The organism is Streptomyces sp. NPDC058864 (assembly GCF_042742985.1).
Classification (GTDB): Bacteria; Actinomycetota; Actinomycetes; order Streptomycetales; family Streptomycetaceae; genus Actinacidiphila.
On sequence record NZ_JBHYMQ010000021.1, the window covers coordinates 1 to 40,637 of the forward strand.

At 72.8% G+C, this 40,637-nt stretch carries 37 protein-coding genes and 1 riboswitch; of the genes, 24 read left to right on the top strand and 13 right to left on the bottom strand.

Annotated elements, in window-relative coordinates:
* Positions 1–594 precede the first annotated feature (594 nt).
* The 3 genes from ACFW3D_RS18220 (at position 595) to ACFW3D_RS18230 (ending at position 3,021) form a co-directional block, all read left to right on the top strand.
* Positions 595–1,071 carry a hypothetical protein gene (locus tag ACFW3D_RS18220; RefSeq protein WP_500505165.1) on the top strand — a complete coding sequence of 159 codons (477 nt, stop codon included), beginning with the start codon at positions 595–597 and terminating at the stop codon, positions 1,069–1,071.
* 222 nt (positions 1,072–1,293) lie between these two features.
* Positions 1,294–1,659: a YciI family protein gene (locus ACFW3D_RS18225; RefSeq protein ID WP_500505166.1), complete on the top strand. Its 366-nt coding sequence runs from the start codon at positions 1,294–1,296 to the stop codon at positions 1,657–1,659.
* Positions 1,660–1,710: 51 nt separating this feature from the next.
* Complete coding sequence (locus ACFW3D_RS18230) at positions 1,711–3,021, top strand: RNA polymerase sigma factor (protein ID WP_500505167.1); 1,311 nt, start codon at positions 1,711–1,713, stop codon at positions 3,019–3,021.
* On the opposite strand, the gene ACFW3D_RS18235 is transcribed toward ACFW3D_RS18230, so the two are convergent.
* Positions 3,011–3,277: a hypothetical protein gene (locus ACFW3D_RS18235; RefSeq protein WP_500505168.1), complete on the bottom strand. Its 267-nt coding sequence runs from the start codon at positions 3,275–3,277 to the stop codon at positions 3,011–3,013. The two genes, ACFW3D_RS18230 and ACFW3D_RS18235, sit on opposite strands and share 11 nt — an antisense overlap.
* Before the next feature lie 389 nt (positions 3,278–3,666).
* Between ACFW3D_RS18235 and ACFW3D_RS18240 the strand changes: the two genes are divergently transcribed.
* Together ACFW3D_RS18240 and ACFW3D_RS18245 are read left to right on the top strand one after the other, a co-directional pair.
* Complete coding sequence (locus ACFW3D_RS18240) at positions 3,667–4,293, top strand: histidine phosphatase family protein (protein ID WP_500505169.1); 627 nt, start codon at positions 3,667–3,669, stop codon at positions 4,291–4,293.
* 173 nt (positions 4,294–4,466) lie between these two features.
* Positions 4,467–7,184, top strand: coding sequence for a SpoIIE family protein phosphatase (locus ACFW3D_RS18245; RefSeq protein WP_500505170.1), 2,718 nt, complete (start codon positions 4,467–4,469; stop codon positions 7,182–7,184).
* Positions 7,185–7,214: 30 nt separating this feature from the next.
* Here the strand turns inward: ACFW3D_RS18245 and ACFW3D_RS18250 are convergent, their stop codons facing one another.
* Together ACFW3D_RS18250 and ACFW3D_RS18255 are read right to left on the bottom strand one after the other, a co-directional pair.
* Entirely contained in the window at positions 7,215–8,195 is a 981-nt protein-coding gene (locus tag ACFW3D_RS18250) for an acyl-CoA dehydrogenase family protein (RefSeq protein WP_500505172.1), read from the bottom strand.
* A complete protein-coding gene (locus ACFW3D_RS18255; protein ID WP_500505173.1) occupies positions 8,192–9,343 on the bottom strand; it encodes an acyl-CoA dehydrogenase family protein in 1,152 nt (383 codons plus the stop codon). Before ACFW3D_RS18255 ends, ACFW3D_RS18250 begins: the two co-directional genes overlap by 4 nt.
* Positions 9,344–9,390: 47 nt before the next feature.
* On the opposite strand from ACFW3D_RS18255, the gene ACFW3D_RS18260 reads away from it, so the two are divergent.
* Genes ACFW3D_RS18260 through ACFW3D_RS18270 form a run of 3 tightly spaced genes read left to right on the top strand, consistent with a single transcriptional unit; the run spans position 9,391 to position 12,056 of the window.
* Entirely contained in the window at positions 9,391–10,176 is a 786-nt protein-coding gene (locus tag ACFW3D_RS18260) for an SDR family oxidoreductase (RefSeq protein ID WP_500505174.1), read from the top strand.
* Positions 10,177–10,183: 7 nt separating this feature from the next.
* Entirely contained in the window at positions 10,184–10,852 is a 669-nt protein-coding gene (locus tag ACFW3D_RS18265; RefSeq protein WP_500505175.1) for a TetR/AcrR family transcriptional regulator, read from the top strand.
* Positions 10,853–10,898: 46 nt separating this feature from the next.
* Positions 10,899–12,056: an acetyl-CoA C-acetyltransferase gene (locus ACFW3D_RS18270; RefSeq protein WP_500505176.1), complete on the top strand. Its 1,158-nt coding sequence runs from the start codon at positions 10,899–10,901 to the stop codon at positions 12,054–12,056.
* A 339-nt stretch (positions 12,057–12,395) separates the two neighbouring features.
* Here ACFW3D_RS18270 and ACFW3D_RS18275 read toward each other — a convergent pair whose 3' ends face one another.
* Both ACFW3D_RS18275 and ACFW3D_RS18280 read right to left on the bottom strand, forming a co-directional pair.
* Positions 12,396–13,340: an SDR family oxidoreductase gene (locus ACFW3D_RS18275; protein ID WP_500505177.1), complete on the bottom strand. Its 945-nt coding sequence runs from the start codon at positions 13,338–13,340 to the stop codon at positions 12,396–12,398.
* Positions 13,337–14,122: an SDR family oxidoreductase gene (locus ACFW3D_RS18280; RefSeq protein WP_500505178.1), complete on the bottom strand. Its 786-nt coding sequence runs from the start codon at positions 14,120–14,122 to the stop codon at positions 13,337–13,339. Before ACFW3D_RS18280 ends, ACFW3D_RS18275 begins: the two co-directional genes overlap by 4 nt.
* 54 nt (positions 14,123–14,176) lie before the next feature.
* Here ACFW3D_RS18280 and ACFW3D_RS18285 point away from each other — a divergent pair, with 54 nt between their 5' ends.
* The 9 genes from ACFW3D_RS18285 (at position 14,177) to ACFW3D_RS18325 (ending at position 22,579) form a co-directional block, all read left to right on the top strand.
* Positions 14,177–14,962 carry an enoyl-CoA hydratase family protein gene (locus ACFW3D_RS18285; RefSeq protein ID WP_500505179.1) on the top strand — a complete coding sequence of 262 codons (786 nt, stop codon included), beginning with the start codon at positions 14,177–14,179 and terminating at the stop codon, positions 14,960–14,962.
* Positions 14,959–15,789 (top strand): CoA transferase subunit A, encoded by an 831-nt coding sequence (locus tag ACFW3D_RS18290; protein WP_500505180.1) that lies wholly within the window; start codon positions 14,959–14,961, stop codon positions 15,787–15,789. Before ACFW3D_RS18285 ends, ACFW3D_RS18290 begins: the two co-directional genes overlap by 4 nt.
* Positions 15,786–16,517, top strand: a complete 732-nt coding sequence (locus tag ACFW3D_RS18295; RefSeq protein WP_500505181.1) for a CoA-transferase subunit beta — start codon at positions 15,786–15,788, stop codon at positions 16,515–16,517. Before ACFW3D_RS18290 ends, ACFW3D_RS18295 begins: the two co-directional genes overlap by 4 nt.
* On the top strand, positions 16,517–17,578 hold the full coding sequence (locus ACFW3D_RS18300) for an NAD(P)H-dependent flavin oxidoreductase (protein WP_500505182.1): 1,062 nt from the start codon (positions 16,517–16,519) through the stop codon (positions 17,576–17,578). The genes ACFW3D_RS18295 and ACFW3D_RS18300 overlap by 1 nt, the downstream gene beginning before the upstream one ends.
* A 404-nt stretch (positions 17,579–17,982) precedes the next feature.
* Positions 17,983–19,500 (top strand): hypothetical protein, encoded by a 1,518-nt coding sequence (locus ACFW3D_RS18305; RefSeq protein WP_500505183.1) that lies wholly within the window; start codon positions 17,983–17,985, stop codon positions 19,498–19,500.
* 16 nt (positions 19,501–19,516) lie between these two features.
* A complete protein-coding gene (locus ACFW3D_RS18310) occupies positions 19,517–20,407 on the top strand; it encodes a 1-aminocyclopropane-1-carboxylate deaminase/D-cysteine desulfhydrase (RefSeq protein ID WP_500505185.1) in 891 nt (296 codons plus the stop codon).
* A 10-nt stretch (positions 20,408–20,417) separates the two neighbouring features.
* The gene (locus tag ACFW3D_RS18315) at positions 20,418–20,927 is read left to right on the top strand and encodes a GNAT family N-acetyltransferase (protein WP_500505186.1); all 510 of its coding nucleotides are present in this window, start codon (positions 20,418–20,420) and stop codon (positions 20,925–20,927) included.
* A 205-nt stretch (positions 20,928–21,132) separates the two neighbouring features.
* Positions 21,133–21,546: an ATP-binding protein gene (locus ACFW3D_RS18320; RefSeq protein WP_319138557.1), complete on the top strand. Its 414-nt coding sequence runs from the start codon at positions 21,133–21,135 to the stop codon at positions 21,544–21,546.
* Positions 21,547–21,589: 43 nt separating this feature from the next.
* On the top strand, positions 21,590–22,579 hold the full coding sequence (locus ACFW3D_RS18325) for an RNA polymerase sigma factor SigF (RefSeq protein WP_500505268.1): 990 nt from the start codon (positions 21,590–21,592) through the stop codon (positions 22,577–22,579).
* Positions 22,580–22,622: 43 nt separating this feature from the next.
* On the opposite strand, the gene ACFW3D_RS18330 is transcribed toward ACFW3D_RS18325, so the two are convergent.
* On the bottom strand, positions 22,623–23,048 hold the full coding sequence (locus tag ACFW3D_RS18330) for a hypothetical protein (RefSeq protein ID WP_500505187.1): 426 nt from the start codon (positions 23,046–23,048) through the stop codon (positions 22,623–22,625).
* Between the two features lie 74 nt (positions 23,049–23,122).
* On the opposite strand from ACFW3D_RS18330, the gene ACFW3D_RS18335 reads away from it, so the two are divergent.
* The gene (locus ACFW3D_RS18335) at positions 23,123–24,091 is read left to right on the top strand and encodes a diacylglycerol/lipid kinase family protein (RefSeq protein ID WP_500505188.1); all 969 of its coding nucleotides are present in this window, start codon (positions 23,123–23,125) and stop codon (positions 24,089–24,091) included.
* A 317-nt stretch (positions 24,092–24,408) separates the two neighbouring features.
* The gene (locus ACFW3D_RS18340) at positions 24,409–24,666 is read left to right on the top strand and encodes a WhiB family transcriptional regulator (protein ID WP_018563321.1); all 258 of its coding nucleotides are present in this window, start codon (positions 24,409–24,411) and stop codon (positions 24,664–24,666) included.
* A gap of 180 nt (positions 24,667–24,846) precedes the next feature.
* On the opposite strand, the gene ACFW3D_RS18345 is transcribed toward ACFW3D_RS18340, so the two are convergent.
* The 6 genes from ACFW3D_RS18345 to ACFW3D_RS18370 form a co-directional block, all read right to left on the bottom strand.
* A complete protein-coding gene (locus ACFW3D_RS18345) occupies positions 24,847–26,295 on the bottom strand; it encodes a sensor histidine kinase (RefSeq protein ID WP_500505189.1) in 1,449 nt (482 codons plus the stop codon).
* A 380-nt stretch (positions 26,296–26,675) separates the two neighbouring features.
* Positions 26,676–27,746: an SIS domain-containing protein gene (locus ACFW3D_RS18350; RefSeq protein ID WP_500505190.1), complete on the bottom strand. Its 1,071-nt coding sequence runs from the start codon at positions 27,744–27,746 to the stop codon at positions 26,676–26,678.
* Between the two features lie 47 nt (positions 27,747–27,793).
* Positions 27,794–29,317: a glycoside hydrolase family 3 protein gene (locus ACFW3D_RS18355; RefSeq protein ID WP_500505192.1), complete on the bottom strand. Its 1,524-nt coding sequence runs from the start codon at positions 29,315–29,317 to the stop codon at positions 27,794–27,796.
* Positions 29,314–30,201, bottom strand: a complete 888-nt coding sequence (locus ACFW3D_RS18360) for a carbohydrate ABC transporter permease (RefSeq protein WP_500505193.1) — start codon at positions 30,199–30,201, stop codon at positions 29,314–29,316. The genes ACFW3D_RS18355 and ACFW3D_RS18360 overlap by 4 nt, the downstream gene beginning before the upstream one ends.
* 5 nt (positions 30,202–30,206) lie before the next feature.
* A complete protein-coding gene (locus tag ACFW3D_RS18365; RefSeq protein WP_500505269.1) occupies positions 30,207–31,172 on the bottom strand; it encodes a carbohydrate ABC transporter permease in 966 nt (321 codons plus the stop codon).
* Positions 31,173–31,270: 98 nt separating this feature from the next.
* Entirely contained in the window at positions 31,271–32,548 is a 1,278-nt protein-coding gene (locus ACFW3D_RS18370; protein ID WP_500505194.1) for an extracellular solute-binding protein, read from the bottom strand.
* A 226-nt stretch (positions 32,549–32,774) separates the two neighbouring features.
* Between ACFW3D_RS18370 and ACFW3D_RS18375 the strand changes: the two genes are divergently transcribed.
* The 3 genes from ACFW3D_RS18375 to mctP all read left to right on the top strand — a co-directional run bounded on the left by ACFW3D_RS18375 (position 32,775) and on the right by mctP (position 35,573).
* Positions 32,775–33,554 carry a GntR family transcriptional regulator gene (locus ACFW3D_RS18375; protein ID WP_018563314.1) on the top strand — a complete coding sequence of 260 codons (780 nt, stop codon included), beginning with the start codon at positions 32,775–32,777 and terminating at the stop codon, positions 33,552–33,554.
* Positions 33,555–33,687: 133 nt separating this feature from the next.
* Complete coding sequence (locus tag ACFW3D_RS18380) at positions 33,688–33,945, top strand: DUF3311 domain-containing protein (RefSeq protein ID WP_500505195.1); 258 nt, start codon at positions 33,688–33,690, stop codon at positions 33,943–33,945.
* Positions 33,942–35,573, top strand: a complete 1,632-nt coding sequence (mctP, locus tag ACFW3D_RS18385; RefSeq protein WP_500505196.1) for a monocarboxylate uptake permease MctP — start codon at positions 33,942–33,944, stop codon at positions 35,571–35,573. Before ACFW3D_RS18380 ends, mctP begins: the two co-directional genes overlap by 4 nt.
* Before the next feature lie 57 nt (positions 35,574–35,630).
* Here mctP and ACFW3D_RS18390 read toward each other — a convergent pair whose 3' ends face one another.
* Positions 35,631–36,602 (bottom strand): GlxA family transcriptional regulator, encoded by a 972-nt coding sequence (locus ACFW3D_RS18390; protein WP_500505197.1) that lies wholly within the window; start codon positions 36,600–36,602, stop codon positions 35,631–35,633.
* A gap of 248 nt (positions 36,603–36,850) precedes the next feature.
* Positions 36,851–37,009, top strand: a riboswitch (cobalamin riboswitch).
* A gap of 130 nt (positions 37,010–37,139) precedes the next feature.
* Between ACFW3D_RS18390 and ACFW3D_RS18395 the strand changes: the two genes are divergently transcribed.
* Positions 37,140–39,506 (top strand): ribonucleoside-diphosphate reductase subunit alpha, encoded by a 2,367-nt coding sequence (locus tag ACFW3D_RS18395; protein WP_500505199.1) that lies wholly within the window; start codon positions 37,140–37,142, stop codon positions 39,504–39,506.
* Positions 39,506–40,516, top strand: a complete 1,011-nt coding sequence (locus tag ACFW3D_RS18400; protein WP_500505201.1) for a ribonucleotide-diphosphate reductase subunit beta — start codon at positions 39,506–39,508, stop codon at positions 40,514–40,516. Before ACFW3D_RS18395 ends, ACFW3D_RS18400 begins: the two co-directional genes overlap by 1 nt.
* The last annotated feature ends 121 nt before the right edge of the window (positions 40,517–40,637 follow it).

The following is a 40,637-nucleotide window of genomic DNA, read 5'->3' on the forward strand; positions in this document are numbered from 1 at the left end:
CGTCGGTTGACCCGTCCGAGTGAGATCGAGTCTACAGCGGCCCCACCCGCCCGACCCGGCCCCACACCCCCTCACCTGCACCTTCACCCCGGCACGCCACGTCGGCCGGACCGAACTGCCGCGAAGTGCTTGCCGCCGGACGGGCCAGGGGCTAGCGTCCAATGTCATCAGACAACTCGTCCGATGGCTATGGACGACGCGGCGCGGACCCGCTTCCGCCCACCCGCCCCACCGGGCTCTCCCGCGAAGGCGGTCCGCACCCCGGAATCCCGACAGTGATTCTGCGCTTCCCCGGGCGGTTTTATCCAGCGTCGCCAAAACTGCCCTCCCTCCTCCGGAACCCGTACCTTCAACGCTCCGGGACGCGGGGCGTCACGCCCGGCGCCGGTGACGTCGGACGGAATCTAGGGGTGATCAACGCCCCCGAAACCTGGTTGCCCAAAACTGGCCGCTTTTGCCCCATCCGATCAAGTGATTCAACGTCATGGGCATTGCTCTCAGCACATGCCGACAGCAGATATATGCATGCTTCGTCGGCTCCCCGGCCGGACGGCGTCCGCACGCTGATCACTTGCAGCAGAACCCGGGAGTGGTATGTGCGACGAATTCTGCGGGCCCGCCCTCGCGGCATGGCTCGCCCGAGGAGCCGACGGGCCGCGGCGCCGCCTCGACGAGTGGGCACGCGCCAGGAACAGGGTGACACTGCTGCCGGCCGGCCACCGGTGGGACGCCGTCAGGATCCCCGAACGGCCGGGCCACGAGGTCCTCGCGCGGCTGCGGGACGGCACCGCGCCCGTCGGGCCCGCCATGTGGGACCGGCGCTGCGGCTTCCTGTACTTCCTCGTGCCGCCCCGTGGCGAGGACGTCTGGTCACCGCTCGGGCTGCGCCTGCTCACCCTCGGCGGATGGCTGGCCGCCGCAGACCCGCGGCAGCGGGCCCGGCACCCGGCGCTGTGGCTCCACTCCGGCGACGACGTCCGGCTCACCGGCCCGGCATATCTCTACATCGCCTGCCTGGAGGTCCTGACCGCCGGCGCCCGCTTCCTGCCCCGCGTCCCCGCGTCCCTGTGAACCGGCCGCCGTGACGGTCTCCGCCGCGTGAGGTGGCGGCGAAGAGGACCGGGGTCGGCCACTCGTCCTTCGTGTCACCGCTCCGAGTGAGCGGGGGCCCGGATCACGCCGGAACACGTCCGCGGAAAAAACTTCCGCCGACGTGTCGATCCGCGCGCCGCCCGTTCGACGCGTAGGCAGGAGCGGGGAGGATCCCCGCCGGTACGCGAAGAAGGAGAAGCCATGCGTTTCATGTCCCTGATCCGGATCAACGAGGACAACGTCCCGGAGGGCGGCCCCGACGAACGGCTGATGGAGGAGATGGGCAGGCTCATCGAGGAGATGTCCAAGGCCGGCGTGCTGCTGGACACGGCGGGTCTGCGGCCCACCTCCGAAGGGACGCGGCTGCACTGGGACCACGGGAAGCTGTCCGTGGTCGACGGGCCCTTCACCGAGTCCAAGGAGTTCATCGGCGGCTACGCGATCATCCAGGCGAAGTCGAAGGAGGAGGCCGTGGAGTGGACCAAGCGCTTCCTGCAGATCCACGGCGACGCCTGGGAGATCACCTGCGAGCTGCGGCAGGTCGAGGAGGCCCCCGAGCTCTCCTGAGCGCCGCGGCCGGCCGCCGGTTGCCCTCGCGGGGAGGGGCTGCTGTGATGGGTGGCTGTGACGGCTTCGGCTCCAGGTACCGATGACGCCCGCCGTGCGATCGAGGCGGTGTGGCGGATCGAATCGGCCCGGGTGATCGCCGGTGTCGCGCGGATCGTGCGCGACATCGGCGTCGCCGAGGAACTCGCCCAGGACGCCCTGGTCGCCGCCCTCGAGCAGTGGCCCGGGGCCGGTGTCCCCGACAACCCCGGCGCCTGGCTGACGGCCACGGCGAAGCACCGCGCGATCGACCTCGTCCGCCGCAGGGAGGTCTTCGCGCGCAAGCTCAGGGAACTGGGCCACACCCTGGAGGACGACCGGGCGTACGAGCCGGACTTCGCGGCGGCCGAGGCGGCCGCCGACGGCGACATCGAGGACGACCTGCTGCGGCTGGTCTTCACCGCCTGCCACCCGGTGCTGTCCACCGAGGCGCGCGTGGCGCTCACGCTGCGGCTGGTCGGGGGGCTGACGACCGCCGAGATCGCGCGCGCCTACCTGGTCCCGGAGGCGACCGTCGCCCAGCGCATCGTCCGGGCGAAGCGGACGCTGGCGAAGGCGGACGTGCCCTTCGAGCAGCCGCACGGCCCCGAGCGGGTCGAGCGGCTCTCCTCCGTCCTGGAGGTCATCTACCTGGTCTTCAACGAGGGCTACTCGGCGACCGCGGGCGACGACTGGATGCGCCCGGCGCTGTGCGAGGACGCGCTGCGCCTGGCCAGGGTGCTAACGGGGCTGATGCCCAAGGAGCCCGAGGCGCACGGCCTGGCCGCGCTGCTGGAGATCCAGGCCTCGCGTTCGGCGGCCCGTACCGGCCCGGACGGGCAGCCGGTCCTGCTGGCCGACCAGGACCGGCGACGCTGGGACCAGCTGCTGATCCGGCGCGGTTTCGCCGCCCTGGCCCGCGCAGAGGCGGCGGGCGGTCCGCCGGGCCCGTACGCGTTGCAGGCCGCCATCGCTGCCTGCCACGCGCGCGCCCCGCACCCGCGGGACACGGACTGGCCGCGGATCGCCGAGCTGTACGCGGCCCTGGCGCGGCGTACGCCGACCCCGGTGGTGGAGCTCAACCGGGCGGTCGCGGTCGCCATGGCGTACGGGCCGGAAGAAGGGCTCGCGCTCGTGGACCGGCTCACCGGCGAACCGTCGCTGCACGGCTACCACCTGTTGCCGAGCGTCCGCGGTGACCTGCTGGAGCGGCTCGGCCGGCACGCCGAGGCCCGCGACGAGTTCCTGCGCGCCGCCTCCCTGACCCGCAACGAGCGCGAGCGCGCCCTGCTGGTGGAACGCGCCGCCCGGGCGAGCCTCGCGGCCGGGGGCGCTAAGGGGTAGGCGGCCGCGTACCGGACGACGGGCCGCGGCGGCGGCCCGCGGCGCTGTCGATGGCCTCGACGACGGGGTGCCGGTGGGCCTCGGGCCCGCGCAGGGCGTGCAGCATCACGAACATCATCAGCGGGCACATCAGGGCCACGGCGAGGATGAAGATCGCGCCGATCGGCACGCCCAGCCCGACGGCGACCACCACCGCGACGGCCGCGACGAGCCCGTACAGCCCGTAGTGACGGCCGGTCGCCCTGATCCTGCCCATCGCGGCCTCCCGCGGTCTCGCCGACGGCCCGGTTCTCATCGTACGGCGGCGGGCGCGCGCCGCATCCGCAGGCCAACGGCCCCTGCCCGGGGCCCGGGTGACGGACGGCCCGGGAGGGGAAGGCGCGCGCCCCCCGCGGTCACGCGCGAACCACCGTGCGCCCTCCCTCACCGGGGGCCGCCGGACGGGTGTACATACCTCCCGCTCATGGGATCATCCTGCGGTGTGCCGCCCGCGGCGCGGCGGGAACCGCGGCCCGCGCGCCGGGCGTCGCCACATGCGGCCACCGCGTCACCGGAGTCCGGAGCGCCCCTGCGCACGGTCCCCGCCCCACGCGACGACCGCGCGCAGGAACACCCATCGTCGTCGACACCCGAGAGGGACAAGGCATGACCGGAACGGCGAGCCGCTACCTCTACCTCACCCGGCACGCGGAGGCGCTGCCGGACGCGAGCGGCCTCACGGAGAACGGCTTCCACCAGGCCGGGCTCCTCGGCGAGCGGCTGAAGGGTTCCCCGGTCTCCGCCGTCCACCACAGTCCGCTGCCCAGTGCCGCGCAGTCCGCGGCGCTGATCGGCGAGCGGCTGGGGAGCGGGGTGCCCGTGGCGCCCAGCGAGCTCGCGGGGGACTACCCGCCGTACTTCCCCGCGGAGTCCGAGCTGCCGCCGGACAGCGCGTACTACCTCTCCCGCTTCCTCGACCACTTCTCCCCCGAGGAGCGCTCCTGGGGGCCGCAGCTGGCCACGGAGGCGCTCACCCGGTTCGCCGGGCCGATGGCGGCGGGCAAGGCCGCGCACGAGCTGCTCGTGACGCACAACTTCCTGATCGGCTGGCTGGTCTCGGCGGCCCTGGACGCGCCCCGCTGGCGGTGGCTCAGCCTCAACCATGCCCACGCCGCCCTGACGGTGATCCGCTACACGCCCGGCCGCCCGAACTCGGTGCTGCTCCTCAACGACATGCGGCACCTTCCGGACGAGCTGCGCTGGACCGGTTTCCCGGCCGAGCTGCACTTCTGAGGGCGGTCGCCCCGACCCCCTTGCCGGACGGACCGGGCCCTGCGCCGCGCCGAACGCCCGGCGCGCGGGCCCGGCACTCGCCCCGGGGACCTTGTGGCCTATGGCAACGTCAACCCGGGCAGTGTTAGAAATGTCGGCATGGTCGATGTTTTCGACCGATTCGGGGCGTGTCAATGCGGTCACTGACCGAGAAGAGCCCGCGCAGCGTCGCCGGACAGGTCTTCATCCTGCAGGTGGCGATCGTCGTGCTGCTCGTCGCGTGCGGCGTGTTCGCGCTCGTCCTGCAGTCCCGGCACGACAGCGAGCGCGAGGCCGTCGACCGTTCGATCGCGGCGGCGAGCACCTTCGCGCGCTCCCCCGGCCTGGTGGACGTGCTGAAGGAACCGGACCCCTCCAAGACCCTCCAGCCGATCACCGAACTGGCCCGCAAGGAGGCCGGGGTCGACTTCATCGTGGTCATGGACACCGACGGGATCCGTTACACGCACCCGATCCCCGGCCGGATCGGCCAGCGGTTCGTGGGCACCATCGAGCCGTCCCTGCAGGGCCGGGTCCACACGGAGAGCGTGCAGGGCCCCCTCGGCCACGAGGTCCAGGCGGTGGTTCCGGTCTTCGACCCCGTCGACGACCCGCACGGGCAGGTCGTGGCGCTGGTGTCGGCCGGCATGAAGGTGAAGAACGTGACCGGTGTGGTCTCCAGGCAGCTGCCGATCATCCTCGGCGCCGGTGCGGCCGCGCTCGCCCTGGCCATGGGCGGCACGGCCCTGGTCGCCAAACGCCTGCGCCGCCAGACCCACCGACTGGACGCGGCCGAGATGACCCGCATGTACGAGCACCACGACACGGTGCTGCACTCCGTGCGGGAGGGCGTGCTCATCGTCGACGAGGACGGGCGGCTGCTGCTCGCCAACGACGAGGCCAAACGCCTGCTCGACCTCGCCCCCGACGCCGAGGGCCGGCGGATCGTGGATCTGCCGGGGCTCGACCCCGGCACGGTCGAGCTGCTGACCTCACGGCGGGTGGCCACCGACGAGGTACTCCCGGCCGGCGACCGCCTGCTGGCGGTGAACCAGCGCCCCACCAACGGCCACGGCGGCCCCAAGGGCTCGATCGCGACCCTGCGCGACTCCACCGAGCTGCGTGCGCTGTCCGGCCGCGCCGAGGCCGCCAGGGAACGTCTCAAGCTGCTCTACGACGCCGGCCTGGGCATCGGCACCACCCTCGACGTGGTGCGCACCGCCGAGGAGCTGGCCCAGGTCGCCGTGCCGCGCTTCGCGGACTTCGTCACCGTCGACCTGGCCGACCCGGTGCTGCGCGGCGAGGAGCCGAGCGGCATCGCCGGCTCCGACATGCGCCGCACGGCCGTCAACGGCATCCGCTCCGACGCCCCGCTCTACCCGCTCGGCAAGCTGATCGACTTCCTGCCCTCCACCCCGCAGGCGCGGGGCTTCGGCAGCGGCCGCTCGGAGATCGTCGCCGACCTGGCCGCCGACCCCGGCTGGCTCGCCCAGGACCCCGAGCGCACCGACCGGGTCGTCGGGTACGGCATCCACTCGCTGATCGCGGCCCCGCTCAAGGCCCGCGGCGTGGTGCTGGGCATCGCCAACTTCTGGCGTTCGGAGAAGCCGGAACCGTTCGACGAGGACGACCTCTCGCTCGCCGAGGAACTGGTGGCCCGGGCCGCGATCAACATCGACAACGCGCGCCGCTACACCCGCGAGCACGCCCTGGCCGTGACCCTGCAGCGCAGCCTGCTGCCGCGCGCCCTGCCCGAGCAGAGCGCCCTGGACGTGGCCCACCGCTACCTGCCCGCGCAGTCCGGCGTCAGCGGCGACTGGTTCGACGTGATCCCGCTGCCGGGCAACCGGGTGGCGCTGGTCGTCGGCGACGTCGTGGGCCACGGGCTGCACGCCGCCGCCACGATGGGACGGCTGCGCACCGCGGTCCACAACTTCTCCACCCTCGACCTGCCGCCCGACGAGCTCCTCGGCCACCTCGACGACCTGGTCGGGCGCATCGACCAGGACGAGTCCGGCACCAACATCGGGGCCGGCGTCATGGGCGCCACCTGCCTGTACGCGATCTACGACCCCGTCTCGCGGCGCTGCGCGATGGCCCGGGCGGGGCATCATCCGCCCGCCCTGGTCCGCCCCGACGGCAGCGTGGAGTTCCCCGACCTGCCCGCCGGGCCGCCACTGGGCCTGGGCGGCATGCCGTTCCGGACGGCCGAGCTGGAACTGGCGGAGGGCACGCAGCTCGTCCTGTACACCGACGGGCTGATCGAGGACCGCACCCGGGACCTCGACGTCGGCATGGAGATGCTGAAGCAGGCCCTGGCCGCCCACCCGGACCGGCCGCCCGAGGAGAGCTGCCGGGCCGTGCTGGAGGCGCTGCTGCCGGGCCGGCCCAAGGACGACGTCGCGCTGCTGATCGCCCGCACCCGCGCCACCCCCGCCGACCACGTCGCGGAATGGGACGTGCCCTTCGATCCCGCGGCGGTGTCGGGGATGCGGGCCGCCGTCGCGGAGAAGCTGGACGAGTGGGGCCTGTCGGAGCTGGCGTTCGGCATGGAGCTGGTGCTCAGCGAACTGATCACCAACGCGATCCGCTATGCCTCCGCGCCCATCGGGGTGCGGCTGCTGCTCGACCGCACCCTGACCTGCGAGGTGTCCGACGGCAGCAGCACCTCGCCGCACCTGCGCTACGCCGCCACCACCGACGAGGGCGGCCGCGGGCTGTTCCTCGTCGCGCAGGTCGCCGAGCGCTGGGGCACCCGTTACACCCCCGGGGGCAAGGTGATCTGGGCGGAGCAGCCGCTGCCCGCCTGGGCGGACCGTGCCCTGGCCGAGGGCACGCGGCTGACGGGCGCGGTCGACGCCACGACGCGCTGAGGGCCCCCGGCCCGGCCGCCGGCCCCGGGCTCAGACCGGCGTCTCCGCCAGCACGCGCGCCCGGCAGCGGGCCGGCGTGCCCCAGGCGGAGCGCAGCGCGCGGGCCTTGGTCAGCCACAGGGACAACTCGTACTCGGCGGTGTAGCCGAGGGCGCCGTGCAGTTGCAGCGCGGTGCGCGCCGCCCGGTACGCGGCCTCGCCGCACGCCGCCTTCGCTGCGGCGACGTCGGCGCCGCCGCCGGTCACGGCGGCGCCGTGCAGAAGGGGCCGGGCGAACTCCAGGGCGATCAGGGTGTCGGCCAGCCGGTGCTTGACGGCCTGGAAGGAGCCGACCGGGACGCCGAACTGGTGGCGCCGCCGCACGTGGTCGACCGTACGGGCCAGCAGCGCGAGCCCGACGCCGAGCGCCTGGGCCGCCGTGACGAGGGCGGCCAGGTCGGCGGCGCGGGCGGCCGCGGCCGCGACGGCGGGCCCGGTGGCGAGCACCGCCGCGGTGTCCTCGCACGGCAGGGCCAGGCGCCGCACGGGGTCGAGGGAGGGCAGGACCGGACCGTGTTCGCGGGCCAGCAGCAGCCGGTCGCCGCTCACGAGCAGGACGCCGTCGGCCGCGTCGGCGTCGAGCGCGTGACCGCCCTCCGGAGCGGCGAGACCGAGCAGGGCCCGCCCGGCGGCGACCCGGGGCAGCCACTCCTTGGCGGGCCCCGGGTCGGGCAGCGCGTCCAGGAGCGCGGCCGCGGCCACCGTCTCGACGACCGGTCCGGGCACGGCGTACCGCCCCAGCTCGACGAAGGCGAGCGCGAGCTCGACGGGGCGCGGGCCGTAGCCCTCGTACGCCTCCGGCACGGCCAGCGCGAACAGCCCGGCATCGGCCAGCCGGGTCCACAGCCGCCGCCCCGGCCCGTGCTCCTCCGCCGCCCAGGCACGGGCCGTCTCGGGCGTCCCGGCCGCCGCGAGCATGCGGTCCAGGGTGCGGACGAAGTCCGCCTGCTCCGCGGTCGGCAGGAACCTCATCGGCCGCGCCCCCTCGGCAACCCGAGCAACCGCTCGGCGATGATGTCGCGCTGGATCTCGTTCGTACCCGCGTACACCGGACCGGCCAGCGCGAACACCCAGCCTTCGGCCCAGGGGCCGTCGGCGGCCTCACCGAGGGGGCCGAGCAGGTCCAGCGCGGTCTCGTGGAGGGCGATGTCCAGCTCGGACCAGAAGACCTTGGTGAGGCTGGACGCCCCGGCCTCCGGTGCGAAGCCCCCGGCGGCGCGGGCGGCGCCCGCGTAGGCGGCGAGCTGGTAGGCGCGGGCACCGATCAGAGCGTCCGCGACGCGGTCGGCGGCGGCCGGGTCCGCGTCCTCGCCGCGCGCGTGCCACAGGGCCGCGAGGCGGCGGGCGGACGCCGTGAAGCGGCCGGGGCTGCGCAGGGTGAGGCCGCGCTCGTCGGCGGCCGTGCTCATGGCCACCCGCCAGCCGTCGCCGGGGGCGCCGATGACATCGGCGTCGGGCACGAAGACGTCGTCCAGGAAGAGTTCGGCGAAGGCCGGCTTCCCGTCGAGGCGGGCGATCGGCCGCACGGTCACACCGGGCGCGTCGAGCCCGAACATCAGGTAGGTCAGCCCCAGGTGCGGCCTCGGCGCCCCGGGGTGGCTGCGGAACAGCCCGAAAGCGCGGTCGGCGAAGGCGGCGCGGGAGGACCAGGTCTTCTGGCCGCTCAGCAGCCACCCGCCGTCGGTGCGGGTGGCGGTCGAGCGCAGCGACGCCAGGTCGGAACCCGCCTCCGGCTCGGACCAGGCCTGCGCCCAGATCACCTCGCCCCGCGCCATGGGCGGCAGGACGCGGTCGCGCTGCTCCTTCGTGCCGTGTTCCAGGAGCGTGGGGCCGAGCAGGCTGACGCCGTTCTGGCCGACCCGGCCGGGCGCCCCGGCGGCGTGGTACTCCTCCTCGAAGACCAGCCACTGCACGAGCGTCGCTCCCCGCCCCCCGTACGCGGCGGGCCAGGAGACGACCGACCAGCGGTCGGCGGCCAGCCGCCGCTCCCAGGCGCGGTGGGCGGCGAACCCCTCGGCCGTCTCCAGGGAGGGCAGCGGGACGGCGGGGACGTGCACGGCGAGCCAGTCCCGGGCCCGGCGCCGGAAGGACCGGTCCTCCGGGGTGAGGTCGAGATCCACCCGCTCCCCCTTCCCTAACAAGTGTTTGGTAGATTAACGTCGGTGGCGTGACTCCACCACCCCCGTACCAGCCGGGCCACGCGCTGCTGGCGGACCGCACCGCGGTCGTCACCGCCGCGGCCGGCGCCGGCATCGGCGGCGCGACGGCCCGGCGCCTCCTGGAGGAGGGCGCCCGGGTGGTGATCGGCGACGCCCACGCGCGGCGGCTGGAGGAGTGCGCGGCGGCCCTGGCGGACGAGTTCGGGCCGGACCGGATCGCCGGCCTGCCCTGCGACGTCACCGACGAGGCCCAGGTCGCGGCGCTGCTCGACCTCGCGGAACACCGGCACGGACGGCTGGACGTCGTGGTCAACAACGCCGGCCTCGGCGGCACCGCCGAGCTGACCGAGATGACCGACGCCCAGTGGGGGAAGGTCCTGGACGTCACCTTGAACGGCACCTTCCGGTGCACCCGCGCCGCGCTGCGCCGGATGAAGGCCTCGAGGACCGGCGGCGTCATCGTCAACAACGCCTCCGTCGTCGGCTGGCGCGCCCAGGCCGGGCAGGCGCACTACGCCGCGGCCAAGGCAGGGGTCATGGCGCTCACCCGCTGCGCGGCGGTGGAGGCGGCGGCGTACGGGGTGCGGGTCAACGCCGTCTCCCCCAGCCTCGCCCTGCACCCGCACCTGGTGAAGGTGACCACCCCCGGCGTGCTGGAGGAACTGACCGCGCGCGAGGCATTCGGCCGGCCGGCGGAACCCTGGGAGGTCGCCAACGTGATCGTCTTCCTCGCCTCCGGCTACTCCTCGTACATGACCGGGGAGGTCGTCCCGGTGAGCAGCCAGCACGCGTGAAGCGAGAATGATCCCCGTGCCGAAGACCACGCCGAAAACCACACCGAGGACCACACCGAGGACGGCCAAGAGCCCCGCGGGCGGCGCGGCCGCCCCCGACGGGCGCCGTGCCGAACTCCTCGCCATCGCCGCCAGGGTGTTCGCCGCCCAGGGCTACGACGCCACCACCGTCCGGCGGATCGCGGACGAGGCGGGGATGCTCGCGGGCAGCCTCTACTACCACTTCGACTCCAAGGAGTCGATGCTGGACGAGATCCTCTCGGCCTTCCTGGACGAGCTGTGGGCCGGGTACGAGAGCGTGCTCGCGGCCGGCCTCGGCCCGCGGGAGACCGTCGAGGCCCTGGTCACCGAGTCCTTCCGGGAGATCGACCGGCACCTGGACGCGGTCGCGATCTACCAGCGGGAGGCCCGGCAGCTGGCGTCCTCGCAGCCGCGCTTCGGCTACCTCGCCGATTCGCAGCGCAGGTTCGAGCGGCTCTGGCTCGGAACGCTGGAACACGGCGCCGCCGCCGGGGTCTTCCGCGCCGACCTCGACCTGAGGCTCGCGTACCGCTTCATCCGCGACACCGTCTGGGTCGCGGCGTCCTGGTACCGGCCGGGCGGGCAGCACAGCCCCGAGGAGATCGCCCGGCAGTACCTGTCCATGGTGCTGGACGGCGTCACCGTCCGGGAGTGACGGAGCCGCCCCCGGTCCACCACCCGGTCCCCACGGAGGAGCAGTCATGGCCGAGGCCTACATCGTCGAAGCGGTCCGCACCCCGGTCGGCCGGCGCGGCGGCGGGCTGTCCGCGGTCCACCCCGCCGACCTCGGCGCCCATGTGCTGAAGGCGCTGATGGAACGTTCCGGGGCCGACCCGGCGGCGGTCGAGGACGTGGTCTTCGGCTGCCTCGACCAGGTCGGCCCGCAGGCGGGTGACATCGCCCGCACCAGCTGGCTGGCGGCCGGCCTGCCCGAGGCAGTGCCCGGGGTCACCGTCGACCGCCAGTGCGGCTCCTCCCAGCAGGCCGTCCACTTCGCCGCCCAGGGCGTGCTGTCCGGTACCCAGGACCTCGTCGTGGCGGGCGGCGTCCAGAACATGTCGGCCATCCCGATCGGCTACGCCAACCACCGTGCCGTCGAGCCGCTCGGCATGACCGGGGGCCCGTTCTCCGGCTCCGAGGGCTGGCGCGCCCGCTACGGGAGCACCCCGGTGAGCCAGTTCCACGGCGCGGAGCTCATCGCCGCGAAGTGGGGCATCACCCGTGCGGACATGGAGGAGTTCGCGCTCCGCTCCCACCGTCGCGCGATCGCCGCCGCCGACGGGGGCCGCTTCGACCGCGAGCTCGTCCCCTACGCCGGTGTCACCGCCGACGAGGGCCCGCGCCGCGACACCTCGCCGGAGAAGATGGCCGCCCTCAAACCCCTGGTCGAGGGCGGCCGGCTGACCGCGGCCCTCTCCTCCCAGGTGTCCGACGGGGCCGCCGCCCTGCTCATCGCCTCCGAGCGCGCCGTCCGCGAGCACGGGCTCACCCCACGGGCCCGGATCCACCACCTGTCGGTGCGCGGCGAGGACCCCATCCGCATGCTCTCCGCCCCCATTCCGGCGACCGCGCACGCGCTGAAGAAGACCGGGATGACCGTGGACGACATCGACCTGGTCGAGATCAACGAGGCCTTCGCCCCCGTCGTCCTGGCCTGGCTCAAGGAGACCGGCGCCGACCCCGCCCGGGTCAACGTCAACGGCGGCGCCATCGCGCTCGGCCACCCGCTCGGCGCCACGGGCGTGAAGCTGATGACCACCCTCCTGCACGAACTGGAGCGCACCGGCGGGCGCTTCGGCCTCCAGACCATGTGCGAGGGCGGCGGCCAAGCCAACGTCACGATCATCGAGCGCCTCTGAGGCACCCGGCCCCCGGGGCGTGAAGGGGCCGCTCCGCGGGCGGTCGTCGCCGTCGGCGCGGGCCCGCGCCCTGCCCGGCACGCGACCTGTGCCGCGCCGCCGGGTACGGCCGGGCCTTCGTCCCGGGGCGCCGTCGTTCGGCGCTCACGGCACCGCCCTCCCCCGCTCCTCCGCAGGGGGCTCCGCCCGTCTTCGCGACGGTCCCACGCCGGCCCCGCGCTGGTGCGGCACAGCGGGTCGGGTCGGCGCCTGCACGCCCGCGCGTGCGGTTGCGCCGGCCCCGGCCGCCCCGGCCCCGGGCCCGCCCCGCGCCCGGGGCTCCGCGTCACCGCCGGTGCGTCACTGTCCTTGCGGCCGCGCCCCGTACACCCGCCCAGGGGGCTCCGCCGCTGCGAGCAGCTTCGTGGCGGCCTCCCCCGCCTCCGCGGGCGTCCAGCGGGCGCCCCGGTCGGCGGTGGGCCCCGCACGCCAGCCCTCCATGACCGTGAGGCGGCCGCCCTCGGCCTCGAAGACCCGCCCGGTGACCCCGGCGGAGGCGGCCGAGCCGAGCCAGACGACGAGCGGCGAGACGTTGCCCGGCGCCATGGCGTCGAAGGCGCCGCCCCCGGGCACGGCCATGGTCTCGGCGAAGACCGCCTCGGTCATCCGGGTCCGGGCCGCCGGGGCGACGGCGTTGACCCGTACCCCGTAACGCGCCAGTTCGGCGGCGGCCACCAGGGTCAGTCCGACGACGCCCGCCTTGGCCGCCGCGTAGTTGCCCTGCCCGACGCTGCCCAGCAGCCCGGCGCCGGACGTCGTGTTGACGATCCGCGCGTCGGGGGCGCGGCCCGCACGGGTCTCGGCCCGCCAGTGCGCTGCCGCGTGCCTGAGCGGCAGGAAGTGGCCGGTGAGGTGGACCCGCAGGACGGCGTCCCAGTCGTCCTCGCCGAGGTTGACGAGCATCCGGTCGCGCAGGAAGCCCGCGTTGTTGACGAGGGTGTCCAGCCGCCCGAAGGCCTCCAGGGCGGTGGCGACGAGGGACGCCGCGCCCTGCGCGGTGGCGATGTCGGCCTCGTGGACGACGGCCTCGCCGCCCCGGGCACGGATCTCCCCGGCGACCTCGTGGGCGGGAGCGGCCGAACTCCCGGCACCGTCCGGCCCGGCGCCGAGGTCGTTGACCACGACCCGGGCGCCCTCGGCGGCGAACGCGAGAGCGTGCGCCCGTCCCAGCCCGCGCCCCGCACCGGTGACGGCGACCACGCGCCCGGCGCAGAGCCCCGTCGTGGCGCCGCCGTCAGCCGTCATCGCGCCCATCCCGTTCCCCTTCCGTCGCGGGCCGCGGCGAGGAACGCCGGGGCCTCCCCTCCGCCGTGCAGCTGCAGACTGGCCCCGCTGATGTAGCGGGCCCGGTCGGAGGCGAGGAAGACGCACGCGTCCCCCACCTCCGCCGGCTCGGCGAGCCGGCCGAGCGGCACCGTCCGCCCGACCGCGGCGACACCGTCCTCGTCGCCGTAGTGCAGATGCGCCGACTCCGTGCGGACCATGCCGAGAACCAGGGTGTTGACGCGGATCAGCGGGGCCCATTCGACGGCCATGGACCGGGCGAGGCTCTCCAGGCCGGCCTTGGCGGCGCCGTAGGCCGCCGTGCCCGGTGAGGGGCGGCCACCGCTGACGCTGCCGATCATCACGACCACCCCGCCCTCGGGCTGACGTGCCATCACCCGGTGAACGGCGAGCGAGGCGTTGAGCGGCGCGAGCAGATTGAGCTCGACCACCCGGGCGTGCCGTTCCGCGCCCGCCTCGCCCAGCAGCCGGTGCGGCGTCCCTCCCGCGTTGTTGACCAGGACGTCGATGCGCCCGTACGCCTCCGCCACGGCCCCGAGGACCTCGTCGGCGGCTGCCGGGTCGCACAGGTCCACCGCCCGGAAGTCGGCCCCGTGGGGGGCCGGCCGGGGCGGCGGGCGGCGGGCGCAGACCACGACACGGGCGCCGGCCTCCGCGAAAGCACGGGCGATGCCGGCGCCGACCCCTCGCGTGCCGCCGGTCACGACGGCGACCCGGTCCGACAGATCGACAGTCATGCTCACGCCGGAGTACCTTTCCCCTAACAAACGTTTGGTGGAAAGGTAGCTGATCCACGGATGACTGTCTCCACCTCGCACCCCGAACCCGGCGTCGCCGCCGTCACCGTCGACCACCCGCCGGTCAACGCCCTTCCCGTACACGGCTGGTACGAACTGGCCGACGCCCTGCGCGCCGCCGGCCGCGACCCGGGCACCCGTTGCGTCGTCCTGCGCGCGGAGGGCCGCGGATTCAACGCGGGCGTCGACCTCAAGGAGATGCAGCGCACGGCGGGCCACACGGCCCTCATCGGCGCCAACCGCGGCTGCTACGAGGCCTTTGCGGCCGTCTACGAGTGCGAGGTGCCGGTCGTCGCGGCCGTCCACGGCCACTGCCTCGGCGGCGGCATCGGCCTGGTCGGCAACGCGGACGCCGTCGTCGCCGCGGAGGACGCCACCTTCGGGCTGCCCGAGCTGGACCGCGGCGCCCTGGGCGCGGCCACCCACCTCGCGCGGCTGGTCCCCCAGCACCTGATGCGCACGCTCTACTTCACCTCACGCACCGTCACCGCCGCCGAGCTCCACGGACACGGCTCGGTCTGGCGGGTCGTGCCCCGCGGGGAGCTCGACGCCGCGGCTCTCGGCCTCGCCCGGGAGATCGCGGCCAAGGACGGCGAGCTGCTCCGCCTCGCGAAGGCCGCCATCAACGGGATCGACCCCGTCGACGTCCGCCGCAGTTACCGCTTCGAACAGGGCTTCACCTTCGAGGCCAACCTCAGTGGTGTCGCGGACCGGCACCGCGACGCCTTCGTGTCCGGTTCCGCTTCCGGCTCCGGCTTCGGCTCCGGCTCCGGGAGGCGGCGATGAGCGGCAAGGTCATGACCGCGGACGAGGTGGCCGCCGGGCTCCGCTCCGGGATGACCGTCGGCATCGGCGGCTGGGGTTCCCGCCGCAAGCCGATGACCCTGGTGAAGGCCGTCCTGCGGTCCGGCGTCACGGACCTGACCGTCGTGTCCTTCGGAGGCCCGGACGTCGGCCTGCTGGCCGCGGCGGGCCGGATCCGCAGGCTGGTGACCGCCTTCGTCACCCTGGACTCGGTCCCCCTCGAACCGCACTTCCGGGCCGCCCGGCAGGACGGTGCCCTCGAACTCACCGAGCTGGACGAGGCCATGATGATGTGGGGGCTGACGGCCGCCGCGCACCGGCTGCCCTTCCTGCCGGTACGCGCCGGACTCGGTTCCGACGTGATGCGGGTCAACCCCCGGCTGCGGACGGTCACCTCGCCGTACGACGACGGGGAGGAGCTGGTCGCCGTCCCCGCGCTGCGCCTGGACGCCGCCCTGGTGCACCTCAACCGTGCCGACGCCCGCGGAAACGGCCAGTACCTGGGCCCGGACCCGTACTTCGACGACCTGTTCTGCGAGGCTGCGGACGCCGCCTATGTGTCGTGCGAACGCGTCGTCGACACCGCCGACCTGCTGAAGGCGGCCGGCCCGCAGTCCCTCCTGGTCAAGCGGCAGTTCGTCACCGGGGTCGTCGAGGCCCCGCACGGCGCGCACTTCACCTCCTGCGTCCCCGACTACGACCGCGACGAGGCCTTCCAGCGGGAGTACGCCCGGGCCGCCGCCGATCCCGGCGCCTGGGCGGCCTTCGCCGAGCGTCTGGTGTCGGGCGCGGGGAAGGAGCGGCCGTGAGCCCCACCCGGGCCGAATACGCCGTCGTCGCCTGCGCCGAGGCATGGCGGGGCGACGGCGAGGTGCTGGCCGCCCCCATGGGCCTGATCCCCTCCCTGGGCGCGCGGCTGGCCCGGCTGACCTTCGCGCCGGATCTGCTGCTCACCGACGGCGAGGCCCTTCTCCTTGACGCGGCGGGCGAGGTGGAGGGCTGGCTGCCCTACCGGCAGCACCTGGCGCTGGTCACCGGCGGCCGGCGGCACGTCATGATGGGCGCGAGCCAGCTCGACCGGTACGGCAACCAGAACATCTCGTGCATCGGCGACTGGCACCGGCCCGTCCGGCAACTGCTGGGCGTGCGGGGCGCACCCGTCAACACGCTCAACAACCCGACCAGCTACTGGGTGCCGCGGCACTCGCCGCGGGTCTTCGTCGAACGCGTCGACATGGTGTGCGGCGTCGGCCACGACAGGGCGGCCGCCGCCGGCCCGTCGGCGACCCGCTTCCACGACCTCCGCCGGGTCGTCAGCGACCTGGGGGTCTTCGACTTCGAGACCGCGGACCGCACCATGCGCGTCCGTTCCCTGCACCCCGGGGTGGACCCGGCGGCCCTCCGGGAGGCCACCGGCTTCCCGTTGCCGGCCCCCGCGGACGTGCCGCGCACCCGCGAGCCCGGCACGGAGGAGCTGCGGCTGATCCGTACCGTCCTCGACCCCGAAGGGCTGCGGGAGCGGGAGGTGCCGGCCTGATGGAGACCGCGCTGACCCGGCTCACCGGGGTCCGCCACCCCCTGGTGCAGACCGGCATGGGCTGGGTCGCCGGCCCCCGCCTGGTGTCGGCCGCGGCCAACGCCGGCGCGCTCGGCATCCTCGCCTCGGCCACCATGAGCCCGGCGCGGCTGCGCGAGGCCGTACGTGAGGTGCGGGAGCGCACCCAGGGGGCGCCCTTCGGGGTCAACCTGCGGGCGGACGCTGGGGACGCCGCGGAGCGGGTGCGCATCATCATCGAGGAGGACGTCCGCGTCGCCTCCTTCGCGCTGGCTCCCTCCCGCGAGCTCATCGGCCGTCTCAAGGACGCGGGGGTCGTGGTCGTCCCCTCGGTCGGGGCGCGGCGGCACGCCGAGAAGGTCGCCGCCTGGGGTGCGGACGCCGTGATGGTGCAGGGCGGCGAGGGCGGCGGCCACACGGGGAACGTCGCCACGACGGTGCTGCTGCCCCAGGTCGTGGACGTCGTCGGCATCCCCGTGATCGCGGCCGGCGGCTTCTTCGACGGCCGCGGCCTGGCGGCCGCCCTGGCGTACGGCGCGGCGGGCGTCGGCATGGGCACCCGCTTCCTGCTCACCTCCGACAGCCCGGTGCCCGACGCGGTCAAGGCCCGCTACCTGGCCGCCTCGGTGCGGGACGTCGTCGTCACCGACCGCGTCGACGGGCTGCCGCACCGCATGCTCCGCACCGACCTGGTGGCCGCCCTGGAGCGCTCCGGGAGGACGGCCGCCCTGCTGCGCGCCCTGCGGCACGCGGCGGCCTTCCGTCATCTCTCGGGAATGGGCCCGCGTGCCATGGTGCGGGACGGCTTGGCGATGCGGCACGGCAGGAAGCTGACCTGGAGTCAGACCCTGCTCGCCGCCAGTACGCCGATGATGCTGAAGTCCGCCATGGTCGACGGCCGCCCGGACCTGGGGGTGATGGCCGCCGGGCAGGTCGCGGGCGTGATCGACGACCTGCCCTCCTGCACGGAGCTCGTCGCACGCGTCATGGCCGAGGCCGAGCACGCCCTCGCCCGCCTGGCCGGGCTCGCCGCGCCCGCCTGAGAGCCCCTGGCGGGCCCTCTCGCGGCCGCCCGCCCGCGCCGCGGCAGCGGGTGCCCGCGGGCCGCCGGCGTCTCCCCCACGGGCACCCACACGTCCCCGGCGGACGGGCCCGTAGCGCTTCCGCCCGCCGACGGCGCCCGCCCGAACCGGCGCAGGAGCCCGCGCGGCCAGTGCCGCCAGGGCCGAGCGAGGCCTTCCGCAACGGGTACGCCGGCCCGCATGGCGCGGCCGAGCGGAAGCAGCCCGCCACACACGCCGGCGCAGGCACCGCGCCGCCCGCCGCCCCCGGCGGCACCCACCCGGTCGAACGGGCCCGGCGGCGGTCACCCCACCGGTCGAGCCGCCCCCCGGGGAGCGGCGCGCCGCCTTGATCACGTGCGTCACGGCTGTTGCCATGGCGCACTATGGCGACGACGCATGAGCTGACGTCACCGGATGCCCGGCCCCGCGCGCGCCACGCCGCACCGCCGCGCAGCCGCCCGCACTCCGGGGTCCTTCTGCTCGCCTGTCTGGCGGCGCTCTTCACCGTGGTCCAGCTCCTCCTGGTCGTCGCGCCCGGCATGGGCCTCGGCTGGGACGAGTCGGTCTACGTCAGCCAGGTCTCCCCGGACATCCCCTCGGCGTTCTTCAGCGCGCCCCGCTCCCGGGGCGTGCCCGCCCTCGTGGCACCGGTGGCCCTGCTGACCGCGTCGACCCTCGCGCTCCGCGTCTACCTGGCGGTGCTGTCGGGCGCGGCGCTGTTCCTGGCACTGTGGTTGTGGCGGCCGCTGCTCGGCACCCGGGTGGTGGCGCTGGCCGGGGTGCTCTTCTGCGGGCTGTGGGTGACCCTGCTCTACGGCCCCCAGGCGATGCCCAACCTCTGGGTCGCGCTGGTGGCCCTGATCGCGGTGGGCTGCTACCTGCACGCGGCGGCGCCGGGGAGCACCGGCCGGGGCGCGCTCGCCGGCCTGGCCGCGGCCTTCGCGGCGCTGACCCTGCTGCGGCCGCACGACGCCGCCTGGCTGGCCCTGCCGCTGGGCGTCGCCGCGCTCTTCCTGCGCGGCAGGCGCCGCCTGGTGCTGCTCGCGGTCATCGCCGCCGGGGCCCTGCTGGGCGGCGCCCAGTGGGTCGTCGAGGCGTTCACCGCCTACGGCGGCATCCTCGCCCGGATGGACCGCGCGAACGCCATCGAGGGCGGCCTCGGCTGGCACCTGGCCTTCGCGGACCAGCTCAGCACCCTGGACGCCTCCCACACGTTGTGCCGCCCCTGCGACGCGGTCTGGCAGCACAAGGGTGACGCCGTGTGGTGGTTCGCCCTGCCCGCCCTGGTGGCGGCCGGGGTCGCCCTCGCACCGCGCCGCGAGGGGCAGGCGCCCGGTGCGCGCTTCCTGCCGGCGGCGTGCGGCCTGTCCCTGGCTCTGCCGTATCTGCTGCTCATCGACTACGCCGCGCCGCGCTTCCTGCTCCCGGCGTACGCACTGCTCGCCCTGCCCGCCGCGCAGTGCCTGCTCCTGATCCCCGGGCGGGTACGGCCGGCGCTGCGGCCGGCCGTCACCGGCGCCGTGGTCGCCGTCGTGCTCGCGCAGCTCGTCACCCAGCAGATCGTCCTCCACCGCGCGGTGCACATCTCGACCATCGGCAACGACGACTACGCCCGCATGGCCGCGGAACTGAACCGGCTCGGGGTGCGCCCTCCGTGCCTGGTCACCGGGCCGATGGCGACGCCCGTCGGCTACCAGGCGCGCTGCGCCTCCGGCCAGACCGCGGGGAACAACGAGAACCTGACCCCGGCCGGCATCCTGCGGCTCGCCCGCACGCAGCCCGTCGCCGTCCTGACCCCCCGGGGCGGACAGCCGCCCGCGTACGCGCGTGACTGGCCCTCCCGGCCGCTGCCGAACCTGAACTACCACCAGGGCTACCGCGTCCACCTCTCGCCCAGGTGACGGCCACAATGGACGGGTGATCCCGGACGTCCGCCTGCCCTCCCCGCTGGTCGAGCTGTGCGACGACGAGCGGCTGACCGGGCGCGGCGTGCGAATGCTCGTCAAGCGGGACGACCTCATCCATCCCGACCTGCCCGGCAACAAGTGGCGCAAGCTCCACCTGAACCTGCGGGCCGCCCTCGACGGCGGCCACGGCCGGCTGCTCACCTTCGGCGGCGCCTACTCCAACCACCTGCGCGCCACCGCGGCCGCCGGCCGGCTGCTGGGCATCGCGACCACGGGCGTCGTCCGGGGCGACGAGCTGGCCGGGCGCCCGCTCAACCCCTCCCTGGCGCAGGCCGCCGCCGACGGGATGCGGCTGCACTTCCTCGACCGGGCGACCTACCGCCGCAAGCACGAGCCGGAGGTCCTCACGGCCCTCCTGGACCGCCTGGGCCCCGCCTACGTCGTCCCCGAGGGCGGCAGCAACGCGCTCGCCGCGCGGGGCTGCGTGGCGCTCGGCGAGGAGCTGCGCGGCAGGGCGGACGTCGTGGGCGTGGCCTGCGGCACGGGCGGCACCCTGGCCGGTCTGGCGGCCGGGCTGGATCCGGGCCAGCGGGCCATCGGCTTCCCGGTGCTCAAGGGCGGCGGTTTCCTGGCCGGGGAGATACACCGGCTCCAGGAGGCGGCCTTCGGCGGGCCGCGCGGCAGGTGGCTGCTGGACGACCGCTTCCACCACGGCGGCTACGCCCGCGTCTCGCCCGGGCTGCGGGCGTTCGCCGAGGACTTCGGCGCGCGGCACGGCTTCGTCCCGGACTCCGTCTACGTCGCGAAGATGCTCCACGGGCTGTTCTCGCTGACGCACGAGGGTGCCTTCGCGCCCGGGACGACGGTTGCGGCCGTCGTGACCGGGCGGCCGACCGGTTAGCCTTGCTGGCATGATCCGAGCCGCGACCCCTGGCGACGTCCCGGAGATCCACGCGATGGTCCGCGAACTCGCGGAGTACGAGCGGGAGCCGGACAGCGCGCGGGCCACCACGCAACAGCTCCACGACGCCCTCTTCGGCCCGGATCCGGCCGTCTTCGCGCTCATGGCCGAGGACGACACCCTGGGTGTGCCCGTGGGCTTCGCGCTGTGGTTCCGGAACTTCTCCACCTGGACCGGGACCCACGGCGTCTATCTGGAGGACCTGTACGTGCGCCCGCATGCGCGCGGCGGCGGCCACGGCAAGGCCCTGCTCGCCGGACTCGCCGCCATATGCGCCGAGCGGGGCTACGAACGTTTCGAATGGTCCGTGCTGGACTGGAACGAGCCGTCCCTCGCCTTCTACCGCGCGATGGGCGCCCGTCCCCAGGACGAATGGACGGTACAACGACTGACCGGCGAACCCCTTCGTGCCCTCGCTGAGCAGGCACGTGTCAACAAAGCGACATCTCTTTCGAATTGAGACCGCAGACCACTAGCCACGTTGCGTGCTCGTGCCCTTACTATGGGTGACAGTCGTGGGGTGCCGGGTCAGGGCTCATTCACGGCGGCGACCGTGCTCCGTCCGGGCGACACCGGGGTACGGATCGCGATAGCGTCGCTGGCGAACCGAACCAGATCAGTGCAATGCCGATGAGGGCAGTGCGTGTGCCACCTTGGAGGTGAGGGTGTCCCAGATCGCAGGCGAGCCCGGGTCGAAGGACTTCGTCGAGGTCCGGCTGCCCGCGGCAGGGGCCTACCTGTCGGTGCTGCGTACGGCTACGGCAGGACTCGCGGCCCGCTTGGACTTCACCCTCGACGAGATCGAAGACCTGCGCATCGCCGTGGACGAGGCGTGCGCCATCCTGCTCCAGCAGGCCGTCCCGGGGTCCGTGCTGAGCTGCGTCTTCCGCCTGGTCGGGGACGCTCTGTGGGTGACCGTGTCGGCACCCACGACCGACGGCCGCGCCCCGGAGCGCGACACCTTCGCCTGGACGGTGCTGTCCGCACTGGCCGGCGAGGTGGACTCCAGCGTGGCCGACGACAAGACCGTGAGCATCGCCCTGCACAAGAAGCGCGGTGCCGGACCGGGACAGCTGTAACGGGGGAATCGCCGTGAACGATCTGGAAGGCAGCACCCCGGGGGTGCGGGGCCGCCCCGTACCCGCTCCTGCGGCGCGGCGTCACGAGGCGCGGCCGCATCCCGGCACCGGGCCCGTGGCCGGCCTCGGGAACAGTGAGGCGGCCGGGCAGACGGATCAGGCGGATCGGGCGGATCGCATGGCGCAGGAGCAGCAGGAACAGGACCACGAGCAGAAGCAGGAGCAGCACGCACCGGAACAGCACGAGCCCGAGCAGCACGAGCCCGAGCAGCACGGGCACCACGACCGGGCCGGCGCCCGGGCGCTCTTCGTGGAGCTCAGCAAGCTCCCTCCGGGTTCCCCGGAGCGCGCCGAGCTGCGCAACCGGCTGGTCCGCATGCACCTGCCGCTGGTGGAGCACCTCGCCCGCCGGTTCCGCAACCGCGGCGAGCCGCTCGACGACCTGACCCAGGTCGCCACGATCGGCCTGATCAAGTCCGTGGACCGCTTCGACGTGGAGCGCGGGGTGGAGTTCTCCACCTACGCCACCCCGACCGTCGTCGGCGAGATCAAGCGGCACTTCCGCGACAAGGGCTGGGCGGTGCGCGTCCCGCGCCGTCTGCAGGAGCTGCGGCTCGCCCTGACGACGGCGACCGGCGAGCTCTCGCAGCAGCACGGGCGGGCCCCGACGGTGCACGAGCTGGCCGAGCATCTGAAGATCACGGAGGAGGAGGTCCTGGAGGGCCTCGAATCCGCCAACGCGTACAGCACGCTCTCCCTGGACGTGCCCGACACCGACGACGAGTCGCCGGCCGTCGCCGACACCCTCGGCGCGGAGGACGACGCGCTGGAGGGTGTGGAGTACCGGGAGTCGCTCAAGCCGCTGCTGGAGCAGCTGCCGCCGCGCGAGAAGAAGATCCTGCTGCTGCGCTTCTTCGGGAACATGACCCAGTCGCAGATCGCCCAGGAGGTCGGCATCTCCCAGATGCACGTCTCCAGGCTGCTGGCCCGCACGCTGGCCCAGCTGCGCGACAAGCTCCTGGTCGAGGAGTGACGACCGGGCGGAGGTGACGGCGGCGCCCCTCGGGCGCCGCGGTTCACTGCTCGGCCGTGCGCCCGATCCCGAGGGCGTCGGTGGCCGCGGGGTGGACGAGGAGCACCAGCTCGGCGATGGCGGCCGCACCCAGCACGGCACCGGCCGCGATCATGGCGCCGCCCGCCTGCACCATGGTCCAGGCGACGGGGAGCGCGACGAGCTGGATGATCAGCGCGGGGCCGCGGCTCCAGCGGCGCGCGTTCCACAGACCGTACGCCGCGGCCAGCGGCATGGCCGCCAGGGCGAGAACGGTGACGCCCCCGGCCTCCGCCTGGCGCGGACTGTCGGGGTCGCCGAGGATCCCCACGACCAGCATCGCGATCCCCCAGGCCGCCAGGGCGGCGCCTTCCAGTGCCGCGACCGCGGCCGCCGCCGCGAGGCGGCGCGTACGGCCCGGCTGCGTCGCGGGCTTCTCGTTGCCACTCACCCCAGCAGGGTAGCCGCCGTATCCGGACCACCAGGGGTACGGCCCGGTACCGCCCGGTAGGTACGCTGGCGGTCATGCGCGCCCTTCTCGTGGTCAATCCAGCCGCCACCACCACCAGCGCCCGGACGCGTGACGTCCTCGCGCACGCGCTCGCCAGCGACCTGAAGCTGGAGGTCGCCGCGACCGAGTACCGCGGTCACGCGCGCGACCTCGCGCGGCAGGCCGCGGAGGGCGGGGAGATCGAGCTGGTCGTCGCCCTGGGCGGGGACGGCACCGTCAACGAGGTGGTCAACGGCCTGCTGCACAACGGCCCCGACCCGGAGGGGCTGCCGAAGCTCGCGGTGGTGCCCGGCGGGTCCACGAACGTGTTCGCGCGCGCCCTGGGGCTGCCCAACGACGCCGTGGAGGCCACCGGAGCGCTGCTGGACGCCCTGCGCGAGCGCAGCTCCCGCACGGTCGGCCTGGGCCTGGTGAGCGGCACCCCGGGCACGGAGGACGAGGGGGTGCCGGCGCGCTGGTTCACCTTCTGCGCCGGGCTGGGTTTCGACGCGGGTGTCGTCGGACGGGTGGAACAGCAGCGCGAGCACGGAAAGCGTTCGACGCACGCGCTCTACATACGCCAGGTGATGCGCCAGTTCCTCGCCGAGCCGAACCGGCGCAACGGCACGATCACCCTGGAGCGGCCCGGCGAGGACCCGGTGACCGACCTCGTCCTGACCCTCGTCTGCAACACCGCGCCGTGGACCTACCTGGGCAACCGGCCGATCTACGCCTCCCCCCGGGCCTCCTTCGACACCGCCCTCGACGTGCTCGGACTGTCCAGGCTGTCCACCGCGGCGGTGGCCCGCTACGCCACCCAGCTGCTGCGTTCGACCCCGGAGCGCGGGCCCGAGGGCAAGCACGCGACCTCCCTGCACGATCTGACGGACTTCACCTTGCATTCGCAGGCGCCACTGCCGTTCCAGGTGGACGGAGACCACCTGGGACTGCGAATGAGCGCAACCTTCACAGGCGTACGCCGTGCACTGCGTGTGATTGTGTAAGCAGAAGGACATAAAGTCCTTTCACTCGAACGTTTAGGCTGCCCTGCACCCCATGGAAGTACGGCTGTGACGGAGCCGACACCGAGGAATCAAAAAAAACTTTCTGGAAGGGGTTGTATCCGCAGCCCAGGTTTGCGAGGCTCTTCCTGGCGATCGGGACAGCCGCTCATCGGGCGTCCTCGGTAGCCGGAATCCTCACCACTTCCCAGCGGGACCGCACCAGGAGACTGGGCGATGTCCCGTGTCGTGTTCGAGGATTCGTGAAAGCGTTCACATTCACAAGCAACTTGCGTGCAACACAAGGAGATGGAGCAGCCATGGACTGGCGTCACAACGCCGTTTGCCGCGAGGAAGACCCCGAGCTCTTCTTCCCCATCGGCAACACCGGTCCTGCGCTGCTGCAGATCGAGGAAGCCAAGGCCGTCTGCCGCCGCTGCCCCGTGATGGAGCAGTGCCTGCAGTGGGCGCTGGAGACCGGCCAGGACGCCGGCGTGTGGGGTGGCCTCAGCGAGGACGAGCGTCGCGCGATGAAGCGCCGCGCCGCCCGCAACCGCGCCCGCAACGCCAGCGCCTGACGCACTCGCTTACCCCCGAGCCGCAGCGCGCAGCACCTCCGAACCGCGCAGCATAGCGACGCGAAGAGCCCCGGCCGCTCCCCGAGCAGCCGGGGCTCCGGCGTTCCCGGGGCCCGTTACACGGGCCTGTTCCTCGGGCCCGTTCCCCGTACCGTCTCCCGGGCCGGTCCGCGGTGGGCGTCAGCCCTCCAGGGGAAGTTCCAGGACGACCTTCGTGCCGCGCTCCTCGGCCGGGACCATGTCGAAGGTCCCGCCCAACTCCCCCACCACCAGGGTCCGTACGATCTGCAGCCCCAGGTTGCCCGCCCGCTGCGGGTCGAACTCGGCGGGCAGGCCGCGCCCGTCGTCCCGCACCGCGATCCCTAGCTTCTGCCCGCGCCGCTCGGCGGCCACCTCGACGGTGCCCTGCTCGCCCGGCCCGAAGCCGTGCTCCAGGGCGTTCTGCAGCAGTTCGGTGAGCACCATCGACAGCGGGGTGGCCACCTCGGCCGTGAGGATGCCGAACCGCCCGCTGCGGCGCGTGGTGACCCTGCCCGGGGAGATCTCGGCGACCATCGCCAGTACGCGGTCGGCGATCTCGTCGAACTCCACGCACTCGTCGAGGTTCTGCGACAGCGTCTCGTGCACGATCGCGATCGAACCGACCCGGCGGACCGCCTCCTCCAGCGCCTCCCGGCCCTTGTCGGAGTCCATGCGACGGGCCTGCAGCCGCAGCAGCGCCGCGACCGTCTGCAGGTTGTTCTTCACCCGGTGGTGGATCTCCCGGATGGTGGCGTCCTTGGTGATCAGCTCGCGCTCCCGGCGGCGCAGCTCGGTCACGTCCCGCAGCAGCACCAGGGAGCCGTTGTGCGTGCCCTTGGGGCTGAGCGGGATCGCCCGCAGCTGGATGACGCCGCCGTTGCCCTCGATCTCGGTCTCCCGCGGCGCCTTGCCGCCGGCGACGGTGACCAGCGCCTCGTGGCTCTTGGTCCGCGAGGGCGCCAGCTCCGCGGAGACCGAGCCCAGGTGGTGGCCGACGAGGTCGGCGGCCAGGCCGAGCCGGTGGTAGGCGGAGAGCGCGTTGGGGCTGGCGTACTGGACGACGCCATCGGCGTCGAGCCGGATCAGGCCGTCGCCGACGCGCGGTGAGGCGTCCATGTCGACCTGCTCGGAGGGGAACGGGAAGCTGCCCGCCGCGATCATCTGCGCCAGGTCGGAGGCACTCTGCAGGTAGGTGAGCTCCAGGCGGCTGGGGGTCCGGACGGTCAGCAGGTTGGTGTTGCGGGCGATGACCCCGAGGACCCGGCCCGCACGGCGCACCGGGATGGACTCGACCCGGACCGGGACCTCCTCGCGCCATTCCGGGTCACCCTCCCGGACGATCCGGCCCTCGTCGAGCGCGGCGTCCAGCATCGGGCGGCGGCCGCGCGGCACCAGGTGGCCGACCATGTCGTCCTGGTACGAGGTCGGGCCGGTGTTCGGCCGCATCTGGGCGACCGACACGTAGCGCGTCCCGTCACTGGTCGGCACCCACAGGACGAGGTCCGCGAAGGAGAGGTCGGAGAGCAGCTGCCACTCCGATACCAGCAGATGGAGCCACTCGAGATCGGAATCGTCGAGGTCCGTGTGCTGGCGTACGAGATCGTTCATGGAGGGCACGCAAATGAGCGTACCCGCGCTCATGGCGGGCGCCGCCATCCAGTCCCCACAAAGGTCTTCCACGACCTATGATCTGACTGCGTCGCCTTATGGACAGGAGTTAGTGGTCTAGTCCAGAATTGACGCACAACCGTACTTCCGTCCTTCCCGCACAGAAGGACGGAGCGAGGCCGGGGCGCTCTCTGCCCTGACTGCGCCAGGCCTCACGGTCGGTCCTCAGGGGCCGCGGGAACCGCACATCCCGCGCGCCACGGACCGACGGCAGCTCCGGGCTGCGGTGCTGGGCGGGTTGAGGGTCCCGTCCCGGCGCCGCGGCCCGAAGTGATCTCCGGGCCCTTTCCGGCTCGGCGCCCTCTCCCGGCCTTTCCGGCTCAGTGTGTCTCGGTGACCTTCGCCAGGGCGCGCGGTGCGTCCGGGTCCTGGCCGCGGGCGATGGTGACCTCGTAGGCCAGCATCTGCAGCGGGAGGATCTCCAGGATCGGCTGCACCTCCTCGGCGACGCCCTCGGTGGGCAGGACGAAGCCGGCCGAGGCGGCGTCGACCGACGCCCGGTTGCCGATGACCACCAGGTCGGCCCCGCGGCCGCGGAGCCGGTCCAGCACCGGCTGGAGCGCCTCGCCGCCCTTGCCCTCGGTGACGATCGCGATGACCGGGGAGACGTTGTCCACCATGGCCAGCGGACCGTGCAGCAGGTCGGCGCCGGAGAAGGACAGGGCCGGGATGTAGCTGGTCTCCATCAGCTTCAGCGCGGCCTCCTTCGCGGTCGGGTAGCCGTAGCCGCGCGAGGTGAGCACCAGGCGCTCGGCGAAGCGGTAGCGCGCGGCGAGCGCACTGACCTCGTCCTGGCGGGCGAGGATCTGCTCCGCGAGCTCCGGCAGCACCTTGGCGGCGCTGCCGTCGCCGCCCCGCAGTCCCTCGACGAACAGGTAGAGCGCGAGCAGCTCCGCCGTGTACGTCTTGGTCGCCGGCAGGGCCTTCTCCGGGCCGGCCAGGACGTCGATGTGGAACTCGGAGACCTCGGCCAGCGGCGAGTCGGCGTTGTTGGTGACCGCCAGGGTGATCGCACCGGCCTCGCGCGCGGCCCGGGTGGAGGCCACCAGGTCCGGCGAGCCGCCGGACTGGCTGACCGTGACGACGAGGCAGTCCGTCAGGTCCGGGCGTGCGCCGTACGCGGTGGTGGTCGACATCGACGTCAGCCCCGCGGGCTTGCCGAGCACCACCTCCACCAGGTACTTCGCGTACAGGGCCGCGTTGTCGGAGGTGCCGCGCGCGGTGAGCAGGACGAAGCGCGGTCCGCGCGCGGCGATCTCCTCCGCGATCCGCCGGATCCGCGGGGCGCCCTCCTCGAGGATGCGGCGCAGCACCGCGGGCTGCTCGGCCATCTCGCCGGACATGATCCGGCCCGGCATCGGCTGCTGACCGGTCGGCGTCGGGGCGGACATTCTCTGGGCCTCCAGGTGGGTCCGGAACGGTTGGGCCGCGGCGGGCCTCAGTCGCCGGCCTCCTTGCCCGCGATGACCTCCGCGGCGGCCCGCCCGCACACGCGGGCGGCGCCGTGGGTCGCGATGTGCAGCGCGCCGGACGGTGCCGCCTGCGGAACGCCCATCTCCACCACCACCGTGTCCGGACGGGCGGCGAGCAGCGAGCCCAGCGCCTCGGCCATCCAGGGGTGGCGGTGCACGTCACGCACCACTGCGACGATCCTACGAGTCCCCGCCGACGCCAGCACGTGTGCGGCCGGCGCGTCACCTTCACGGAAGTTCCCGGTCACGGTGCCCGGGAGGATCCGGTCGAGTTCGGCGGCGACGCCCCACGGGGTCTCGGCACCGACGGCGATGTTGGCGACCGGGGTGAAGGCGGCGACGTAGGGCGCCTCCGCGATCGGCAGGTAGCCGTCGGTGCGGGTGACGCGCAGGGCGCGGCGGGCCGCGACCAGGCCGATCCCGGGGTCCGGTGCCGCGGTCGCCCGCGCCGCGGAGTGCTCGGCGGCCCAGGCGGCCAGGCTCCGCACCCGTCCGGCGGCGTCGGCGAGCCGGGCCCGGGGCAGGTCGCCGTCGCGTACGGCGGCGACGATGGCGTCGCGGAGGGCGACCACCGTCTCCTCCTCGGCGAGGCCGCCGCCCACGCAGATCGCGTCGGCGCCGGCGGCGAGCGCCAGGACGGTGCCGCGCTCGATGCCGTACGCGTCGGCGATGGCGCGCATCTCGATGCCGTCGGTGACGATCAGGCCGTCGTAGCCCAGCTCGTCCCGGAGCAGTCCGGTGAGCACGGCGGGGCTGAGGGTGGCGGGGCGTTCCGGGTCGAGGGCGGGCACGAGGATGTGCGCGCTCATCACGGCCTTGCTGCCGGCGGCAAGGGCGGCCCGGAACGGGGCGAGTTCGCGGGCGTGCAGGGTGTCCGGCTCGACGTCCACCCGGGGCAGGGCGTGGTGGGAGTCGACGGAGGTGTCGCCGTGGCCGGGGAAGTGCTTGGTGCAGGCGGCGACCCCGGCGGACTGCAGGCCCTCGACGTACGCCGCGGTGTGCCGGGCGACCAGCAGCGGCTCGGAGCCGAAGGAGCGCACGCCGATGACGGGGTTGCGGGGGTCGGAGTTGACGTCCGCGGAGGGCGCCCAGTTGAGGTTGACCCCGCACTCGGCCAGCCGGCGCCCGAGTTCGGCGGCGACGTCGCGGGTCAGGCCGGTGTCGTCGACGGCGCCGAGGGCGAGGTTGCCGGGGAAGGAGGAACCGCTGCGGGCCTCCAGCCGGGTCACGTCACCGCCCTCCTCGTCGGCGGCGATCAGGACCTCGGGCCGTACGGCGCGCAGCTGCGCGGTGAGCGCGGCCAGTTGGCCGGGCGATTCGATGTTGCGGGCGAACAGGGCGACGGAGCCCAGTCCCTCGGCGAGCCTGCGCAGCAGCCACTCGGGTGCGGTGGTGCCGTGGAAGCCCGGCTGCAGGACGGTGAGGGCGTCGCGGACGAGGGCCTCGGTGTCCGCGGCGCCGTCGTGGATCTGGCTCAAGGTCTCGGTCATCCCTTCACCGCTCCGGCGGTCAGTCCGGCGGCGACCTTGCGCTGCACGATCAGGAAGAAGATCACCACGGGCACGCCCATCATGGTCGAACCGGCCATCATCGGCGCGTAGTCCGTGCCCCGCGAGGTGACGAAGTTGCCGAGCCACACCGTGGCCGTCTGGTGCTCCTGGCTCATGATGAGCATCGCGTACAGGTACTCGTTCCAGGCCTGGATCAGCGCGTAGATGGAGGTGGCGACGAGACCCGGGGCGAGCAGCGGCAGGATGATCCGGAAGAACGCGCCCATGCGGGTGCAGCCGTCGACCATCGCCGACTCCTCCAGCTCCTTCGGGATGTTGACGATGAATCCGCGCAGCGTCCACACCGTGAAGGGGAGCACGAAGGTCAGGTACGTGATGACGAGTCCGGAGAGCTTGTCGATCTGGTCGATCTGGTTGAGCAGCAGGAAGACCGGGATGATCATCGCCACCAGCGGCACCATCTGCACGGCGAGGATCGCCACGATCACGGCCTTGCGGCCGCGGAAGACGAAACGGGAGATGGCCAGCGCCGCCAGCAGCCCGATCACCAGGCCGAGGCCGACGGTGGAACCGGAGACGATCAGGCTGCGGCCGACCGAGCCCCAGAAGTCGCCGACGTCCAGGGCGTCGGAGAAGTTCTGGAAGGACAGACTGGTCGGGAAGAACTTGGGGTCGGGGTCGATGGCGTCCTTGGCGGGCTTGAAGGCCGTGTTGAGCATCCAGTAGACCGGGAAGCCGGTGACCACCACGACCAGCAGGCCGAGCAGGTTGTAGACCGTCCGCCCCTTGCGCCGGGGCCGCCGGACGGCGCGCGCGGCCGGAGCGGTCGCCGGGGCCCTCTCGGCGCGAGCCGTGTCGAGCATGGCCGTCACTCCACCTCTCCGATCTTCAGCATCTGGCGCATGTAGACGGCCATCACCCCGAGCAGGAGCAGCACCGTGACGACGGCGATGGCCGCGCCCGCGTCGTAGTCGTTGGCGACGAAGGCCTGGTCGTAGGAGTAGGTGGTGAGCACCTGGTACGCCGGCTCGGGGTGCCCGTCGCGCATGAGGAAGACCTGCGGGAAGACGCCCATGTCCCAGATGACCGACAGCGTCGTCAGCATGACGATGATCGGCTTGAGCACCGGCAGGGTGACGTGCCGGAAGACCTTGGCCGGCCCGGCGCCGTCCATGCGGGCGGCCTCCTCCAGTTCCCTGGGCACCTGGGTGAGGCCCGCGTGCAGGGTGATGGCGACGAACGGGATGGCGCCCCAGACCACCATGAGGGTGATGACGAGGAAGCCCTGCTTGGTGTCGGTGAACCAGTTGTGGCCGCTGAAGTCGGCCCCCGGCAGCCGGCTGAGCAGCCAGTTGAGGACGCCGTAGTCGCTGTCGAACATCCACTTGAAGATGGTGATGGCGACGACCACGGGCATCGCCCAGCTCGCCACCAGCACGATGTTGATCAGCGCCTTGACCCAGGGCGAGACCCGCTGCATCAGCAGCGCCACGCCCATCCCGACGACGAGCGTGAGCAGCACCGCCGCGAGGGTGAAGAGCAGCGTGCGCAGGACGACGCCCCAGAAGACCGAGTCCCCCAGGACGTGGGTGTAGTTGGCGAATCCCTGCCAGTCGCCGGGCAGTCCCTGCCAGAGCTCGGCCTGGCCGAACTGCTTGAAGGAGAGGGTGACCAGCCGGACCAGCGGATAGCCGAGGACCAGCAGCAGGACGCCGATGGTCGGCGCGAGCAGGGTCCACGGGAGCGCGGCTCCGCCGAAGCGGCGTGGCCTGCGGCCCGGTCCCCCCGGCCGCGGGCGCGGCACCTTGTCCAGCGGTGTGTCAACGGCACTCATCATGTGCTCCTCGGGTACTCCAGTCCCTGGCGTCGCACCGGGGCCGGCCGCCCTGGGGCGGCCGGCCGGCGTCGATCACTGTGTTGCCCGTGTGCCGGTCAGCCGGCGTTGATCACCGCGTTGATCTGCTCGTCCGCGGACTTGGTCGCGTCCTCGATGGACGCCTTGCCGACGGCGATGTCGTTCAGCATGTTCTGCAGGATCTGCTTCTTCTCGACCTGCAGCCAGCCCGGGGCGGTCGGGACGAACCAGGTGTTCTCGTTGGCCCGGGCGGAGGCCGCCGTCGCCGGGTCGTCCTTCAGCGGGGCGAGCAGCGACTTGGCGTTGGGCAGGTTGCCCTTGGCGACGAGGACCTTCTGGGCCGCGCTGTCCGTGAAGCCGTCGATCCAGTCGGCGGCGAGGTCCTGCGCGGCGGACTTGGCCGGGATGACCAGGTCGGAGCCGCCGATGAAGTTCGGCAGCAGTTCGCCGTTGGGGCCGGGCAGCGCGAAGGCCTCCAGGGTGTCCTTGAGCTTGCCGGTCTTGTCGGTCTTGGGGTCGGCGGCGGCGGAACGCTCCCAGCTGGCGCCGTAGATGAGCGCGGACTTGCCCTGGCCGTAGACGATGTAACGGTCCGACTCGTCCTTGTTCTTGTCGCCGTGGAAGTACTTGTCCAGGACGGACTTCCAGGTCTTCAGCCCCTCGATGGACTTGGGGTCGGAGAGGGTGGCGGTCCACTTGCCGCCGTCCTCCTTGGCGACGTCGCCGCCGGCGTCCTTGACGAAGGCCAGCGCGGTGTACCAGTCGCGGCTGGGCTGGTACCAGGAGGAGAACTTGTCGCCGTTCTTCTTCTGGATCTTGTCGAGGGCGTCGGTCAGCTCGGCCCAGGTGGTCGGCGTCTTGGTGACGCCGGCCGCCTTGGCGACGTCCTTGCGCCAGATGCCGACGCGGGCACCGGCGTAGTAAGGCACGCCGTAGGTCTTGCCGTTGTACGTCACGGAGCCCTCGAGGGCGTCCAGCCAGTCGCCGGAGTTCTCGAACTTGCTCTTGTCGATGGGGGCGAAGGCGCCCTTGACCAGGTAGCCGAGGGTCTCGGTGTTGCCCATCTCGACGACGTCCGGCACCTTCTTGGTGGCGAGGACGGCGTCGAGCTTCTGGTTCTTGGCGGTCCACTCGTAGTACTCGTGACGGACCTTCACGCCCTTGTGCTTGGCCGCGAACGCGTCGTCCGCCTGCTTCACCAGCTCGGGCCAGTTCTTCTGTGCGTCGACCGTCAGCCAGACGGTGATCTCCTTCGGCGCCGAGGCCTTGTCGGAGCCCTTGTCGTCCGAACCGCAGGCCGCAACGCCGGCGACCATGACGGCGACACCGATCGCCGCGATCAGCTTGCGCTTCACAACACCCTCCCCAGGGCAGTGAGTACAAAGTGGTGTAGACCAGTGACCCGAAGCTTGGCCTAGACCTTTAGGGGTGTCAAGGGTGTATAAGAGCACCGGACGCGTCCGTTACCGGACCGACATCTGGGCTCGTAACGCGATATGAGCCCTGGCCGTGCCACCATGTGAGCCGCGAATGACGGAGGAGCCGGTGACGGCAGCACGACAGCACTCGGGAGCAGAGGCGATGGAGACCGACGGCGAGGCCGGCACGGCGGTGACGGAGACCGCGGAGGCGGCCGGGGCCGCGGCCGGACGGACCGCACGGGTGCCCAAGTACTACGGCCTGAAGCGCCATCTGCTCGAACTGACCCAGACGATGCCCCCCGGTTCCCCGGTGCCGCCGGAGCGCACCCTGGCCGCCGAGTTCGACACCTCGCGCACCACCGTGCGGCAGGCGCTGCAGGAACTGGTGGTCGAGGGCCGGCTGGAGCGCATCCAGGGCAAGGGCACCTTCGTCGCCAAGCCCAAGGTCTCCCAGGCGCTGCAACTCACCTCGTACACCGAGGACATGCGCGCCCAGGGGCTGGAGCCGACCTCCCAGCTGCTCGACATCGGCTACATCACCGCCGACGACCGGCTGGCGGAACTGCTGGACATGAAGGCCGGCGGCCGCGTGCTGCGCATCGAGCGCCTGCGCCTGGCGAACGGCGAGCCGATGGCCATCGAGACCACCCACCTGTCGGCCAAGCGCTTCCCCGCACTGCGCCGCAGCCTGGCGAAGTACACCTCGCTCTACACCGCGCTGGCCGAGGTCTACGACGTCCGGCTCGCCGAGGCGGAGGAGACCATCGAGACCTCGCTCGCCACCCCGCGGGAGGCGGGCCTGCTGGGCACGGACGTGGGGCTGCCGATGCTGCTGCTGTCCCGGCACTCGATCGACACCGGCGGCGAGCCGGTGGAGTGGGTGCGCTCGGTCTACCGCGGCGACCGCTACAAGTTCGTGGCGCGCCTGCAACGACCGTAACCCCCGCGCGGTTCCCGGGCCTTGTAGATCGTTTCCATACCGCAATGCGGGCAGGTAGTGACGTGCCTCCCGTCCTGACTCTAGATTGCCTGCGCATTACACAGGAGTAAGAGATCAGGACGGAGCCGTAGCAATGTCCGAACCATCCGGAACCTCCGGGCGGCCACCGGTGGTCACCACCACCCGCGTGATCGCCGGTGTCTGCCTCGTCATCCCCTTCGTCGCCATGCTCTGGGTCGGCTCGTACGCAAAGCTGACCCCGGAGTTCATCGGCATCCCGTTCTTCTACTGGTACCAGATGCTGTGGGTGTTCCTGTCCTCCGGACTGACGTACACCGCGTACGTCCTGGTCCGCCGTGAGGAGCGGGCACGGAAGGAGGTGGCGAAGTGAAGGACGGGGTCAACGGCGTCGCGCTCGGCGTCTTCATCTTCTTCTTCCTGGTCGTCACGGTCCTGGGCTTCCTCGCCGCGCGCTGGCGCAGGGCGGAGAACGCGCTGCACCTGGACGAGTGGGGCCTGGGCGGCCGCAGCTTCGGCGGCTGGATCACCTGGTTCCTGCTGGGCGGTGACCTGTACACGGCCTACACCTTCGTGGCGGTGCCGGCGGCGGTCTACGCGGCGGGCGCGTCCGGCTTCTTCGCCGTGCCGTACACGATCCTGGTCTACCCGCTGGTCTTCACCTTCCTGCCGCGGCTGTGGTCGGTGTCGCACAAGCACGGCTACGTCACCACCTCAGACTTCGTGCGCGGGCGCTTCGGCTCCAAGGGCCTGTCGCTGGCGGTGGCGGTCACCGGCATCCTCGCCACGATGCCGTACATCGCGCTGCAGCTGGTGGGCATCCAGGCCGTCCTGGACGTGATGGGCGTGGGCGGCGGCGAGTCGTCCAACTGGTTCATCAAGGACCTCCCGCTGCTGATCGCCTTCGGTGTACTGGCGGCCTACACCTACTCCTCCGGCCTGCGGGCACCGGCGCTGATCGCGTTCGTCAAGGACACGCTGATCTACATCGTCATCGCGGTGGCGATCATCTACATCCCGATCAAGCTGGGCGGCTTCGACGACATCTTCGCCAAGGCCGGCGACGCCTACTCCCAGGTCAACCCCGCCACCGGCAAGCCGCGCGGATCCCTGGCCCCGGGCGACACCGCCCAGTGGGCGTACGGCACGCTGGCGCTGGGCTCGGCGCTCGCGCTGTTCATGTACCCGCACTCGATCACGGCCGTGCTCTCCAGCCGCAGCCGTGACGTCATCCGCCGCAACACCACCGTGCTGCCGCTGTACTCGCTGATGCTCGGCCTGCTGGCGATGCTCGGCTTCATGGCGCTGGCCAGCGGCGTGGGCGCCGGGATCACCGGCTACAACGGCCAGCTGGCGATCCCGCAGCTGTTCGAGAACATGTTCCCGTCCTGGTTCGCGGGCGTGGCCTTCGCCGCGATCGGCATCGGCGCGCTGGTGCCGGCGGCGATCATGTCGATCGCCGCGGCCAACCTCTTCACCCGCAACATCTACAAGGACTTCATCAAACCGGACGCCACCCCCGCGCAGGAGACCCAGGTCTCCAAGGTGGTCTCGCTGCTGGTCAAGGTCGGCGCCCTGGTCTTCGTCCTCACCATGGACAAGACGGTCGCGATCAACTTCCAGCTGCTGGGCGGCATCTGGATCCTGCAGACCTTCCCGGCCCTGGTGGGCGGCCTGTTCACCCGCTGGTTCCACCGCTGGGCACTGCTGGCGGGCTGGGCGGTCGGCATGGTCTACGGCACCTGGGTGGCGTACGGCGTGGCCAGCCCGACCCAGAAGCACTTCGGCGGCTCCTCCGACACCATCCCGGTCATCGGCCAGATCGGCTACATCGGACTGACCGCCTTCGTGCTCAACGTGGTGGTCACCGTCGTGCTCACCTTCGTCCTCCGGGCCCTCAAGGCCCCCGAGGGCGTGGACGAGACCGCCAAGTCCGACTTCACGGCCGACGCCGGCGACCCGGGCGTGGAGAAGGACCTGCCGGTGGTCGCCGGTCACTGACCGCCGCACCGGCCACGGTCACGGGCCGCCGCCCTGGGACGGGGCGGTGGCCCGTCGTCATGCGGTGCGGGCCGGTTCCGGGCAGCGGAAGGTGCGGCGGTACGCCTGCGGGGTGGTGCCCACCCAGCGGGCGAAGTGGTGGCGCAGGGTCGCCGCGTTGCCGAACCCGGCACGCGCGGCGACGGCGTCCACCGTCACGTCGGTGCCCTCCAGCAGCTCCCGTGCCAGCAGCACCCGCTGGCCCAGCAGCCAGCGGTAGGGCGTCGTGCCGGTCTCCTGCTGGAAGCGGCGGGCGAAGGTGCGCGGCGACATGTGCGCCCGGGCGGCCAGTTCGTCGACGGTGACCTCGCGGTCCAGGTGGCGTTCCATCCACGCCAGGACCTCGCCCACGGTGTCGCAGCGGGTGCGCGGCAGCGGGCGGTCGACGTACTGCGCCTGGCCGCCCTCCCGGTGCGGGGGCACCACCATGCGCCGGGCGATGGCGTTGGCCACGTCGCTGCCCTGCTCCTTGCGGACCAGGTGCAGGCAGGCGTCGATCCCGGCGGCGGTGCCGGCCGAAGTGATCACCGGGTCCTCGTCCACATACAGCACGTCGGGCTCGACCCGTATCCGGGGGTGACGCCGCGCCAGCTCCTCCGCGTGCCGCCAGTGGACGGCGCAGCGGCGGCCGTCCAGCAGACCGGCGGCGGCCAGCACGAAGACGCCCGAGCAGACGCTGAGCACCCGCGCCCCGCGCTCCACGGCGCGGTTCAGCGCGTCCAGCAGCTCCGGCGGGTACTCCCGGTGCACATAGGAGTCGCCGGCGGGCACCGCGACCAGGTCGGCCTCCTCCAGCCGTTCCAGGCCGTGCCGGGTGCCGATGGTGAACCCGGCGGGGGACGTCAGCGTCGGCCCCGCCGCGGAGGCGACGGCGAAGTCGTAGACCGGCAGGCCGTCGTCCGAGCGGTCGATTCCGAACACCTCGCAGACCACCCCCAGTTCGAAGGGATGGACACCGTCGAGCAGGACCACGGCCACGTTCTGCAGCATGCGTCCAGGATGGCAGAGACGCGGCCGCGGCGGTGGCAGGATTTCGAGGTAGTGCGTCAGTCCTGCCACTCCCGGCGGCGCTGCGCGAGGAGCAGAGTCGAAGGCATGGAAACCTTCCTCGCCACCGTCACCGCACTGGTCTTCTTCCTGGCCCTGGCCTTCGCCGCCCTGACCGGGCACGTCCACGACTCCCGCGACGGCCACGACTGGCAGCGGTGAGCCCCTCGCTCTGTAACCGCATCGACACAACATCTGGTGGTGTCATGGGCGGGCGCCACTAGATGTATGCTCAACTCCGCTGTCGCCGCAGGGGAAGCCGGTGGGAATCCGGGACTGCCCCGCAACGGTGTGCGGGCGCCTGGAGGCTGCCCGCGAGTCCGAGTACCTGCCGACGGCACCGTCCGGCGCGCCGTCCGGACGGTGAAGTGTCCGGGCCTCGCGGGTTGGGCCGGCGGACGCGCCGCGGCATGCCCTGGCCTGCCCTGCGTGCGCCCCGTCGCTCCTCCGCGTCGCCGCCGTACGAGGGAGAGAGCACACGTGACCATCGCGCCCGCCGCACCCGCCACCGCATCGGACCCTGCCTCAACCGGGGCCGAACTGCTGCGCACCCTGACGGAACTGACCGCAGACCTCCCCGACACCGACCCCGGCCGGGTCGCCGCCGCCGCGCTGCGCGGCCGCAGCGCCGCCGCGGACGAGGCGGAACTGCGGGCGCTGGCCACCGAGGCCGCCGCCGGGCTCATCGCGGAGGACCCGCAGTACTCGCGGCTCGCCGCCCGTCTGCTCACCCTCGCCATCGCCGACGAGGCGGCCGGCGAGGGCGCGGTCTCCTTCTCGGCGTCGATCGCGGTGGGCCACCGCGAGGGCCTGATCGCCGACGGCACCGCCGCCTTCGTGGCCGAGCACGCCGGACGGCTGGACGCGCTGGTCGAGGGCGCGCTCGCCGACGGCGCCGACGACCGCTTCGGCTACTTCGGCCTGCGCACCCTGCACAGCCGCTACCTGCTGCGCCACCCGATCACCCGCCAGGTCATCGAGACCCCGCAGCACTTCATGCTGCGGGTCGCCTCCGGCCTGGCCGAGGACGGCACCGGCCGCTCGGTCGACGAGGTCGCGGCGCTCTACGGCCTGATGAGCCGGCTGGACTACCTGCCCAGCTCCCCCACGCTCTTCAACTCCGGCACCCGGCACCCGCAGATGTCCTCCTGCTACCTGCTGGACTCCCCGCTGGACGAGCTGGACTCCATCTACGACCGCTACCACCAGGTGGCCCGGCTGTCGAAGCACGCCGGAGGCATCGGACTGTCCTACTCCCGCATCCGCTCCCGCGGCTCGCTGATCCGCGGCACCAACGGGCACTCCAACGGCATCGTCCCGTTCCTGCGCACCCTCGACGCCTCCGTCGCCGCCGTGAACCAGGGCGGCCGCCGCAAGGGCGCGGCCTGCGTCTACCTGGAGACCTGGCACGCGGACCTCGAGGAGTTCCTGGAGCTGCGCGACAACACCGGCGAGGAGGCGCGCCGCACCCACAACCTCAACCTGGCGCACTGGATCCCGGACGAGTTCATGCGCCGCGTCGACAGCGACGGCACCTGGTCGCTGTTCTCCCCCGCCGACGTGCCCGAGCTCGTCGACCTGTGGGGCGAGGAGTTCGACGCCGCCTACCGCAAGGCCGAGGCGGCCGGCCTGGCCCGCAAGACCCTCCCGGCGCGCGAGCTGTACGGCCGCATGATGCGCACCCTGGCGCAGACCGGCAACGGCTGGATGACCTTCAAGGACGCGTCCAACCGCACCGCCAACCAGACCGCCGAGCCCGGCCGCGTGATCCACTCCTCCAATCTCTGCACGGAGATCCTGGAGGTCACGGACGACGGCGAGACCGCGGTCTGCAACCTCGGCTCGGTCAACCTCGGCGCGTTCGTGGGCGACGACGGCTCGATCGACTGGGAGCGGCTGGACGCCACCGTCCGCACCGCCGTGACCTTCCTCGACCGCGTCGTGGACATCAACTTCTACCCGACCTCCCAGGCCGCCTCCTCCAACGAGCGCTGGCGTCCGGTGGGCCTGGGCGCGATGGGCCTGCAGGACGTCTTCTTCAAGCTGCGGCTGCCCTTCGACTCCGCCGAGGCCAAGGCGCTCTCCACGAAGATCGCCGAGCGCATCATGCTCGCCGCGTACGAGGCCTCCTGCGACCTCGCCGAGCGCCACGGCCCGCACCCGGCCTGGTCGCAGACCCGTGCCGCCCGCGGCGTGCTGCACCCGGACCACTACGACACCGAGGAGAACTGGCCCGAGCGCTGGGAGGCGCTGCGCGCCCGCGTCGCCGCCACCGGCATGCGCAACTCGCTGCTGCTGGCCATCGCCCCGACCGCCACCATCGCCTCGATCGCGGGCGTGTACGAGTGCATCGAGCCGCAGGTCTCCAACCTCTTCAAGCGCGAGACGCTCAGCGGCGAGTTCCTGCAGGTCAACTCCTACCTGGTGGCCGACCTGAAGAAGCTCGGCGTCTGGGACGCGCAGACCCGCGACGCGCTGCGCGAGTCCAACGGCTCCGTCGACGGCTTCAACTGGATCCCCGCGGACGTGCGCGAGCTGTACCGCACCGCCTGGGAGCTCCCGCAGCGCGCCCTGATCGACATGGCCGCGGCCCGCACCCCCTACCTCGACCAGAGCCAGTCGCTCAACCTCTTCATGGCCTCGCCCACCATCGGCAAGCTCAGCTCGATGTACGCGTACGCCTGGAAGCAGGGCCTGAAGACGACGTACTACCTGCGCTCCCGTCCGGCGACCCGCATCGCGCAGTCCGCCCGCGCGGCGGCCCCGATCCCCGTGCAGGCGACGCCCGACGCGGACGCGATCGCCTGCTCCCTTGAGAACCCCGAGTCCTGCGAGGCCTGCCAGTGATGAGCTCCACCAAGAACCTGCTCGACCCGGGCTTCGAGCTGACGCTGCGTCCGATGCGCTACCCGGACTTCTACGAGCGCTACCGCGACGCGATCAAGAACACCTGGACCGTGGAGGAGGTCGACCTCCACTCCGACGTCGCGGACCTCGCCAAGCTCTCCCCCGGCGAGCAGCACATGATCGGCCGGCTGGTGGCGTTCTTCGCCACCGGCGACTCGATCGTCGCCAACAACCTCGTGCTGACGCTGTACAAGCACATCAACTCCCCCGAGGCGCGGCTGTACCTGTCGCGGCAGCTCTTCGAGGAGGCCGTGCACGTCCAGTTCTACCTGACGCTGCTCGACACCTACCTGCCCGATCCCGAGGAGCGCGCGGCCGCGTTCGCGGCCGTGGAGAACATCCCCTCCATCCGCGAGAAGGCGCAGTTCTGCTTCCGCTGGATGGACTCGGTGGAGTCCATCGACCGCCTGGAGACCAGGGAGGACCGCCGTCGCTTCCTGCTCAACCTGATCTGCTTCGCGGCCTGCATCGAGGGCCTGTTCTTCTACGGCGCCTTCGCCTACGTCTACTGGTTCCGCTCGCGCGGCCTGCTGCACGGGCTCGCCACCGGCACCAACTGGGTGTTCCGCGACGAGTCGATGCACATGGACTTCGCGTTCCACGTCGTCGACACCGTCCGCCAGGAGGAGCCCGACCTCTTCGACGAGGAGATGGCCAAGCAGGTCACCGCGATGCTGGAGGAGGCCGTCGAGGCCGAGCTCCAGTTCGCCCGCGACCTGTGCGGCGACGGCCTGCCCGGCATGAACACCGACTCCATGCGCGAGTACCTGCAGTGCGTCGCCGACCAGCGCCTGGTCCGCCTCGGCCTGCCGGCCCGCTACGGCTCGGAGAACCCGTTCTCCTTCATGGAGCTGCAGAACGTCCAGGAGCTGACCAACTTCTTCGAGCGCCGCGCCTCCGCGTACCAGGTGGCGGTCGAGGGCACGGTCTCCTTCGACGACGACTTCTGATCCGGCAGCGGGCGGGGGGGGGGGGGGGGGGGGGCGCGGCGCCCCCCCCCCCCCCGCACAACCCACCCCCCACCACCAAAAAGCCAAAAAACCAGCATAAAAACAATGAAAAATAAACAAC

Coding starts and splice junctions, on each gene's coding strand:
- ACFW3D_RS18290 (WP_500505180.1), top strand. CDS start 14,959: ATGAGCGGCAAGGTCATGACCGCGGACGAGGTGGCCGCCGGGCTCCGC.
- ACFW3D_RS18345 (WP_500505189.1), bottom strand. CDS start 26,295: ATGAACGATCTCGTACGCCAGCACACGGACCTCGACGATTCCGATCTC.
- ACFW3D_RS18275 (WP_500505177.1), bottom strand. CDS start 13,340: ATGACGGCTGACGGCGGCGCCACGACGGGGCTCTGCGCCGGGCGCGTG.
- ACFW3D_RS18335 (WP_500505188.1), top strand. CDS start 23,123: ATGCGCGCCCTTCTCGTGGTCAATCCAGCCGCCACCACCACCAGCGCC.
- ACFW3D_RS18225 (WP_500505166.1), top strand. CDS start 1,294: ATGCGTTTCATGTCCCTGATCCGGATCAACGAGGACAACGTCCCGGAG.
- ACFW3D_RS18220 (WP_500505165.1), top strand. CDS start 595: ATGTGCGACGAATTCTGCGGGCCCGCCCTCGCGGCATGGCTCGCCCGA.
- ACFW3D_RS18340 (WP_018563321.1), top strand. CDS start 24,409: ATGGACTGGCGTCACAACGCCGTTTGCCGCGAGGAAGACCCCGAGCTC.
- ACFW3D_RS18400 (WP_500505201.1), top strand. CDS start 39,506: ATGAGCTCCACCAAGAACCTGCTCGACCCGGGCTTCGAGCTGACGCTG.
- ACFW3D_RS18270 (WP_500505176.1), top strand. CDS start 10,899: ATGGCCGAGGCCTACATCGTCGAAGCGGTCCGCACCCCGGTCGGCCGG.
- ACFW3D_RS18390 (WP_500505197.1), bottom strand. CDS start 36,602: ATGCTGCAGAACGTGGCCGTGGTCCTGCTCGACGGTGTCCATCCCTTC.
- ACFW3D_RS18355 (WP_500505192.1), bottom strand. CDS start 29,317: ATGACCGAGACCTTGAGCCAGATCCACGACGGCGCCGCGGACACCGAG.
- ACFW3D_RS18300 (WP_500505182.1), top strand. CDS start 16,517: ATGGAGACCGCGCTGACCCGGCTCACCGGGGTCCGCCACCCCCTGGTG.
- ACFW3D_RS18250 (WP_500505172.1), bottom strand. CDS start 8,195: ATGAGGTTCCTGCCGACCGCGGAGCAGGCGGACTTCGTCCGCACCCTG.
- ACFW3D_RS18305 (WP_500505183.1), top strand. CDS start 17,983: ATGGCGACGACGCATGAGCTGACGTCACCGGATGCCCGGCCCCGCGCG.
- ACFW3D_RS18315 (WP_500505186.1), top strand. CDS start 20,418: ATGATCCGAGCCGCGACCCCTGGCGACGTCCCGGAGATCCACGCGATG.
- ACFW3D_RS18235 (WP_500505168.1), bottom strand. CDS start 3,277: ATGGGCAGGATCAGGGCGACCGGCCGTCACTACGGGCTGTACGGGCTC.
- ACFW3D_RS18265 (WP_500505175.1), top strand. CDS start 10,184: ATGATCCCCGTGCCGAAGACCACGCCGAAAACCACACCGAGGACCACA.
- ACFW3D_RS18240 (WP_500505169.1), top strand. CDS start 3,667: ATGACCGGAACGGCGAGCCGCTACCTCTACCTCACCCGGCACGCGGAG.
- ACFW3D_RS18350 (WP_500505190.1), bottom strand. CDS start 27,746: ATGTCCGCCCCGACGCCGACCGGTCAGCAGCCGATGCCGGGCCGGATC.
- ACFW3D_RS18380 (WP_500505195.1), top strand. CDS start 33,688: ATGTCCGAACCATCCGGAACCTCCGGGCGGCCACCGGTGGTCACCACC.
- ACFW3D_RS18360 (WP_500505193.1), bottom strand. CDS start 30,201: ATGCTCGACACGGCTCGCGCCGAGAGGGCCCCGGCGACCGCTCCGGCC.
- ACFW3D_RS18285 (WP_500505179.1), top strand. CDS start 14,177: ATGACTGTCTCCACCTCGCACCCCGAACCCGGCGTCGCCGCCGTCACC.
- ACFW3D_RS18365 (WP_500505269.1), bottom strand. CDS start 31,172: ATGAGTGCCGTTGACACACCGCTGGACAAGGTGCCGCGCCCGCGGCCG.
- ACFW3D_RS18375 (WP_018563314.1), top strand. CDS start 32,775: ATGGAGACCGACGGCGAGGCCGGCACGGCGGTGACGGAGACCGCGGAG.
- ACFW3D_RS18245 (WP_500505170.1), top strand. CDS start 4,467: ATGCGGTCACTGACCGAGAAGAGCCCGCGCAGCGTCGCCGGACAGGTC.